Origin of the sequence: Methylobacterium brachiatum (assembly GCF_020523825.1) — a bacterium.
Lineage (GTDB): Bacteria > Pseudomonadota > Alphaproteobacteria > Rhizobiales > Beijerinckiaceae > Methylobacterium > Methylobacterium brachiatum.
On record NZ_JAJALK010000008.1, the window covers coordinates 57,672 to 112,848 of the forward strand.

Consider the following 55,177-nt stretch of genomic DNA (forward strand, 5'->3'; position numbering starts at 1 on the left):
CCTCGGCGGCATCGACCGTCACCTTGTCGTTGGTGGCGTCGCGGTGCTCCACGCCGAGGTCGTAATATTCGAGGTCGACGTCGAGATAGGGGTGGATGAGCTTGTTCTTGATCTCGGCCCAGATGATCCGGGTCATCTCGTCGCCGTCGAGTTCAACGACGGGGTTCGCTACCTTGATCTTCGCCATGGACCGATGCCTTCTCGCGTTGTCCCCGCGCACGGTTTGCAAGTGCCGTGCGGCCGCCTGCCCGAATATCCATCGGGTACGTATCGCTCGGGCGACATAGCGCGGCCCTTTCGGCAGCGGAAGCCGCGGGCTGTCATCCGGGCGGCTTCGTCACCCGACCCTCGACGGGCGGTCGCCCCCTGTGCCAGAGGGCCGGCATGACGACCCCAGACGCATCCGGCGAGACGCCGACGAAGATCACCGAACTGCCGCCCGGACTCGCCCCGGTGGTGATCCTGGTCGAGCCGCAACTGGCCGAGAATATCGGCATGACCGCCCGGGCCATGGCGAATTTCGGTCTCTCGGAGCTGCGTCTCGTCAACCCCAAGAACGGCTGGCCCAAGAAGGGCGTGCGCGAGGCGGCCTCGGGCGCCACCCATGTGCTCGATCGGGCGACGATCCATGGCAGCGTCGCCGAGGCGATCGGCGACCTCCAGTACGTTCTGGCGACCACCGCGCGCGAGCGCGGTCAGATGAAGCGGGTCTTCGCCCCCGAGGCCGCCATGGGCGAGCTGGTCGCCCGGGAGGGGCAGCGCACCGCGGTGATGTTCGGCCGCGAGCGGGTCGGGCTGACCAACGACGAAGTCTCGCTCGCCGACGCGATCATCACCTTCCCGGTCTCGCCGGATTTCCCGTCGTTGAATCTGGCTCAGGCGGTGCTGCTGGTGGGCTATGCCTGGCGGCAAGCCAGCGGGCGAGCGGTGCTGCCGTTCTCGGGCGAACTGCTGTCGCCGCCGGCTACCCGCGAGGCGCTGGTGGCGCTGTTCGGCAGCCTGGAGACGGCCCTCGACGAGGCCGGGTTCTACCCGCCGGAGAAGCGCGATATCATCGCCCGCAACATGCGCGACATGCTCCACCGCATGAGCCTGACCGAGCAGGATGTCCGCACCTTCCGCGGCGCGCTGCGGGCCCTGACGCGGAAGGGGGCCTGATCAGTCGGCGGCCTGCATGTCGGGCGGCTCGCCGCCGCCGAAGCAGCGGCCGACCGCCTCCCAGAACGCCGCCTGCTCCTCGGGCGTGCATTGCGCCATCCGTGCCTCGACCAGGGCTCTTCCCGCGACCGCATCCGCCGTCGCGGCGATGTCGGCCTCGCTCGGGTGTCTCGCCTCGTTCATCGGAGCCTCCGTATCGTGAGGAAAGATGGAGCGTGACGGCACGGTTCCGTTGCGCGTGGCAATCAGGCATGGAGGCGCCGCGGGTAGGCGACAGGGCGGGGTATCGGGTGCGGCTCAGCGTGGACAATCTCGCCTGCCGCCGCTCCGGGCGCCGCATCTTCTCCGGCTTGACCTTCGCCCTCGCGCCGGGGGATGCCCTGGCGGTGACCGGGCGGAACGGCGCCGGGAAATCGAGCCTGCTCGCGATCCTGTCGGGCCGGCTGCGGCCCGATGCCGGACGTATCGACGTGGCCGAGGTCGGCGAGGCGAGCCTGCCGGAATGCCTCCACGTCGTCGGCCATCGCGACGGGCTCAAAAGCGCGCTCACCGCCGGCGAGAACCTGCTGTTCGCGCAGAAGCTCCTCGGCGCGGCGCGCCTGTCGCCCCGGGACGCGCTGGAGCGACTCGGCCTCGGACACGCCCACGACCTCCCGGTCGGCTACCTGTCGGCCGGCCAGAGGCGGCGGGTGGCTTTGGCGCGGCTGCTGGTCTGCCACCGCCCCCTCTGGCTCCTCGACGAGCCGACCGCCGCCCTCGACACCGCCTCGCAGGCTTTGCTGGCCGACCTGATGGCCGCGCATCGGGCCGACGGCGGTCTCGTGATCGCGGCGACCCACCAGGCGCTCGGCCTCGACGGTGCGGCGGAGCTGCGCATCGAGGCCTCCGTCGCCCTGGAGCCCGAGCCCATGGAGGATTGGGCGTGACCCGTGCGATCCTCGCCCTCATCGCCCGCGACCTGCGCCTGGCTGGACGGGTCGGCGGCTCCGGCGCCCTGTCACTGGTGTTCTTCCTGATGATCGTCGCCCTGGTGCCGTTCGCGCTGGGGCCCGACCTCAACCTGCTGTCGCGGATCGGCCCGGCAATCCTCTGGCTCGCCGCGGTGCTCTCGACCCTGATCGGCCTCGACCGCCTGTTCCAGGCCGACGAGGAGGACGGCTCCCTCGACCTGATGAGTGCCGCCCCGGTGCCGCTCGAGGGCGTCGTTCTGGCCAAGGTCACGGCGCACTGGCTGACCACCGGGTTGCCCCTGGCGCTCGCCTCACCGCTCTTCGGCCTGCTCGTCGCCCTCGACGGCACCGCCATGGGCGCCACGGCGCTGACCCTGCTCGCCGGAACCCCGGCGCTCAGCTTCATCGGCGCGGTCGGGGCGGCGCTCACCGCCTCGATTCGCCGGGGCGGGCTGATTCTCGCTGTCCTGGTCCTGCCGCTGATGATTCCGAGCCTGATCTTCGGCGTCTCGGCCGCCCAGGCGGCGACGGGCGGAACGGTGCCGTTCCTCGTGCCGCTGGCGGTGTTAGCGGCGCTGACCCTGATTGCCGCCGTGGTCGGGACGTTGGCTGCGGCGGCGGCTTTGCGCTGGCCGGAGTGATCGTTTGCTGTCGTGCACTGTATGCTGCGATCTTCAACCCGTCAGACGATACCTCACGCGCCGAGTTCAAGTGGGAATGGTGTCGAAAGCCAATAAGACTCAAGCTTCGTGCCGATGACGTTGGAAGCCTCCCAGCCGTGCAGCAACCGCGCCAATGCCGCACGATCGTCAGCCATTAGCGGTTCGGTTAATAAGCACCACTGATCGTACTGGCGTTGGCTCCGAGCGTCCTGGAGGACCGTCCCGGTCACGTATTGATGCATCACGGGCCGCCACGTCACCTGTGCGGCCGAAATCTCGCCGAGGGCGACATGCATGAGCGTCTTCCAGGGTGGATAATCTGCGAAGGGGTTCTGCGGGTGTGGTCGCAGGAACGCGATCGTCTTCTCCAAAGTGTCGAGGCTATCGAACAGAGGTATGATCTCGGCCTCAACCTGATCGACGAAATCGCCAGGCATGGTCGGGTCATCCCACTCGAAGAGACCGGTTTGCCCCTTGGGCCGGTAGCGCAGCGACCGGCCAAGCAGGCCGAACGTTCTGCCCAAGGCGATGTAGGCAGAGTCCGAAGGCTCGAACAGGGTGTCGACATGCCATTCGACGGTGAAGTAACCTCGCTTTGGTCGATTATTGATGTAAATATACCGAGTGCAGTGTGTAACTGGGCAGAAACATACGATGTTTCCGGCGACCATCACCAGATTGTTATGCCGGGCGAACAAATGGCCGGCTAATCTTTTGATCTGCGGAGCCGAGCTCATAATTCCGGTCTCACTTGAATCATGATGATTCGTCGAAGGCCAGGATATGATTTTGCCGCGGCTGCAACGAGCTGCGCAGCGCGGGCCATCGAAATCTCCCCGTTGCCGGTTTTGTAGTCGTAGATGCACACGGTCTGCGAGGCTCTGACATTTTCCAGCAGGTCGAGCCTGACGTTTCCAGGGCGTCGTGCATTCGGCTTATGTCCAGAAGGGTCAAGTAGGATTTAGGCTTTGAAATCCTGATCCGCTTGTAAATTCACCCGTCTCGCGATTTCGATATGGACTTTGTTGCCGAAATCCGTCGCGTTCCGATAGTTTCCCGACGCCCTGACCGTTTTCGCGACTTCATTGGTCATGGCTCGAACTTCGCCGTTGCGTGGGCAAGCACCGTCGAGAGCTTGCTGACCGATTGGTCCGACCCAGATCGCCATGTTCGCCTGAGAACTCGCGTCGAGCGCATATTCGTGCGCAGTTAGCCCCAGCACTGCTCCGAAGCCGTTCTTGCGCGCTGACAGAACCGTCAGCAGCGATAGGGCGAGTTCGAGCGTTCGCGCTGACTGAATCGCCGCAAGAGCGCCTTCGATCGCCAACGGCACAGCTGGCAGGAAAGCCGGCTGCACGAGGGGTTCCGAGACGAAGTCCGTCGCCGTGAAGGTACTCCGCGACAGCACATCGCCGGTTTGACCGTCTAGGATTGTTTGCGTAGCGCCGGATGTCTCGAAGATCCGGCTCTCGCCGTCCGGCGCTGTAACGGTGTGTTGTTCATCGAAGGATTTTCGCCCAGCATGCACTCGGATCGAGAGGACGCGCGTCCCATCCTCGAGCGTCGTGCTGTCCGTAAGTGCGGGCGGATCCTGTGGGGACGGTCCGCCGGGTCGATCCTCGTGGAGCGAGGCCCACTGGCCACCGCCGGGACCCTGCACCCACTCGCCGCCGTTTGGCTGTCCTGCTGGGGCGCGTGGCTGCGTCTCCCAACCTTTGGCTTGGAACTGCCGCTGCAGGCGGATCAGCTTGGTCTCCAGTACGAGACCGGCGAGAACGTTGCGCAGGACGATAGACTCGCTGTGCGCTTGAGACTTTTCACGCATCGTGGCCAAGCCCTGCCAGACCGCCCATTCCGTGGCCGCCTGAACAAAACAAGAACGTAGGAAAAATGTCAAGATCGAAGAATTTGGGCTCGTGCGGATAGCTGCGGGCTGTTCCGCGTTGACGCGCCGCATCGCGCTAACTATAGAAGCCGCTTCGCCGAGGGGCCGCGCTTTCGCGCGCGCTGCGTCTCGGCCATCGCCTGACAACCTGATGCGACGACCGATTTCCGGCTGAGCCGGCCCGTCGGCATCGCCCGACGAAGAGAACGAGGACTCCATGGCCAACACCGCTTCGGCCAAGAAAATGACCCGCAAGATCGCCAAGCGTACGGCGATCAACCGCTCGCGCCGCTCCCGCATGCGCACCTTCGTCCGCAAGGTCGAGGAGGCGATCGCCACCGGCAACCAGCAGGACGCGCTGGCCGCCCTGCGCGCCGCGGAGCCCGAGATGATGCGCGCTGCCCAGCACGGCATCGTCCATAAGAACAACGCCTCGCGGAAGGTCTCGCGCCTGGCCGCCCGGGTGAAGGCGCTGGCCGCCTAAGCCGCCACCGCATCACTGGACGACAGGAAGCCCGGCCTTCGCGCCGGGCTTTTTCGTGCGCGCTTTCCAGAGGCCCGTTTCCGACCCGGACGCGCCGGCCTCGCGAAGCGTTAACCCTAGACCAGAATTTCGCGCGTTGCAGAGTCTAGGGGCGGCGTGTAGCTTAACAGAAACTAACTGGGTTCAAGCAAAAACTGCCGATATCGGGACGAGAGCGAATCAATCCGATTCGCCAAGACTCTAGCAAGCGGCTTGGTTGGGTCAGGAAACACTTGCGGTTGGGAATCTGGGCCGTCCCCACAAGTCCCACTGTTAAAGGAACTGTAGGTAATTGTTGATAGGCTCTTCCAATCGGCAAAAGTTCCTTGGTGGGGAGTTGACTCCGCCAACGGAGTCTGTCCCGCCCGGTCATGCGGGACGCTGAGGGCGTAAATCGTGCGTACGCGCTGCCTGCGGGTTTCCGCCGGCGGCGTCGGGAGAGCCAGTGATGCGTGTCGACGGAACGGTGGCGAGCGACGACGAGGGCGGCCGCAGCGGCGGCAACACGGATTTCGGATCCGCCTGGGCGCGGGTGAAGCGGCGGCTGCGCGCCGAGCTCGGTGAGGACGTGTTCGCCAGCTGGTTCGCCCGTCTGGAACTCGAGGGCGTGGCGGGCGGCACGGCACGGCTGACCGTGCCGACGCGCTTCCTCAAGAGCTGGATCGAATCCCATTACCTCGACCGGGTTCTGGGTACCTTCAAGGCCGAGGCGGAGGAGATCGCCCGGATCGAGGTCGGGGTGCGCGGCACGGCCGCCCCGGCTCGTCCGGCGGCGATCGGTGCCCCGAAGGCCGGCCCGGCCAGCGGTCCGCTCGCCCGGCTCCACGCGACCGGGACGCCGGCCCCCGTGGCGGCGGTCGCGACGCCGTCGGAACATCGCTCCGCCGATGCCGGGGGTGACCTCAGCGGCACGCCGCTCGATGCGCGTCTGACCTTCGCGAGCTTCGTCATCGGCCGCTCGAACGCGCTGGCTCATGCCGCCGCCGAGCGGGTCGCCCGGCATCAGGGCGAGGGCGCCCTCTACAACCCGCTTTACCTCCATGCCGGCGTCGGCCTGGGCAAGACCCACCTGCTGCACGGGATCGGCCACGCCGCCCGCGAGGCCGGCCGCCGGGTGATCTACCTGACCGCCGACCGGTTCATGTACGGTTTCGTCAACGCCCTGAAGACCCAATCGGCGCTCGCCTACAAGGAGCGGCTGCGCGGCATCGACCTGCTGATCCTGGACGATGTCCAGTTCATCCAGGGCAAGTCGATCCAGGCCGAGTTCGGCCACACCATCAACGCGCTGATCGATGCCGGCCGCCAGGTCGTCGTCGCCTCGGACCGGCCGCCGACCGAGCTGGAGGCGCTGGACGAGCGCGTCCGCTCGCGCCTGGGCGGCGGCCTCGTCGTCGAGATCACCGCCCTCGACGAAGCCCTGCGGGTCTCGATCCTGTCGGCCCGTCTCGCCGCGGTGCGGGCGGCCCATCCGGGCTTCGACGTGTCGCCGCAGGTCGCGACCTACGTGGCCCGGGCGATCACCGCCAATGGCCGCGACCTCGAAGGGGCGGTCAACCGCCTCCTAGCCCATGCCACGCTCACCGGCACGGCCGTCACCATGGAGACCGCCGAGAGCGCGATCCGTGACCTCGTGAAGAACCGCGAGCCGAAGCGCATCAAGATCGAGGATATCCAGAAGCTGGTCGCCTCGCGCTACAACGTCTCGCGCTCGGACATCCTGTCGGAGCGGCGCACCGCTGCGGTGGTCAAGCCGCGCCAGATCGCGATGTACCTGTCGAAGGTGCTGACCCTGCGCTCGCTGCCCGAGATCGGCCGCCGGTTCGGCGGGCGCGACCACACCACCGTGCTGCACGCGGTGCGCAAGATCGAGAAGCAGATCGGCGAGGACGCCGTTCTCGGCGACGAGGTCGAGCTCCTGAAGCGCATGCTGCAGGACTAGGATCCCAAACGGGCCCCAGGCGGCCCGTCAACCGTTCTCCCGAGCGCGCCCGATCGAACCCCGATCGGGCGCGCTTCCGTTTCACGGGGCTGCAGGCTGACCGTTTCGCGGCGGCCCGGGATGGTCTGACGCGTCCCTGCCGTGGCAGACTGGCGCTCAGCGAATCGACCCGTTAAGGCCGCGTCGCCAAGAGGCAAGAACACGCTGGGGAACGCCGATGCCCGAAGCCTTCATCTACGATCACGTCCGCACGCCGCGCGGCCGTGGAAAGGCGGACGGCGCGCTGCATGAGGTGACGGCTTTGCGCCTGGCCGAAACGGCCCTGCGGGCGCTGAAGGACCGCAACGGCCTCGATACGGCGCTGGTCGACGACGTGATCCTCGGCTGCGTCGATCCGGTGGGCGAGGCCGGCGGCGACATCGCCCGCGCCGCCGCCCTGGTCGCCGATTACGGTGACCATGTCCCGGGCGTCCAGATCAATCGCTTCTGCGCCTCGGGCCTCGATGCGGTGAACTTCGCCGCCGCGCAGGTGATGAGCGGCCAGCACGAGATGGCGGTGGGCGGCGGCGTCGAATCCATGAGCCGGATCGGCATCGGCGCCTCGGGCGGCGCGTGGCCGGTCGATCCGGCGATCGCCATCAAGTCGTATTTCATGCCGCAGGGCGTCTCGGCCGACCTGATCGCCACAAAGTACGGCTTCTCGCGGGACGATTGCGACGCCTACGCGGTCCGCTCGCAGGCGCGCTCGGCCAAGTCCTGGGCGGACGGGCTGTTCGGCGGCTCGGTGGTCCCGGTGCGCGACGTGAACGGCATCACGCTGCTCGACCGCGACGAGCATATGCGGCCGGGCACCGACATGCAGTCGCTCGCCGCGCTGAAGGCCTCCTTCGTCCAGATGGGGCAGATGGGCGGGTTCGATGCCGTGGCGACGGATGCGCATCCGGATGTCGAGACGGTCAACCACGTCCACCATGCCGGCAACTCGTCGGGCATCGTCGACGGCGCCGCCGCGGTGCTGGTCGGCTCGAAGGCCGCCGGCGACGCGGCAGGGCTGCGGCCGCGGGCGCGGATCCGGGCCTTTGCCAATATCGGCTCGGACCCCGCCCTGATGCTGACCGGCCCGGTGGACGTGACCCGCAAGGTCCTGGCCCGGTCCGGGCTGAGCCTGTCCGACATCGACCTGTTCGAGGTGAACGAGGCCTTCGCGGCGGTGGTCCTGCGCTTCTGCCAGGCCTTCGATCTCGATCCGGAGGTCGTCAACGTCACCGGCGGCGCGATCGCCTTGGGCCATCCCCTCGGCGCCACCGGCGCGATGATCCTCGGGACGGTGCTCGACGAGCTGGAGCGCACCGGCAAGGAGCGGGCGCTGGTCACGCTCTGCATCGGTGCCGGGATGGGCACCGCCACAATCATCGAGCGCGTCTGAGCGGGGGTGCGGCGCGGGGGCGGAACACGGCCGCTCCCCAAAGCCCGGGAACGCTGCTAGAGGCGCGGGCGACGGTCGGCCCAAATCGGGTCCGGACGATAAAACATTGGGAGTCGAGCCCTTGAACCGCCTGATCGCGACGCTCTGCTTGGGCGTCTCCCTGAGCCTGCCGCTCGCCGCACGTGCCGACGAGGCGTCCGACCGCGTCGCCGAGGCGACCTCGCTCGTGAACAAGACCCTGATCAAGAACCTGCAGACCGGCTTCAACGTCGCCCTGGAGAAGACCGTGGCGCCGATGCCGGAATCGCGCGCCGAGGCCGTCCGCAAGGAGCTCTCCGACGAGTTCGAGAAGCAGCGCGGCCTCATGATCGAAGGCCTGTCGAAGGAATACGCCCAGAAGTTCACGCTCGCCGAGCTGAAGCATCTGGACGAGATCTATTCCGATCCGACCTACCTCAAGTTCCAGACGATGAACGCCGACCCCAACTCGGCGGTGACCGCGATCTCGCAGAACTCGGTCACGAAGCTGCTCAACATGCTGGCGGTGGCCGCAGCCACCGACAACGCGCCCAAGACCGGTGCGCCGCCGGTCCCGCCGCCGGCGGCTCCGCCCGCTCCGGCCACGAAGTAGCCGGTGCCGTCCCCCGCGCGCGATGGGCTGGCTTCAGGCCGCGCGCGCGGCCGCCCGGGGTGTGAACCCCTCCACCTCGGGCAGCGCCTCGAGCTGAGGCTTGGCGAAGTGATAGCCCTGCATGAGCGTGATCCCGAGGCCGCGCAGGGCATCGCACTCCGACGCGGTCTCGATGCCCTCGGCCAGAACGGTGACCCCGAGGGCGCGGGCGATCGCGATGATGCCCGCGACGATCGCGTGCCGTCCCGAATCGGTATCGATGCCGCGCACGAGCTCCATGTCGATCTTGATGAGATCGGGCCGGAAATTCGCCAGCAGGTTGAGCCCTGCAAAGCCGGCGCCGAAATCGTCGAGGGCCGTCAGGAAGCCCTGCTGGCGATAGGCGGCCACGATCCGCTTCACATGCTCGATGTCTTGGAACCGCTCCTGTTCGGTGAACTCGAACATGATGCGCCGGTAGGAGAAGTCCACGCGCCGTGCGGCCTCCAGCGAGGCGCGGATGCAGGCATTCGGCTCGTAGACCGCGTTCGGCATGAAATTGATCGACAGGCGCGTATCGCTGTCGCGCGGCAGGAGGCGCCCGGCCAGCTCGATCGCCTTCACGCGCGCCGCCTGGTCGAACTGGTAGCGCGTCGCGTCTGTGACCCGGTCGAGGATCGTGCCGGCCGGCTCGCCGTTGGGCCCGCGCACCAGCGCCTCGTAGGCCCAGACATGTCCGGATCCGACATCGACGATGGGCTGGAACGCCATCGTGAAGTCGAAATCGAGGGCGGCACCGTCGCGACACGCGCGACAGCCTTTGTCCTTCGTCATGGAGCGATTCCGTCGGTTCCCCCCGACCAGCGGATCATGCGCCCCAGCACTCAATGCAACCTTAACGTAAAACCCTCGGCATTTTGACGGCGAGACTTTGGGAGGACGGCACCATGACGTTGACGGATTTCCGCTTCGAGACCGACGCCGACGGTATTGCGGTGGCGACCTGGGATATGCCCGGCCGGTCGATGAACGTCATCACCGAAGGGGTGATGGACCAGCTCGAGCAGATCATCGAGCAGGTCGCCTCGGACGCCGCGATCAAGGGCTGCGTCATCGCCACCGGCAAGGACAATTTTTCCGGCGGCGCCGACCTCACGATGCTTCAGGGGCTCGGCCGGGCCTACGAGCAGTTGAAGGCCGAGCAGGGCGAGGAGGTGGCCATGCGCCATTTCTTCGAGGCGTCGCGGCGGCTCTCGCTGCTGTTCCGCCGGCTCGAGACCTGCGGCAAGCCGTTCGCTGCGGCGATCCAGGGCCTGTGCCTGGGCGGCGCCTTCGAGCTGGCCCTGTCCTGCCACCACCGGGTCGCCTCCGATGATGCGAAGACGCGGGTCGGGCTGCCGGAGATCAAAGTCGGCTTGTTCCCGGGCGGCGGCGGCACCCAGCGGGTCGCCCGGCTGATGCAGACCGGCGACGCGCTCCAGATGCTGTTCAAGGGCGAGCAGATCCGCGCGCCGATGGCCAAGGGCATGGGCCTGATCCACGCGGTGGCGCCGCAGGCCGAGATCGTCGAGCGCGCCAAGGCCTGGATCCGCGAGGGCGGCTCCGCGGTCGCCCCCTGGGACGTGCCGAAGTTCAAGGCGCCCTCCGGCAAGGTCTACTCGCCCGCCGGCATGATGATCTGGCCGCCGGCCAACGCGATCTACCGCCGCGAGACCCACGACAATTATCCGGCCGCGAAGGCGATCCTGGCCTCGGTCTACGAGGGCCTGCAGCTGCCCATGGACCTCGCCCTGCGGGTCGAGAGCCGGTACTTCGCCCATATCCTGCGCTCGAAGGAGGCGGCGGCGATGATCCGCACGCTGTTCATCTCCATGGGCGAGCTGAATAAGGGCGCCCGCCGGCCGAAGGACGTGCCCCCCACCACCTTGCGGCGGGTCGGGGTGATCGGCGCCGGCTTCATGGGCGCCGGCGTCGCCTACGTCACCGCCCAGGCCGGTCTCGACGTCGTGCTGGTGGACCAGTCGGTGGAGGCCGCCGAGAAGGGCAAGGCCTACGCCCACACGCTGATCACCGGCCAGATCAACAAGGGGCGCGCCAAGACCGCCGATCGGGACGCGCTGCTGGGACGGATCACCCCCACGGCGGATTATGCCGCTTTGGCGGGCTGCGACCTCGTGATCGAGGCGGTGTTCGAGGACCCCACGGTCAAGGCCGAGGTGATCCAGAAGGTCGAGGCGGTGATCGGCCCCGACACGATCTTCGCCTCCAACACCTCGACGCTGCCGATCACGGGCCTGGCGAAGAACTCGCAGCGGCCGGATCGGTTCGTGGGCATCCACTTCTTCTCGCCCGTCGAGAAGATGATGCTGGTCGAGATCATCAAGGGTGAGGCCACCGGCGACGCGGCGCTCGCCACCGCCCTCGATTACGTGCGGCTGATCAAGAAGACCCCGATCGTCGTGAACGACGCCCGCGGCTTCTTCGCCAACCGCTGCGTCGGCGCCTACATCCTCGAAGGCCACAAGATGCTGGCCGAGGGTGTGCCGCCCGCCATGATCGAGAGCGCCGGCCGCCAGGCCGGCATGCCGGTGGGCCCGCTCTCGCTCAACGACGAGGTCGCCCTCGATCTCGTGCTCAAGATCGCCAAGGCCACCGAGGCGCAGGTCGGGGCGGGGGCGGTCGATCCGGCCCAGAAGACGATCCTCACCGCCATGGTCGAGGGCCAGGGCCGGCTCGGGCGCAAGAACCGGAAGGGGTTCTACGATTACCCGGAAGGCGCGCCCAAGCGCCTCTGGCCGGGCCTGGCGGAGCTGCAGCCCAACCGCCTCGACCCGGAGGCGGTGGACTTCACCGAGCTGAAGCAGCGGCTGCTGGTGGTCCAGGCGCTCGAGGCTGCGCGGACCGTCGGCGAGGGCGTTGTCACCGATCCCCGAGAGGCCGATGTCGGCTCGATTCTCGGCTTCGGCTTCGCGCCGTTCACGGGCGGCACCCTGTCCTACATCGACTTCATGGGCGCGGATGCCTTCGTGGCACTCGCCCGCGGGCTGGAAGCCAAGCACGGATCCCGATTCCGGGTGCCCGACACCTTGGCGGCCATGGCCGAGCGGGGCGGGACTTTTTATGGGGAGCAGAAGCGCGCCGCCTGATTTTGGCGGAAGCCTGTCAGACTTGGGCCAGAGAGCCGTTCCCGATCGCCTCGGGAACGGCTCAGCTCGCGGCGTCTATGGCTGGTCAAGCACCAGCATAGTAATGCGAACGATGTCGCGCGCGGTTGCTGCGTTCCGGACCTACCTGGACGCTTCTGTTCAGACGGCGAGCGCGCTCTCGATCGCCGACTCGGCGTGAAGCGCGGTCGTATCGAACAGCGGGACGGGACTGTCCGCCGCCTGAACGAGAAGCATGATCTCCGTGCAGCCCAAGATGATGACCTCGGCACCGTCCGCGACCAGGCGGGCCATGATGGTGCGATAAGCCTCGCGCGACGCGGGTAACACCGTTCTTGATACCAGCTCCGCGTAGATGATCCGATGGATCACCGCCCGATCGTTCGCATGGCATCCCCCTCCCGCCGAACTCAGACGGGACATTGCGCCGAAAGCGCGGCTGTCGGCGAAGGATGGTACGCGGGCGAAGCGCCGATCCGCTCAGGCGATGCCCAGGACCCGCGCCTGCGCGCCGAGCATGCGGGCCAGCAGCTCCACGTCGCCGGCATTATCGGACAGCAGGTCGGTGATGTCCCCGACCTCCAACGCCTTCACGTGGCGGCACCGCATGCCGTAGCGGCCGGCCGTGCAGGTGCAGCGCAGCTGCGGGCCGCCGGCCCGCTCCTCAAGCACGACATCGTACCGGTTGCCGGTCGATCCCCGCATGGCAAAGCTCAACGCCGAGGGCGCCGCCGGGAAGGCGGCCATGGCGCGGTTGCTGATCGCCCCCGGAGCCCGGCGGGGGAGCGGCGGACCGCTCGCCACACGGGTGACCGGCACGCCGATCGCCGAAGCGAGGCCGTGGACATCCGGCGTCTCGGTCTGGCGCATGGCCGCCAGCGCGATCGCCGCGCAGGCATAGGCATCCTCGCCGGCATCGTGGTGCTCGAACCGGATGCCGAGGCGCCGGGCAACCTTGCCAAGGCCGCACCCCTCCGGCGCCGGAAACACCCGGCGGGCGATCTGGACGGTGCAGAGATAGGACAGGGCCGGCACCGGCAGCCCGGCGCGGGCGAGGCCGGCGCGCAGCACGCCGATGTCGAAGCTGGCATTGTGGGCTAGGATCAGCCCGCACGTCAGGTCGCCGAGATAGGGCGCCATCACGCCGGCGAAATCCGGCTGGTCGGCGACATTGGCCGGCAGGATACCGTGGACCCGGATGTTGCCCGGCGAGAACCGCATCTCCGGCGGGCGGATCAGGTGACTTTCCCGGCGGACGATGCGCCCGTCCGCGATCCAGGCGAGACCCACCGCGCAGGCGCTGTCGCGCCGTTCGTTGGCCGTCTCGAAGTCGAGGGCCAGGACCGTCATCGCGGGTGGACCATGCCGGGGAACGTTCTCGGGGTGTTCCCGACCGGTCTAAGCCGGCGCGACTCGCGCATCAACCCTCGGCCAGCATCCCCAGCCAGTCGTCTTCCGACACGACCCGGACGCCGTGCTTCTCCGCGTCCTTGAGCTTCGAGCCGGCCCCGGGGCCCGCCACCACGAGGTCGGTCTTAGCCGAGACCGATCCCGAGACCTTCGCGCCGAGCCGCTCGGCCACCGCCTTGGCCTCGTTGCGGGTCATCTTCTCCAGGGTGCCGGTAAAGACCACGGTCTTGCCGGCAAAGGCCGAAGCGGCGGCCGGCCGCTCCATGGGCTCGACCGTCACCTCCTCCAGCAGGGCCGCGACGGCGTCGGAATTGTGCGGCTCGGAGAAGAACAGGATCAGCGCATCGGTCGCGACCGGCCCGATCTCGCCGTCGTCGGCGAACAGCCGGTAAGCATCGCCGGGCTTCTGCTCGGCGGCACGGGCCAGCGCGGCCCGAACGGCGTCGGCGTCGCCGTAATGTTTCAGAAGGTTCTCGCGCTGGGGCGCGCTGAGGCGCGCGCGCGGCCCGTCGGCGGGCGCGTCGTCGGGGAAGCCGAGATCGAGCAACCGGTCCCGGGTCGTGCCGCCGACCCGCGGCACGGCAGTCAGCTCGACCCAGTCCGGCCCCGGCTGGACGGCCGCCGCCTCCTTGATGGCGGCGATCAGCGTCGGCATGTCGGGAAAGCGCTTGGCCAGCGCCTTCGCGGTGGCCTCGCCGATCTGCGGGATGCCGAGCGCGAAGAGCAGGCGGTTCATAGGAACCCGGCGGCGGGCCTCGACCCCGGCCAGCAGGTTCTTGATCGCCTTGTCTTCCTCCTCGCCCTTCTTCTTGGCGGCCTTCTTCGGCGGCTCGGTGGCCCCGGCCTCGGCGCGCCGCTCGGCCGAGAGCGCCTCGCGCCGTGCCACGACCGCCGCTTTCAGCGTCTCGAAATCCAGCCGGAACAGGTCGGCGGGCTGGCGCACCAGCCCGGCCTCGAACAGGACCTCGATATAGGTCTCGCCGAAACCCTCGATGTCGAAGCCGTTGCGCGACACGAAGTGCTTGAGCCGCTCGACACCCTGCGCCGGGCAGATCAGGCCGCCGGTGCAGCGCCGGATCGCGTCGGGGCGGCCGGTGCGCGGATTGACCGCGCGCACGGCGCGGCTGCCGCAGGCCGGACAGGTCTCGGGAAAGACGTAGGGCGCCGAATCCGGCGGGCGCTTGGTGAGGTCGACATCCATCACCTTCGGGATCACATCGCCGGCGCGGACCACCGTGACCGTATCGCCGACGCGGATATCGCGGCCGTCGCGGATCGGCTCGCCGTCGGCGCCCACACCCTTCACGTAGCCTTCATTGTGCAGGGTCGCGTTGGACACGACGACGCCGCCCACCGTCACGGGCCGCAGCTTCGCCAGGGGATTGAGCGAACCGGTGCGGCCGACATTGATGACGATGTCCTCCACGATCGTCGTGGCTTCCTGGGCGGCGAATTTGTGGGCCAGGGCCCAGCGCGGCGAGCGCGAGACGAAGCCGAGCCGCTTCTGCAGCGCGAGGTCGTCGACCTTGTAGACGACGCCGTCGATGTCGTAGCCGAGCCCGGCGCGGTCCGCCTCGATCTGCCGGTAATGGCCGAGCATCGCCTCGATATCGGTGAAGGTCCGAGTGAGGGGGTTCACCGGCAGGCCCCAGGTGGCGAAGCGCTGGAGGACGCCGAGTTGCGTGTCGGCGATCGGTCCCGACAGCTCGCCCCAGGCATAGGCGAAGAATTTCAGCGGGCGGGAGGCGGTGATGCTCGGATCGAGCTGGCGCAGGCTCCCGGCGGCGGCGTTGCGCGGATTGGCGAAGAGCGGTTTGCCGGCGGCTTCCTGGCGGGCGTTGATGGCGGCGAAATCCGCATGCGACAGGTAGACCTCGCCGCGCACCTCGCAGATCTCCGGCCAGCCGGAGCCTCCGAGAACCGCCGGAATGTCCTGGACCGTGCGGGCATTGGCCGTGACGTTCTCGCCGACCTCGCCGTCCCCGCGGGTTGCCGCGGTCTCCAGCCTGCCGTTCACGTAGCGCAGCGACAGCGACAGGCCGTCGATCTTCGGCTCGGCCGTGAAGGCGAGGGGCGTCTCGTCGGGCCAGCCGAGGAAGCGCCGGACGCGGGCCACGAACTCGGCGACTTCCTCCGCGTCGAAGGCGTTGCCCAGCGACAGCATCGGCACGGCATGCCGAACCTTGGCGAACTTTTCCGAGGGCTTCGCGCCCACCGACGTGCTCGCGGCACCCGTCCCGGCGAGATCGGGGAAACGGGTCTCGATCTCCTCCAGGCGGCGGCGCAGGCGGTCGTATTCCGCATCCGAGATCTCGGGCGCGTCTTCCTGGTAGTAGAGGCGGTCGGCCTCAAGGATCGCGTCCGAGACCCGTGCGTGCTCGCTCCGCGCCTCCTCGGCGGTGAGATCGAGCTCGGGCGTATCGGGCTTTGCGGTTGGCATGGGGGCGTTCTAGCGCATCGCGGGCCCTACGGGAGCCTGCGGCTGGGCGGCATCCCCGCTTCTCTCAACCGCGTGGTGCGAGCAGATCGCCGCGCCCGACCAGCAGGAAGGCGCCGAGGAACATCGCGGCGACCACGCCGCTCAGGGCCGCCAGCGGCAGCACCGGGACGAGCCAGCCCGACAGCGCCGTGCCGGCGACCGAGCCGAGGTTCATCGCGGCCATATAGACCTCGAACTGCGTCGCGGCGCCGGCCCTGCCGCGGCTGGCCTGGAGCAGGGCCGGCATCAGCGCGACGATCAGCAATCCCGGCAGCGCATGGGTGAGCGCCAGGATCAGGGGGGCGGCCGACCCCAGCAGGCCGGCCGCGATCAGGATGCCGGCCAGCACGAAGGTCATGAGGCTCGCGAGCAGCAGGGCCCGCAGGGGCCCCACCGGCCCGGCACGATCCGACCACAGGCCGATCGCGAAGGCGCCCGCGGTGCCGCTCACCAGTGCCAAACCCGCCTGGAGGCGGGACAGGGTCGCCGGGTCCCAGCCCCGGCCCTGGAGCAGGTCGATCGAGAAGGGCAGCTCGAACAGCCCGAGGGCGGCGTCGAGGCCGAAGCAGAGGGCGAGCAGCTGCAAAGCCCGCTTCCGCCGCAGGGCGAGGCCGAGACGGCGCAGGAAACGCGAGAACGGCACGCGCCGCGGCGGCGGCCCGCACCTGCCGACATGCAGCAGCGCATCGCCGGGTGCTTCGCGCACGAGAAGCATCGGCAGGCTCGCCAGGATGCCGGCGGCAAGCAGCGCGGACAGGCTCACGCTCAGCCCGTAGCCCGCCAGCATCCATCCGAGACCGGCGGCGCTGAGGCTGGTCCCGGCGACGAACCCGGCCCGCGTGCAGGCGCTGACCCGGCCGAGCTCGGCCGCGGGGACGTGGTCCATGATCAGCCGGTCGCAGGCGGTGTCGAGCAGGGACGCGAACAGGCTATGGACCAGGAAGGCGAGACCGAGCAGGCCGACCTGATCGACCCCGAGCAGCAGCATCAGGGCGATCGTCGCGTGACACCCGAGGATCGCCGCCACCGCGAAGGGCCGGCGCCGGCCCATGCGACGATCCCCGGAGCGATCGACAAGCGGACCCCACAGGATCGGCTGCAGCGTCCAGGGCAGGCCGGCCAGGGCGAAATGAAACCCGACTTCGGTTGCGGCGACGCCGTGCGCGGCCAAGTGATTGGCCAGAGCGGTCAGCGAGAATCCGGCGATCAGCCCTTGGTAGAGATAGGTCGTGAAGAACACACCGTAGCGAGCGCGCCGCCCGGCCAGATTCGGAGCCTGCAGCCATGTCCGATCGGACCGGCCGCTCAAGTCGTGATGCACTTGCCGACCCGCTGCCGCACGACGATGCTCCCCCACCCGCCGTCACCGGACCCGAACCCGTGCCGCTTCGTCACAAGCACCTTACGGCCTGCAGAGCCCTGTCGGGACGCGTCGCGTGAGCGCGGCCGAAGTCTGGATCGTCGATCTCGCGCTTTCAGCCGCGGAGCTCGAACTCTGCGGCACCGTTCTCGACGCGAAGGAGCGTGACCGTGCCGGCCGCTTCCTCCGTCCGGCCGATCGCGCCCGCTACCAGGCGAGCCATGCAGCGCTTCGGCTGATCCTCGGCGACGCGCTCGGCCTCCCGCCGGGCGACATCCGCCTGAAAACCGGCGCTGCCGGCAAGCCCGAACTCGTCGACGGCTCCGTGGGCTTCAACCTGTCGCATTCCGGGGGACGCGCCCTCGTCGGACTCGCGCGGACTGCAGCCATCGGTGTCGATGTCGAGGAGATCAGGCCCATCCCGGACGTCCTGCGCATTGCACGCGGGCAGTTCGCGTCCGACGAGGCCGCAGCCCTGGCGGCACAGCCCTCGCAGGCGATCAACGCGGCTTTCTTCGGGCTATGGACCCGGAAGGAGGCGGTGGTGAAAGCCTTGGGCACCGGCCTGTCATTGCCCCTCGACCGCTTCAGCGTCAGCGTGCCGCCCGCGCCCGCGCGCCTTCTGCGCACGTCCGACGGCGGCGCGATGACTCTTGCCGACATCGATGCCGGACCGGATTACGCAGCCACGGCGGCGGTGCAATCCGGCGCGGCTACCGTCGCGGTCCGGCATCTGGCCCAGGACTGGCCGAGCCGTCTGCGCAGATAGCCCAACACCGGCCTTGCGGTCCGGGAAAGGCGCGGCTATAAGCCCGCTGCCGGCAGTTGCGGACACGCAATTCGGCCTTCGGAGTGTAGCGCAGTCTGGTAGCGCACCACGTTCGGGACGTGGGGGTCGCAGGTTCAAATCCTGCCACTCCGACCAAGCTCCTTCATGGAGTGGAGGTCTTCCCGCCTTATCGCAGTGTTGGTTCGATCGCGTTCTCTGGAACGTGCTCGCCGGCGCTTGGCGATCCTTTCGGACAGATCTGTCGACCTCACCGTCTTGAGCGGACCGGTGCAGCCTGCTCGGCGGGAGCGGTCCGACCGAGGGCGACGGCCTCCGTCGAACCTTGTATGCGGCCTGCCTATGGCCTCTGAAACACAAGCCGGTTTCCGCTACGTCGAGACGTCGCCTGCCGCCTGGGCCGGCTTTGCACGGCTGTTTCTGATCGGCGCGGCTGTCGTGGGGGTCGCCGCATTGCTCGGCATCGCGCTCCTCGACCCCTACGGCTTGCGTGCGGCCCCCGGCCATCCGCCGGGCCCGATCATGGATACGAACCAGCGGCTCTCCTACCCGCAGATCGCCCGGGGCGGTGCGTTCGACGCCGCCGTGTTCGGGACCTCGACGGCGCGGCTGCTCGACCCGGCCGCCCTCGATGCCGCCTTCGACGCGCGCTTCGCCAATCTGGCCATGAACGCCGCGACCCCGGACGAGCAGATCCGCCTGGCTGAACTCTTCCTCGCGCACCGGCCGGTGAAGGCGGTCCTGTTCGGCCTCGACACGACCTGGTGCGCCGCCGATCCGCCGGCCCGCACCGCCAACGCCTTTCCGGACTGGCTCTACGAGACCGGCACACCCTGGGGCGTCCTGCACCAATTCAGCCTGCGCGCGCTCACGACCGCGACGCAGGCGGGGCTCGCGCGCCTCGGCCTGACCCGCCCGCGAATCCGCCCCGACGGCTACGCCGTCTTCACGCCGCCCGAGGCTCTGTACGATGCCGCGCGTGCCCGCGCGCATATCCGGGCCGGCGCCCTCGATTCGGCGGCATCCTTCGACCGGCCGGATGCCCCGATGCCGGCGCTCGCGCGGCTCGATGCGCTCCTCGGACGCGTCCCGCAGAACGCCTTGAAGCTCCTCGCCTTCATGCCGGTCCACGCGGCCGCGCAGGGCGCGCCCGGCACCCCGGCGGGCCGGCGGGAGCAGGCCTGCAAGGCCCGTGTCTCGGCGATCGGTGCCGGACACGGAGCCGTCGTGGTCGATTTCCGCTTCGCCTCGCCCGTGACCACGCAGGACGCGAATTACTGGGACGCGCTGCATTACCGCCTGCCGGTGGCGGCGCGGATCGTGGCGGGCCTGAGAGAGGCCGTCAGCGCAGGCGCCGACGACCCGGCCGGGTTCTACCGGGTCCTGGCCCACCCGTAACGCGCGCCTATCCGGCGGCGGCGCGCTCGGCCCGCACCCAGCCCTCCCGGGTGCTGGCGCAGTAATCCGCGAAACGCCCCTCGCGGATCGCCGCCCGGGCGCCCGCCATCAGGTCCTGGTAGTAGGCGAGGTTGTTCCAGGTCAGCAGCATCATGCCCAGGATCTCGTTCGACCGGACGAGATGGTGCAGATAGGCCCGGGAATAGTCCCGCGCGGCCGGGCAGGACGAGGTCTCGTCCAGCGGCGCCGTATCCTCGGCATGGCGGGCATTGCGCAGGTTGACCCGGCCGTTCCGGGTATAGGCGAGGCCGTGGCGGCCGGCCCGGGTCGGCATCACGCAGTCGAACATGTCGATGCCGCGGGCGACCGCCCCCAGGATGTCGTCGGGCGTGCCCACGCCCATCAGGTAACGCGGCTTGGCCTGCGGCAGGTGCGGCTCCACGGTCTCGATCATGGCGAACATCACCGCCTGCGGCTCCCCGACCGCGAGGCCGCCGACCGCGTAGCCCTTCAGGTCGAGGTCGGTCAGGGCGCGGGCGCTCTCGATGCGGAGCGCCGGGACGTCGCCGCCCTGGACGATGCCAAATAGTGCCTTGCCCGGCTGCTCGCCGAACGCCACCCGGCAGCGCTCTGCCCAGCGCAGGGACAGATGCATGGCCTTCTCGATCGCCTTGTGCTCGGCCGGCAGGCGCACGCACTCGTCGAGCTGCATCTGGATGTCGGAGCCGAGCAGGCCCTGGATCTCGATCGAGCGCTCCGGGCTCATGTGATGGGCCGTGCCGTCGATATGCGAGCGGAAGGTCACCCCCTGCTCGTCGATCTTCCGCAGGGCCGAGAGCGACATCACCTGGAAGCCGCCGGAATCGGTCAGGATCGGCCGCTCCCAATTCATGAAGGTGTGCAGGCCGCCGAGCCGCGCCATCCGCTCGGGGCCGGGGCGCAGCATTAGGTGGTAGGTGTTGCCCAGCACGACGTCGGCGCCGAGCTCCCGGACCTGACCGGGATACATCGCCTTGACGGTCGCGGCGGTGCCCACGGGCATGAAGGCCGGCGTGCGGATGTTCCCGCGCGGCGTCGCGATCTCGCCGGTCCGGGCGGTGCCGTCCTGCCCGTGCAGGGTGAAGCCGAAGGGCACGGTCTCGGTCATGGCATGTCCGCGCGCGGGCCCGGAAACAGGAGGCTGGCGTCGCCGTAGGAGTAGAAGCGGTAGCCGCTCCGGATCGCGTGCGCGTAGGCCGCCCGCATCGTGTCGAGGCCCGAGAAGGCCGAGACCAGCATGAACAGCGTCGAGCGCGGCAGGTGGAAATTGGTCACGAGCGCATCGACCGCGCGGAACCGGTAGCCGGGCGTGATGAAGATGTCGGTCGGCCCCGAGAACGCCGAGAGCGTGCCCGCGGGGCTCGCGGCGCTCTCCAGCAGGCGCAGGGCCGTCGTGCCCACGGCGACGATCCGGCCGCCGGCGGCCCGGACCGCGTTGAGGGCGGCGGCGGTCTCGGCATCGAGGATGCCGATCTCCGCATGCATCCGGTGGCCCTCGGTATCGTCCGCCTTGACCGGCAGGAACGTCCCGGCGCCGACATGCAGGGTGACGTGGTGGCGCTGCAGGCCGGCTGCGTCGATCGCCGCCAGCAGGTCATCGGAGAAGTGCAGCCCCGCGGTCGGCGCGGCGACGGCTCCGGGATGGCGGGCATAGACGGTCTGATAGTCGGTCGTGTCGCGGGCGTCGGTGGGGCGCTTGCCGGCGATGTAGGGAGGCAGGGGCAGGGCGCCTTCCAGCGCGATCTGGGCGTCGAGGTCTGGGCCGGCGCGGTCGAAATCGAAGACGATCTCGCCGGCCTCGCCCTTCTCGACGACGGTGGCGCGGAGGTCCCCGAACTGAAGCGCGTCGCCGGCCGTCAGGCGCTTGGCCGGCCGGGCGAAGGCGCGCCAGCGCGCCGGCGCTTCGCGCAGGTGCAGCATCACCTCGGTGCGCTGCCCCGGAGCGCCGGGGCGGGTGCGCACGCCGATGAGGCGCGCCGGGATCACCCGCGTATCGTTGAAGACCAAGGCGTCGCCGGCCCGGAGCGCACCGGGCAGGTCGCGCACGCTGCAATCCGCCAGGGCATCGCCCGGACGCACCACGAGGAGCCGCCCGGCATCCCGCGGCTCGGCCGGGCGCAGGGCGATACAGCTCTCCGGCAGATCGAAATCGAACAGGTCCACGCGCATCGCCGGGTGCCTGCACCGAACCGGACGCGGTTTCAACCTCGGAACCGGTTCGCACCCCTGCCGGTTCTCGCCTCACCGAAGCGGGAGAGGCCCGACATATGCCCTGGTACGCCGTGCGACCCCGCGATGCCGCCGATCCCCGCTGGCCGCTGCCCGGCACCGAGCAGATCGTCCTCAAAGCCGAGGATCCGGACAACGCCCGCGCCAAGTTCGAGGAAGCCTATCCGAGCGAGCCCTTCCGCAGCCCGGCCGTGCCGGTGCCGAATACCGGGGCGGGAAGCTTCCGGGGCGACGCGGAGGCGCTGATCGTCTCGGAAACCGCCGAGCCGGCTTCACCGCGGGACTGAGCACGATGCTGAAGACGAGCCGAATCGGTCGCGTGACCCTGGATGGCCAGCTCATCGGCTATTGGGACCGCGAAGCGGCACGCCTGGAGGCGATCGCGGCGTCGGCGCGCTTCGGCTGGCAGCGGCGCCGGATCCTGCGGAAGGTGGCGGATGCGCGGGCCAAGGCCGAACGCAGCCGCCAGCGCGAAGCCGCCCGGAGCCCGGCCGCACAGCCCACCCAGGCATAGCCGAAGCTAAGACTCTTTCGCCAGCGTCGAAGCTTTGCCGTGGCCTGAGGCAAGCTGCATCCCGTATGGGCACGTCGACCCGTGATCGGCGCATCCCATGGACCGGACCCAGAAAGCAGCCCTCCTCAGCGCCGGTATCGGCCTCGTCGTGACCGTGCTGAAGTTTTACGCGGCCTGGCTCACCAGCAGCCTGGCGCTCTACTCGGACGCGCTCGAGAGCATCATCAACGTGGTCGCGGCGGTCGGCGCCTTCGTGGCCCTGCGGGTGGCCGCGCGCCCGGCCGACGCCGAGCATCCCTACGGGCACCACAAGGCGGAATTCTTCTCCGCGGTGATCGAAGGCGCGCTCATCATCGTGGCCGCGATCCTGATCCTGCGGGAGGCCTATTTCGGCCTGCTGGCGCCGAAGCCCCTCGACGCGCCGGCCCTGGGCCTCGCCATCAATCTCGGGGCCGGCGGGATCAACGCCGCCTGGGCCTGGGCGCTGATGCGCTGGGGCCGGGCCTGGCGCTCACCGGCGCTGATCGCGGATGCGCGCCACATCGTGGCCGACGTCGTGACCTCGTGCGGCGTCCTCGTCGGCGTCGCCGCGGTGTGGCTGACCGGCTATCCGATCCTCGACCCGGCGGTGGCCGGCTTGGTGGCGCTCAACATCCTCTGGTCCGGCTTCCGCATGGTCCGCGAATCGGTCGACGGGCTGATGGATCGGGCGGCGCCGGCCGACATGGTCTGCGAGATCCGCTCGCTGATCTCCCGCCACGGGGAGGGCGCCCTGGAAGCCCACGATGTCCGGACTCGCTCCGCCGGACAGGCGACCTTCATCGATTTCCATCTCGTGGTCCCCGGGACCATGACCGTCGAGGCCTCGCACGCCATCTGCGACCGGCTCGAGAATGCCCTGGAAACCACGATTCCCGGGGCGGTCGTCACCATCCATGTCGAGCCCGGCGAGGAGGCCAAGGCCCGGGGCCTGCCGGTCCTCTGACTCGCACGGGTTCCGCATCCCGTACACCAAGCGTGTCGGCGTCCCGGAGCCTGCCGCCGGGACGCCGACACGGATTTTCAGTTCACGGGTCAGCTCCAGGCGTGGAACGGCGGCGCGATGCCGTTCAGCGCGTGGTTGCCAATGATGGCGACCTTCCAGCGGACCGGATCGTGCAAGGTATGGGTCCGAGCGTTGCGCCAGTGCCGGTCGAGATTCTCGGCGGCCAGCGTCGAGCGGGTGCCGGAGAGTTCGAACAGCTTGTTGGAGGCGGCCAGGGCGATATCCGTGGTCAGCACCTTCGCCTCCGCGACCGCGAGCTGCGCGGCGGCGACGCTCTCCGCATCCGGCCGGGCCACCGCCGCGTCGAGGGCGAGCCCGGCCTTGTCGAGCAGGGCTTCGGCCGCATGCTGGCGGATGGTGAGGTTGCCCACCGCCTGGATCGTGTAGGGGTCGTCGGAGGCGCGTTCCTGCCCGCTGTCGATCCAGGGCCGCGCCTTCTCGCGCACGAAGCGGATCGTGTCGTTCAGGGCCTCGCGGCCGATGCCGGCATCCACCGCCGCCTGGATGATCTGGAAGATCGCCCCGTCCGCGCTCGGCGCCTCGTAGCCCCTCCAGGCTGGGACCAGGTGGGTCTTCTCCACCCGGACATCCTCGATCAGCACAGTACCGCTCGCCGTGCCGCGCTGGCCGAAGCTCGACCAATCGTCGATCACGCTGAGCCCGGGCGCGTCCCGCTCGGCGATGGCGTACCAGGCCCGCCCCTCGGCATCGAGGGCGACGATCGGCACGAGATGGGCCAGCAGCGCCCCGGTGGCGTAGAATTTCTGGCCGCGCACGATCACGTGGTCGCCGTGATCGGTGAACCGGGTCTCGAAATCGGCCGCCCGCTTGGTCCCGCGCTCGGAGAAGGCGTTGCCGAACCGGGTGCCGCGCAGGACCTCCCCGAACAGCAGCTGCTTCTGCGGCTCGTCCGAGACCGTCCGGATCGCCGCCACGATTCCCAGATGGTTCTGCGCGATCTGCCCGATGGCCGGATCGGCCGCCGAGATGATCGCGATGACCTGCGCCAGCGTCTTGTAGGAGACCTCCGGGCCGCCATAAGCCTTCGGCACGTTGATCGACCACAGGCCGCTCTGGGAGAAGGCGTCGAGTTCGGCCAGGGGCCGCGCGTGGTTCCGGTCGCGTTCGGACGCGCCGAGGCGGAACTCGGCGGCCAGGCGGTGGGCCACCGCCAGGGCCTCGGCATCGTCACGGATCACGTGTGCGGGGGAGGGCGGGCGCGCCGGGCCTGGGACGCCCTGGCGTGTCTGGGTTTCGAGCGTGCGCGCATCGACCGCGATGTTCATGGCTCACTCCGAATGGGACGGTTTCGTCTGATGAGATCAGGCGCGGCGATCAGGCCGCCTCGGCGCGGCTCTCGCGCGCGGCCTCGAGCGCCCTGACCCGCGGGATCACGTGGGCGCCGAAATACGCGACCTCCTCCTGGAAATGCAGGAAGGCCAGCAGGGCGAGGTCGGCCCCGGCATCCTTGAGCGCCAGAATCCGCTCGGCGATCTGGTCCGGCGTGCCGATCAGGTTGGTCTTGAAGCCGTCGTTGTACTGAACGAGGTCGTTGAAGCTCGATTTCGCCCAATTGCCCTCGCCCTCGGGGGAGGCCTTGCCGGCGTTCTTCACCTCGTGGCCGAACGCCTTCACGGCATCCGGGTCGGCGTTCTCGATGATCTCCTGGAGGACGGCACGGGCCTCCTCCTCGGTGTCCCGGGCGATCACGAAGGCGTTCACGCCGATGCGCGGGCGGTTGCCGGTTTCGGCGGCCTTGGCGCGGATGTCGTCGACCTGGGCGCGAATATTCTCCGGCGTGTTGCCGTTGGTGAAGTACCAATCCGAGACGCGGGCCGCCATGTCGCGCGCCGCCCGGGACGAGCCGCCCTGGAAGATCTCGGGCAGCGGATCGGCGGGCTTTGGCTTCAGGGTATAGTCCGTGTAGCGGTAGAAATCGCCCCGGAAGGTGAAGTTGTCCTGCGTCCAGATCCCCCGCAGGCTGCGGATGAACTCCTCGGAGCGGCGGTAGCGCTCGTCGTGATCGAGCCAGGGCTCGCCGATCGCCCGGAACTCGCCCGAGAACCAGCCCGACACGATGTTGACCGCGATCCGGCCGTTAGTGAGCTGGGAGATCGTGGCGATCTGCTTGGCCGCCAGCGTCGGATGCCAGGGGCCCGGCAGGAGCGCCGCGATCACCTTGAGCCGGGACGTCGCGGCCAGCAGCGCGTGGCTGAACGCCACCGATTCGTGCTGGTACTCGGCCCCGTAGCCCGCGGTGAAGCGGATCTGGGTCAGGGCGTAATCGAAGCCCGATTCCTCGGCGATCTGCGCCAGGCGGCGGTTGTAATCGGCGTCCCAGCTCGTCCGCTGCGGGATCTTGCTGATCACCAACCCCCCGGAGACGTTGGGCACCCAATAGGCGAAACGGATCGGATCAGGCGGCGTGTCTTGGACGAAACCGACGGTCATGGCGCGCTACCTCGTTCGCGCGGAGGCGTTGCTCCGCAGCGTCTGCGATGGGTCGCGGCAAACTGAATACAGGATGCAGATTGCGCGACCGCTCAGGAACACGCAAAGTATTCTGGCTTAGAGGCCACAGGTCAAAGGAAGGCGATGCCGTTTTCGTGGCGATCCGGATGGCATTCTTCTGCCAGAGCCTGCGCCCGATGCGCCTTTATTCTTTGACTGTGCCGGCAGCGTCCGAATCGTGCAGGCGGCGATAGGCGAACACCCCGAAGACGCCGATCAGGCAGGCAGCCAGCGCGAACCACGTGAACGCGTATTGCAGGTGGTTGTTGGGCAGATCGACCTTCAGCTGGCCGCCGCGGGGCCACGTCGTCTGGCCCGGCACCGCGTCCGCCTCGATGAGGTAAGGCGCCGCGTCCGTGATGCCGCGCGCGGCGGCGATGCCGGCGACGTCGCGGTTGAACCACTCGCCCCGGGCGGGATCCGCCTCCGGCACGAACATCGCCCGCGGTTCGCTGGCCCGGAGGATCCCGGTCACCGTGGTCGGGCCCTCGATCAGGCCGTCCCTGCGATCGGCCTGGGCCTTCAGCTCGGTCGGGACGAAGCCGCGGTTGATCAGGACCGTGCCGCCGTCCGCCCGCAGGAGCGGCGTGATCACGTAGTAGCCTTGCAGCGCCCGGCCGGGCGTCTCGCCGGCCGCCAGACCGTGGACCAGGGCTTCGCGATCGTTGGCGAAGCGGCCGGACACGCGCACGTGGCGGAACTCGTCCCGCGCCGGATCCCAGGCGTCGGGCGCCGGCGGCGCCACCGGCTCGGCCCTGGTCTGGCGGACGATCCGCGCGATCAGCTCCTCCTTCCAGGTCTTCCGCTCGATCTGCCAGATCCCGAGGCCGAGCAGGATCGCCAGGGCGATCAGGGAGGCGATGCCGGGCGCGACGAGATCGCGCCAGGCGGCTGCGCGCGGCATAGCTCGGCTCACTGCTCGAAGCGCCCCTGCTCGGCCTTGTTGCTGTACTGGAGCGCGATCAGCATGCCCTTGAGCGGCCGGACCAGGATCAGGCTCAGGCCGATCGACAGGGTGCCGGCGACCAGCGCGTGGACCCAGATCGGCGGCTCGTAGGTGATTTCCATCCAGAGGGCCAGGCCGACCACGAGGAGGCCGACGATGGACATGACGAAGAAGGCCGGTCCGTCGGCCGAATCGAAGCCGGCATAGTCGAGGCCGCAGGCCTCGCAAGACGGGCGCAGGGTCAGGTAACCCTGGAACAGATGGCCCTCGCCGCAGCGCGGACACCGACCGCGCAGACCCGTGGCGACGGGCGGCGGCTGCGGGTAGGTTCTTTGGTCCACGTCAACACTCCAGACCGGCCCGGGAAGCCGCGTTCGCGCCGCCCGGCCGCCCCCACCGATATGGGGATCGCGCTGCGTTGAACACGAAAAAGGGCGGCCTGAGCCGCCCTTTCACAGGCCCGCCATGCGGTGGCGGGATGGATGCTTCAGTGCGCAGCGCCGTGGAAGACGCCCGAGCCCCAGACGTAGATCGCGGCGAACAGGAACAGCCACACCACATCGACGAAGTGCCAGTACCAGGCCGCGAATTCGAAGCCGAGGTGCTGGCGCGGCGTGAACTGGCCCGCATAGGCGCGGAACAGGCAAACGGCCAGGAAGATCGTGCCGATGATGACGTGGGCGCCGTGGAAGCCGGTCGCCATGAAGAAGGTCGACGAGTAGATGCTGCCGGAGAAGCCGAACTCCGCGTGGCTGTACTCGTAGGCCTGGCAGGCGGTGAACAGCACGCCGAGGATGATCGTCAGCCACAGGCCGTATTTCAGGCCCTTGCGGTCGCCGTGCAGCAGGGCGTGGTGCGCCCAGGTGACGGTAGTGCCGGAGGTCAGCAGGATCAGCGTGTTGAGCAGCGGCAGATGCCAGGGATCGAACGCCTCGATGCCCTTCGGCGGCCAGACGCCGCCGGTGAACTCGACTCGGGAGACCTGGATCGGGTCGGCCGTGTAGAGGGCCGCCTCGAAGTAGGCCCAGAACCACGCGACGAAGAACATCACCTCGGAGGCGATGAACATCATCATGCCGTAGCGGTGGTGGAGCTGGACGACGCGCGTGTGATCGCCGGAATTGGCCTCGTGCGCCACGTCCTTCCACCACGCGAACATGGTGTAGAGCACGCCGATCGTGCCGAGGCCGAAAATGTAGGGGCCCGGGGTCAGCGTGCCGATCTGGAGGCTCTTCATCCAGAACACGGCGCCGAACGCCATCAGGAAGCCCGAGAAGGCGCCCATCAACGGCCACGGACTCGGGTTCAGAATATGGAAATCGTGATTCTTGGCGTGCGCCTCGGCCATCGTCCCGTCGCTCCTCACCCTGACGCCCCGCGCCGTTCCCGGCATCCGGCCTATCGCTCTTGGCCGGGCGCCGCATACAGGGCGCCCAAGCTTGTCCGCACACTTAGTCGGTGCTGACCTCTGTTGTCACGCATGCGCGATCAGAAATCGCGCTTCGTGCCCGAAGCCCCTGTGGTCGCGACCGCCGCCGTCACCGGCTGGCCGTTCTTCGAGGCGAAATAGGTATAGGACAGCGTCATCTCGGAGAGATGCGCGGTGTTCGAGTCCTCCCGGACGGCCGGATCGACGTAGAACACCACCGGCACGTCCAACGTCTCCCCCGGCTGGAGGGTCTGCTCGTTGAAGCAGAAGCAGGCGATCTTCACGAAATAGCTGCCCATCAGGCCAGGCTGGACGTTGAAGGTCGCCACGCCGGTCGAGGGCTTGCTGCTGGTGTTCTGGACCCGGAAGAAGACCGTCTTGGTCTCCCCCAGCTTCGCCTCGACGTTGTTCGCCTCGGGTATGAACTTCCACGGCAGACCGGGGGCGACGTTGGTGTCGAAATGGACGACCATGCTGTCGTCCGCGCGGGCCGCGGAACTCGCCAGGGCCGGACCCTGGCGCGGCGTGCCGTCATAGCCGGTCGCCTTGCAGAACGCGTCGTAGAGCGGCACCGACGCGAAGGCGAGACCGATCATGCCGAGGGCCAGGCCGGCGCAGGCAATCGCCGTGCGTCGGGCACCGCGGCTGGATGGGGGGCGGGATGCGGTCATCGTGCGCCTCAGAGCGGTCGGCTGAGGATCTGCGGGCCGAGCTTGACGATCGTCAGCACGAAGAACAACAGGACCCAGGCGCCCAGCGCCAGAGCGATCGCCACCGAACGCTTGCGGCGCCGCGCCTCTTCCGCGGGGGTGAGCTGACGCTGCGGGACCTCGGGATCCGGCATCGCGGTCAGACCAGCGGCCGGAACAGGCCGAAGCTCTGCTCGGCCAGCAGCGCCGAGAACAGCGCGAACAGGTAGAGGATCGAGAAGCCGAACATGCCCATGGCGGCCCGCTTCTCGGCCTCGCCCTCGCGGTTCTTCAGGACGCGGATGCTGAAGGCCAGCATGCCGAGGCCGCCGAGGACGCCGATCACCGCGTAGAGCAGGCCACCGAAGCCCAGGGCCACCGGCACGAGGCCGAGCGGGGCGAGGAACACAGTGTACCAGACGATCTGGCGGCGGGTGGAGGCCGGGCCGGCGACGTTGGGCATCATCGGGATGCCGGCACGGGCATATTCCTCGGCCTTGATCAGCGCGAGCGCCCAGAAGTGGGGCGGCGTCCAGATGAAGATGATCGCGAACAGGACCAGGGATTCGATCCCGACCGAGCCCGAGACCACGGCCTGACCGATCACCGGCGGGAGCGCGCCGGCAGCACCGCCGATCACGATGTTCTGCGCGGTCGCCCGCTTCAGCCACATCGAGTAGATCACGGCATAGAAGACGATCGTGAAGGCGAGCAGACCCGCAGCGAGCCAGTTCGCGGCGAGGCCCAGCACCAGCACGGAAGCCACCGACAGGAACAGGCCGAAGCCGAGCGCCTCCTCGGAGGAGATCCGGCCGGCCGGGATCGGGCGCTGCGCGGTCCGGGTCATCACGGCGTCGATATCGGCGTCCCACCACATGTTGAGGCAGCCGGAGGCCCCGGCGCCGACCGCGATGGCCAGCAGCGAGATCACGCCGATCGCCGGCTGCACATGGCCTTGCGAGACGACCATGCCGACCAGGGCGGTGAAGATGACGAGGACCATCACCCGCGGCTTGAGCAGGGCGAAATAGTCCGGCACGTCGCCGCCGACGGCCGTGAAGGCCGGGGCCGGTGCGTCCGGTCCGATCGTGTTGGTCAGGCTCGTCATCGCGTCTGCCGCTGCTGTATCGGCGCCCGGCCACGCGCGTCACGGCCGGGTCGCGTTTCGAAATCGACTAGTTCCAAGGGTCGGCGCGCGTGGAACACGCGGCCCGTGCGGATCGCCCGTCTCGGTCGCCCTTGCCGGGAGGTCGCCGTCGCGGCCTCCGGGGAAGGGCGAGGGCCGCGGATGCGGCCCTCGCGAGGATGGATCAGTGCGCGCCCGGCTCGTCGACGATGCGCGGCAGCGTCTCGAACTGGTGGAAGGGCGGCGGGGAGGGGAGCGTCCACTCGAGGGTGGTCGCGCCTTCGCCCCACGGATTGTCCGCAGCCCGCTCCTTCGACCGGAAGGCCAGCACGACGCCGATGATGAAGACGAACATGCTGAGGCCGAAGATGTGGCCGCCGTAGGTGGAGACCTTGTGCCAGGCCGCGAAGGCATCCGGATAGTCGGCGTAGCGACGCGGCATGCCGGCCAGGCCGAGGAAGTGCATCGGGAAGAACAGGACGTTCGCGCCGATGAAGGCCAGCCAGAAGTGCAGCTTGCCGGCCCATTCCGGGATGATGTGGCCGGTCATCTTCGGGAACCAGTAGTAGACACCGGCGAAGATGATGAACACCGCGCCCAGCGACAGCACGTAGTGGAAGTGCGCCACGACGTAGTAGGTGTCGTGCAGGTACTTATCGACCGCCGAGTTGGCCAGCACGACGCCGGTCACGCCGCCGACGGTGAACAGGAAGATGAAGCCCACCGCCCAGTGCATCGCCGCGGTGAAGCGGATCGAGCCGCCCCACATCGTGGCGATCCACGAGAAGATCTTCACGCCCGTGGGCACCGCGATCACCATGGTGGCGAACACGAAGTAGGACTGTGTCTGCAGCGACAGGCCGACCGTGTACATGTGGTGGGCCCAGACCACGAAGCCGACGACGCCGATCGCGACCATCGCGTAGGCCATCGCGAGGTAGCCGAAAACCGGCTTGCGCGAGAAAGTGGCGATGATGTGCGAGACGATGCCGAAGGCCGGCAGGATCATGATGTAGACTTCGGGGTGACCGAAGAACCAGAACAGGTGCTGGTACAGGATCGGGTCACCGCCGCCGGCCGGGTCGAAGAAGGTCGTACCGAAGTTGCGGTCGGTGAGCAGCATCGTGATGGCGCCCGCGAGCACCGGCAGCGACAGCAGCAGCAGGAAGGCGGTGACCAGCTCGGCCCAGGCGAAGAGCGGCATCTTGTGCAGCGTCATGCCCGGGGCGCGCATGTTCAGGATCGTGGTGATGAAGTTGATCGCCCCGAGGATCGAGCCCGCGCCGGACAGGTGCAGGGCGAAGATCGCGAAATCGACGGCCGGGCCGGGATGGCCGGCGGTGGAGAGGGGCGGATAGACCGTCCAGCCGGTGCCGGCGCCGGATGCGCCCGGGGCGCCCTCGACGAACAGCGAGCACAGCAGGGAGCAGAAGCCCGCCACCGTGAGCCAGAACGAGATGTTGTTCATGCGCGGGAACGCCATGTCCGGCGCGCCGATCATGAGGGGCACGAACCAGTTGCCGAAGCCACCGATCAGTGCCGGCATCACCATGAAGAACACCATGATGAGGCCGTGGCCCGTGACGAACACGTTGTAGGTCGCGGGATTCGAGAAGTACTGCAGCCCCGGCTCCTCCATCTCCATCCGGATACCGAAGGAGAGGAACGCGCCGATCATGCCGGCGCAGAAGGCGAAGAGCAGATAGAGGGTGCCGATGTCCTTGTGGTTCGTCGACAGGAACCAGCGGGCGAAGAACGACGGCTTATGGTCGTGGACCTCGTGGGCCTCGGCATGGGCTGCGGCTGTAGCCATGGATTCGGGTGCCTTGTGGATCTGACGGGTTCTGTTCGGTCAACCGGAGCTTAGCGAGCCTCGGCGAAGCTCGTGCCGTTGTCGATGCGGGCGTACTTGGTCTTCGCCTCCTTCAGCCAGTCGGCATAGGCCTGCTCGCTGACCACACGCACGACGATCGGCATGTAGGCATGACGCTGGCCGCAGAGCTCGGAGCACTGCCCGTGGAACGTGCCTTCCTTGTCGGCCCGGAACCACATCTGGTTCAGGCGGCCCGGAACGGCGTCGATCTTGAAGCCGAAGGCCGGCATCGCCCAGGAATGCAGCACGTCCGCGGCGGTGACCTGGATCTTCACGATCTTGCCCAGCGGCACGACCATCTCGTTGTCGGTCTGGAGCAGGCGGGGCTGCTTGTCCTCGTCGATGTTGGCATCGAACGTGAAGCCGCCGCCGGCCTCGGTCTGCGGGTACTCGTAGGACCAGTACCAGGCGTGACCGATCACCTTCACGATCATGTCGGCCTTCGGATCGGCCAGCTGCGTGCGCAGCAGCCGGAAGGACGGGATCGCCACGGCGACCAGGATCAGCACCGGCACGATCGTCCAGGCGATCTCGATCGCGGTGTTGTGGGTGGTGCGCGACGGGGTCGGGTTGGTCTTCTCGTTGAAGCGGAAGACGCACCACAGGATCAGGGCCAGCACGAAGACCGAGATGGCCAGCGAGAGCCAGTGCAGGCCGATCTCGAAGCTGAGGATGTCGCGCGCGTTCTCGGTGACCGGGATCTGCCGGCTCATCTCCCACGGCACCGGCTGTCCGAAGCCGGCCGCGAGCGCACCGGATGTCGAGGTGAGCAAAGCGCCGAGGGCGGCGAGGCTCCAGGGTGATCGGGTGATCGTCCGCACCGTCCGCATCTGCCTCTCGTTGCTCCCCGTACGATTTGGTTTACCGGCGGCCTTTCCCGTCTTGATTGAGCGCGGGATGGTGCCGACGTGACGGACTGCCGGTTGTGTTACCCGGCGTGTATCCGATCGCGGCTTCAGATCACAAGGGCGGTCGGGGTGCAACCGCACAAGCGTCGCAGCGCGCCGATTCCAGCGCTTTCCCGAGCCGCCGGAGCGATGTTGGCCGGGCATTTCGCTGCCTTCGATTCTGTTCGGACGCCTCGGAAACGCGGTGTCAGCAATGCTATGGGACCGCGTCGGAGCATTGGATGTTGATGAAACCTGAGGCGCGCACGCTGGGGCTTCCGCCTTGCACGGTCCGGGCACCGATGCAGGTCGTCGCCTACACGGCCGGTAATCCCGAGCCGGGGATGCGGTCTTTGGCCGTAGAGGCGCCGGTCAACCTCATCTACGGCAGCGTGCCGCATGCCGTGATGATGGCGACGCCGGCCGACCTGGAGGATTTCGCCTACGGCTTCAGCCTGACGGAGGGGATCGTCGAATCCGGAGATGAGATCCGCGAAACGCGGGTCGAAGCCGCGCCGGATGGGCTGCGCCTGCATGTCGAGCTCGCCCCCGGCCGCTTGCGGGAGCATCTGGCGCGCAAGCGCGCGATCAGCGGCCGGACCGGCTGCGGTGTCTGCGGGATCGAGGATCTGGCCGAGCTGCCCAGGGCCGAGATGCGGGATGCGCCGGATGTTCGCGTCACGCTCCCGGCAATCGCCCGGGCGCTCGCCGGGCTCGATGCCGCGCAAGTCCTGGGTGCCGAGACCCGGGCGGTTCACGCCGCGGCCTGGGCCCGGCTCGACGGCACGCTGGTCGCGGTGCGGGAGGATGTCGGCCGGCACAATGCCCTGGACAAGCTGATCGGCGCGCTGATGCGGGAAGGCACCGACACCGCCGACGGCTTCCTGGTGATCACCAGCCGGTGCTCGTTCGAGATGGTCGAGAAGGCCGCGCGGCTCGGCGCCGCCGTGATCGTCGCAATCTCGGCCCCGACCTCTCTCGCCCTGGAGCGCGCGACGATGCACGGGATCACCCTCTGCGCGATCGCCCGCTCCGACACGCTGACCGTCTTCACCGGGGCCGAACGGCTGGTCCCGGGCGCGTAGCGCTACTGAGCCGCGGAGGTCTCTTTCTCGGACGGGCCGGGGACGATGGTGGCGCCGCCGATGATTCGCACCGGCTTCTTGTCCGGCGGCGGATCCTTCCAATCCTGCGCCGCAGGCTTGGGCGCCTCGGCCACGGCGCCCGAGGCCGGCTTGGCCGGCGCGGCATTCGCGGGGGCCGGATTCGCCTCCGGTGCCTTCTCGATCGCGGCGGATTTGGTGTCCGGCTTCGCCGCGTCCACCGGATCGGCCTTGGCCGCCTCGGCGGGTGCGATCTTGGGTGCCGGCGCCTCGGGCGTCGTGCGCAGCGCGGGCTTCGCCTCCGGCTGGCGACCGGGCTGGGCCGCCCGGGCGACCTTGCGCGGCGCATCCGGGCGCGCACGGCCGTCGGGATTGAGCCCATCGGGATTGGCATCCGGGCGCAGGGCCTCGGGATTGGCACGGCGCAGCGGCCGGGCGGCCGGGGGCGGGACGTCGTCGGGCGTCGCCGGCCGCAGGATACGGCGCGGCGCAGCGTCCTCCTCGGTCCAGCCGAAGCCGGGGGCGGGCCGCTCGAGCCGGGCATAGCTCTCCGGTGCGCCGAGCCGCTGCCGCCCGACAATCGCGCCCGCGGCGGGATCGACGAACAGCCGCATCGGAACGCCCGTGGGGCTGACGGCGTCGACGACGTAGACGCGCCCATCGAAGCGCGGGCGGCTCACACCGCTGAACCCGCGATCGGCCAAGCGCCACGCGATCACACGCGGCGGGAGGATCTCGTCTTCGAAAGCGAATTGCGCGCTGGCGCCGTGGCAGAGAGCCAGGAGCGCGCTGCCGGACACCAAGGCCGCACAGAGGGCACGCGTCGTTGCGCGCCGGGCGCGGCTGGCCAGTCTGTTCTCGCTCATCACTCTGGTGCGTTCCCGTCTTGGAGACCCGGCAGAGTAACCGGTTCCGGCATGGTCCGGGCCGGTTTGCCCAGACCTCGACCATGCCGGCGAGGTCGTTGCCCCGCATGCCGCTTGTGCTCGGCATGGGTCGTAGACCGCGTGATTCGGGCGAGATTGCGGAAGACACTGGTGAACAGGCGTTTAAGCCAAGTCGCCGATGCCGCGCCTACGCGCTTGCGCAGTCCCTTGCTGAAACGGTTTCAATCTGCCAATTTTGCGACTTAGGACAGTACGACTGTCCCATTGGCCGCGCATGCGAGCCGTCTCCGTCTCGCGCGCCAGCGAGAAATCCGGCAGATGGTGTCGAGCGCGTCAGCGCGCCGCTCCTGGAGCGGTCCGGGTTCTCGATGAACGGAGGTCGACGGACACGTCCCTGTGGGGACCGACCGGATCGCCTGCGGCATCGGGTCGGGGCGCCGGCCGGTTGTGGCTCGCGGGCATGGAACATGCTCGCGGACGCGCCGACGGTGGGGGATCGAGGGAAGGACGAGACGAAGCATGGCCCAGCGCGGACCCGCCGAAGAGTTTGCCGCTTCCGAGTTCCAGGCTGTCGCCCCGCGCGGCGGCGCGATGCCGCTCACGGTGCGCGATCCCGCTCTGCCCAAAGCCCAGGGCGCCTACGATCCGGCCAATGAGCGCGATGCCTGCGGCGTCGGCTTCATCGCCGACATGCACGACCGCCGGACCCATGCCATCGTCCAGCAGGGCCTGAAGATCCTGGAGAATCTCGACCATCGCGGCGCGGTGGGCGCGGATCCGAAGATGGGCGACGGCTGCGGTATCCTCACCCAGATTCCGCACGGCTTCTTCGCCGACGAGTGCTCGCGGCTCGGCTTCGAGCTGCCGCCGGCGGGGCAATACGCCATCGGCCAACTGTTCATGCCCAAGGCCGAGGAGCCTCGGGCGATCATCCAGGGCATCATCGAGGCGGCCCTGGCGGATGAGGGCCTGCCGCTGCTCGGCTGGCGCGACGTGCCGGTCGACCCGGAGGATCTCGGCGTCGCCGTGAAGGCCACCGAGCCGCATCACCGGCAGGTGTTCATCGGTCGTCCGGCCTCGGTCACCGACCAGGATACGTTCGAGCGGCGCGTCTTCGTTGCCCGCAAGGTGATCTCGAACAAGGTCTACGCCCTCGACGATCCGCGGGTGAAGGAATTCTACCCGGTCTCGGTCTCGACCCGGACCATCGTCTACAAGGGCATGGTGCTGGTCACGCAGATCGGTGACTACTTCCTCGACCTGAAGGACGAGCGGTTCGTCTCGGCGATCGCCCTGGTCCACCAGCGCTTCGCCACCAACACGTTCCCGACCTGGCGGCTGTCGCATCCCTACCGGATGGTCGCCCATAACGGCGAGATCAACACGCTGCGCGGCAACGTCAACTGGATGGCGGCGCGCCAGGCGAGCGTCGATTCGGACCTGTTCGGCAATGACATCTCGAAGCTCTGGCCGATCTCCTACGAGGGCCAGTCCGACACCGCCTGCTTCGACAACGCCCTCGAGTTCCTGGTGCAGGGCGGCTACCCGCTCGCCCACGCCATGATGATGCTGATCCCGGAGGCCTGGGCCGGCAATCCGCTGATGAGCGAGGAGCGGCGCGCCTTCTACGAGTACCACGCTGCCCTGATGGAGCCGTGGGACGGCCCGGCGGCCGTGGCCTTCACGGATGGCCGCCAGATCGGCGCCACCCTCGACCGCAACGGCCTGCGCCCGGCCCGCTACATCGTCACCGATGACGGGCTGGTCGTGCTCGCCTCCGAGATGGGCACGCTGCCGATCCCGGACGAGAAGATCGTCCAATCCTGGCGCCTCCAGCCGGGCCGGATGCTGCTGATCGACCTGCAGAAGGGCCGGATCGTCTCCGACGAGGAGATCAAGGGCGAGCTCGCCGCCGCGCACCCCTATGCCGACTGGGTCAAGAACACCCAGATCGTGCTGGAAGACCTGAAGCCCGTCGTGGCGCGGGAGACGCGCTCGGATGTGAGCCTGCTCGATCGCCAGCAGGCCTTCGGCTACACCCAGGAAGACCTGAAGCTGCTGATGCAGCCCATGGCCGTCACCGGCCAGGAGGCGGTCGGCTCGATGGGCACGGATACGCCGCTCTCGGCGCTCTCCGAGAAGTCGAAGCTGCTCTACACCTACTTCAAGCAGAACTTCGCGCAGGTCACCAACCCGCCGATCGACCCGATCCGGGAAGAGGCGGTGATGAGCCTCGTCTCGTTCATCGGGCCGCGGCCGAACCTGCTCGACATGGAGGGCGCGTCCCGGCGCAAGCGCCTGGAAGTCCGCCAGCCGATCCTGACCAACGGCGACCTCGAGAAGATCCGCTCGATCGGCCATTTCGAGGACCGGTTCGACACCAAGACCCTGGACATGACCTACCCGGCCGAGATGGGCGCGCAGGCCATGGACGGCGCGCTTGACCGGCTCTGCGACCGGGCCGAGGCGGCGGTGCGCGGCGGCTACAACATCATCGTGCTCACCGACCGGGCCGTCGGGCCGGACCGGATCCCGATCCCGGCGCTGCTCGCCACCGCGTCCGTGCACAACTACCTGATCCGCAAGGGGCTTCGCACCTCGGTCGGCCTCGTGGTCGAATCGGGCGAGCCGCGCGAGGTGCACCATTTCGCCTGCCTGGCCGGCTACGGTGCCGAGGCGGTGAACCCCTACCTCGCCTTCGAGACGCTCCTGGCGATGAAGAACGAGTTCCCGCCGGACCTCACGGACGACGAGATCATCTACCGCTACATCAAGGCGATCGATAAGGGCCTGCTCAAGGTCATGTCCAAGATGGGCATCTCGACCTACCAGTCCTATTGCGGTGCGCAGATCTTCGACGCGGTCGGCCTGAACTCGACCTTTGTCAGCCGGGACTTCTTCGGCACGGCTACGACCATCGAGGGCGTCGGCATGGCCGAGGTCGCGGAGGAGACGGTGCGCCGTCACCGCGACGCGTTCGGCGACGCGCCGATCTACCGGAACGCCCTCGATGTCGGCGGCGAGTACGCCTACCGGCTGCGCGGCGAGGCCCATACCTGGACGCCCGACACGATCGCGACGCTCCAGCACGCGGTGCGCCTCAACGTGCCCGAGCGCTACCGCGAATATGCCGCGCTGGTGAACCGGCAGGAGAACCAGCTCAAGACCCTGCGCGGGCTGTTCCGGCTCAAGTCGGCGGCCGAGCTCGGCCGCGCGCCGGTGCCGCTGGATTCGGTCGAGCCGGCCGCCGAGATCGTCAAGCGCTTCGCCACGGGGGCGATGTCCTACGGGTCGATCTCGAAGGAAGCGCACGAGACGCTGGCGATCGCGCTGAATTCCTTCGGCGGACGGTCGAATTCCGGCGAAGGCGGCGAGGAGGTCGAGCGGTTCAAGCCGCTGCCGGACGGGCGCTCGCGCCGGTCCGCGATCAAGCAGATCGCCTCGGGCCGCTTCGGCGTCACGACGGAATACCTCGTGAATTCCGACATGATGCAGATCAAGGTCGCGCAGGGCGCCAAGCCCGGCGAGGGCGGTCAGCTGCCCGGCCACAAGGTCGACGCCAAGATCGCCAAGGTCCGCTACGCCACGCCGGGCGTCGGCCTGATCTCGCCGCCGCCGCACCACGACATCTACTCGATCGAGGATCTGGCCCAGCTGATCTTCGACCTGAAGAACGTGAACCCGTCGGCCGACGTGTCGGTCAAGCTCGTCTCCGAGGTCGGCGTCGGCACCGTCGCGGCGGGCGTCGCCAAGGCGCGCGCCGACCACATCACGATCTCGGGCTATGACGGCGGCACCGGCGCCGCGCCGCTGACCTCGCTGAAGCATGCGGGCGGCCCCTGGGAGACCGGCCTCGCCGAGACCCAGCAGACGCTGGTCCTCAACGGCCTGCGCGGCCGCGTCGCCCTCCAGGCTGATGGCGGCATCCGCACCGGCCGCGACGTCGTCATCGCCGCCCTGCTCGGCGCCGACCAGATGGGCTTCTCGACCGCGCCGCTGATCGCGGCCGGCTGCATCATGATGCGTAAGTGCCACCTCAACACCTGCCCGGTGGGCGTGGCCACGCAGGACCCGGTCCTGCGCAAGCGCTTCAAGGGCACGCCCGAGCATGTGGTGAACTACTTCTTCTTCGTGGCGGAGGAGGTGCGCGAGATCCTGGCCTCGCTCGGCTTCACCAAGCTCGAGGAAGCGGTCGGCCGGTCGGACGTGCTCGACAAGGTCGAGGCCATCGCCCACTGGAAGGCGCGCGGGCTCGACTTCACCAAGCTGTTCCACCGTCCGAAGGTGGCCGAAGGCATCGCCATCCGGCACGTGGAGCGGCAGCACCACCCGATCGACACGGTCCTCGACCAGCGCTTGATCGAGAAGGCCAAGCACGCCATCGAGACCGGCGAGCCGGTGGTCGTCACCGACACGATCCGCAACTCGGACCGGGCCGCGGGCGCGATGCTGTCCGGCATGGTCGCCAAGGCCCACGGCCACGAGGGGCTGCCTGACGACACCATCGTGGTGAAGCTGTCGGGCACGGCCGGCCAGAGCTTCGGCGCCTGGGTCGCGGCCGGCGTCACCATCGAGCTGACCGGCCACGGCAACGACTATGTCGGCAAGGGCCTGTCGGGCGGCAAGCTGATCATCCGGCCGAGCGACGCGCTGAAATCGCCCGCGGACCGGACCATCATGGTCGGCAACACCGTGCTGTACGGGGCGATCGCCGGCGAGTGCTACATCCGGGGCGCCGCAGGCGAGCGCTTCGCGGTGCGCAATTCCGGCGCGATCACCGTGGTCGAGGGCATGGGCGACCATGGCTGCGAGTACATGACCGGCGGCGTCGTGGTGTCGATCGGCGAGACCGGGCGCAACTTCGCGGCCGGCATGTCGGGCGGCATCGCCTACGTGCTCGACGAGGACGGCTCGTTCTCGGCCCGCTGCAACCTCTCGATGGTCGATCTCGAGCCGGTCGAGGAGGAGGACGACCTGATGCGCCGCTTCCACCAGGACGGCGATCTGGAGACCAAGGGGCGCGTCGACATCCTGGCCGACATGTCCGGCCATGACGAGGAGCGCCTGAGCCAGCTGATCACCAACCATCTCAAATATACGGGCAGCCCTCGGGCCAAGCAGATCCTCGACGACTGGGCGAGCTTCCGCACCAAGTTCGTCAAGGTGATGCCGGTGGAATACCGCCGCGCGCTGCGCGAGATGGAGATGGCGCGGATGCCGGTGGCGGCGGAGTAGAGGCGAGAGCACGATGGGCGAACCGGTGGCACGCATCCGCCTGGTCCGGACCCCGGACGGGCAGCGGCTCGACATTCCGCCCGGCTTCATGCTGGGCGGCGACGACGTGCTGCTGCGCCGGGACGGGGCGAGGCTGGTGGTCGAGCCGGTCGGACGTCCCTCGCTGCTGCGCGTCCTCGACAGCTTGGACGACCTCGACGAGGCTTGGCCGGAGATCGCGGACGCGCCGCCCGACGACGTTCACCTGTGAATGCGCTACCTGCTCGACACCAACATCCTCTCGGCGATGGTCCGGTCGCCGCGTGGCCCGGTGGCGGAGCAGGTCCGAAGGGTCGGGGAGACGGAAATCTACACAAGCGTCGTCGTCGCAGCGGAACTGCGATATGGCGCTCTGCGAAAAGGGTCGGATCGGCTGACACGACAGGTCGAAGCGGTGCTTGGCGCCGTCTCGCTCGAACCCTGGCGAGTCCCGTACGACGCGATCTACGCGAACCTACGTCTCGGGCTTGAGCGGGCCGGGACACCGATCGGGGCCAACGACCTGCTCATCGCAACTCAGGCTCTCGCCGATGGGAGCGTACTGGTGACGGACAACACGCGGGAATTCGCGCGGATCAGCGGTTTGGCGATCGAGAACTGGGTTCGCCCGTAATCGATCCCCCCTCCACTGCGGAGCGAGGCGACCCGATGGAAGACATAGCGGCGCGATTGGACTGACCGATGGGCAAGATCACGGGTTTCCTCGAGTTCGACCGGCAGGAGCAGAAGTACCAGCTCGCGGCCGACCGCGTTCGGCACTTCCGCGAGTTCACGCTGCCGCTGGACGAGCACGACCTAACCAAACAGGCGGCGCGCTGCATGGATTGCGGCATCCCGTTCTGCCACGGCCCGACCGGCTGCCCGGTCCACAACCAGATCCCGGACTGGAACGACCTCGTGTTCCAGTCGGATTGGGAGGAGGCGTCGCGCAACCTCCACTCCACCAACAACTTCCCCGAATTCACCGGCCGCGTCTGCCCCGCGCCCTGTGAGGAGGCGTGCACGCTCAACCTCGAGAACCAGCCGGTCGCCATCAAGACGATCGAGCAGGCGATCGCCGACCGCGCCTGGAACATGGGCTGGATCAAGCCCGAGCGGGCCGCAGTCCGCACCGGCAAGCGTGTTGCCATCGTCGGTTCCGGGCCCGCCGGCCTGGCCGCGGCCCAGCAGCTCGCCCGGGTCGGCCACGACGTCCACGTGTTCGAGCGCGAGCCGAAGGCCGGCGGCCTGCTCCGCTACGGCATCCCCGACTTCAAGATGGAGAAGCGCCACATCGACCGCCGCGTGCGGCAGATGGAGGCCGAGGGCGTCGTCTTCCACTACAACCAGAATATCGGCGTGACCAAGCCGGTGGACGAGCTGAAGGCCGAGTTCGACGCGGTGATGTTCTGCGGCGGCGCGGAGGATCCGCGTAACCCGCAGCTTCCCGGTCAGGAGCTGGAGGGCGTCCACTACGCGATGCCGTATCTCGTCCAGTCGAACCGGCGCGTGGCGGCCGAGCCGATGCGCGGCAACGGCGAGGCGCCGATCCTGGCCTCAGGCAAGAACGTCGTGGTGATCGGCGGCGGCGACACGGCGTCGGACTGCGTCGGCACCGCCTTCCGCCAGGGCGCCCTGTCGGTGACCCAGCTCGACATCCGCCCCCGCCCGCCCGAGCGCGAGGACAAGCTGACGGTGTGGCCGTACTGGCCGACCAAGATGCGGACCTCGTCCAGCCAGGCCGAGGGTGCCGAGCGCGAGTTCCAGGCGGCGACCCTGCGGCTCGACGGCAACAAGAAGGGCCGGCTGACCGGCGTGGTCTGCGCGCGCGTCGATGCCAAGCGTCAGCCGATCCCCGGCACCGAGTTCATCCTGCCGGCCGACCTCGTGTTCATGGCCATCGGCTTCGCCGGCTCGGTGCAGAAGGGGCTCCTCGAGCAATCCGGCATCAGCGTGAGCAAGCGCGGCAATGTCGAGGCGAACGAGGAGGATTACCGCACCTCGGACGCGAAGATCTGGAGCGCCGGCGATATGCGCCGGGGCCAGTCGCTGGTGGTCTGGGCGATCCGCGAGGGTCGTCAGGCGGCCCGCGCCATCGACGAGACCCTGATGGGTGCGAGCGTCCTGCCGCGTTAGGCGGCGCCGCGGTTCGCCGGCGCGGGTCGCGAGACCCGCGCCAATTCTGTTTCGTCAGCCGGGCGGCCAGCGGAAATCGTCGGCGCGGCCGGGCTGGGGCGGGGGCGCAGCACCCCGCACGAGCGTCCGCTCGACGGTGCCGAGATTGTCGCCGTCGCGCGGCCGGCCGGTGAGCAACGCTCCGCCGGGGGAGACTTCGGTCCGGCCGAGCGGCACGACCGGGCCGGCCACGGGCTTGACCGGCAGGGCCGGGACCCCGGGCGGCTCCGGCAGGCTCGGCAGCATCGCGGTGATCTGGCGATCGATGGTCGCCGTGTCGGTGGGCTGACCGGAGCCGTCTAGGCTCGGACCCGAGGTCGAGCCCGGAATCCCGGGGGTGATGGTCGCGGTGGGCGGCGGCTCGGTCAACGCCGGGGCGGCGGTGCCCATCAGCCGCTTCAGCTCGACATCGGCGAAATGGGCGAGCTTCCGATCGCCCGCCTTGGTGAAATGCACGCCGTCGGCGGTCCGAAGCTTGGCGATCTGGCCCTCCGGATCAGGGCCGGACGCGGCGTAGCGGTCCCGGTCGTCGACGAAGCCCGGCCAGATGTCGACATAGGTCGCGCCGGCCTTCGTCACGCTGTCCCGGACGATGTCGTTGATGCTGGCGAGGTCCCGGCTCAGCGACTCGCTCTGCACCGGCGGGAGGCCGACCCAGACGAGCGGGATCTTGTGATCGGCGAACACCTTCACGAGGGCGTCCACCCGCGCGCGGTACAGGGCCTTCCAGCGATCGGTCAGCGGTTCGGCCGTCTCCTCACCCTCGCGGATCGGCTGCCGGTCGTTGGCGCCCAGCATCACGAGCCCGTAGCGGACCTTCGGGTTGCCGCGGAGGTAATCCTCGGCACTCTTCGCCCAATCGACCACGTCCTTGCGGACGAGCCCGCTATCGCCCTTCGCGCGATCGACGATGGCGATGTCGGCATTGTCCTCGAAGACGTCGTCGAGGCCGCGGGCGAGATGGTCCGCCAGCGAATCGCCGAACACCGCGATCTGCACGTTCGGCGCGGTCTTGGCGACGGCCGGCTTCGGCGGCGTCGGGGCCCGGGCGGGCCGCTCCCGGCGCTTGACCACGGGCGGAGGCCGTTGGGTGTCGGCGGTGCCGTAATTGCTGCGCGGACGCGGGGCCCGGTAGGTGCGCTCCGGCGCGGGGGCGACCTGTTGCGGCCGATCCTCCCAGGGCCAGTAGAACTGGCGCGGCGCCTCCTGGGGCGGAGCGTAGCGGGGCTGGCGCGCGTAGGATCCGTCGTCGCGGTAATACGCGTCGCGCGGGCGACGCCGCGGGGGCGCCTCGTAATAGGTCCCGTTTCCCGGCTGCTGGTAGCTGTCGCCCCACTGCGCCCGGGCAGGCGTGCCGCCCACCAGCGCAAGACCCGCTTCGCACAGCAGGATGCCCAGCCCCAGGAGGGCCGGACGGGTCGTGCGACGCCAGACAGCGACTTTCATGCGCATCCCGCATTCCAAACGCGACCGGATGCCGATCGGTCCACGGCACTATACGGGAGACCGTCGCGCACGTCTAAACCGGGCGCTATCGACCGGGGCCGTGTCGGTCCCGGACATGGTCGAGAAGGGCCGGCGTGGCATAGCCATCCGCCTGAAGGCCCGCGCCGATCTGGTAACGGCGCACCGCCTCGCGCAGTTTCGGCCCGGCACGGCCATCGTTCGGGCCGTCGTAGACACCGGCCGCTGCCAAGCCGGACTGAAGCGCACGCAGCCCCGCACCGTCGAGCCGCGGGCCCGTCGGCCAGGGCGCCGCCAGGCCCGGGCCGCCGTCGAGGCGGTCGGCGAGGTGCCCGACCGCCAGCGCGTAGGAATCCGAGGTGTTGTAGCCGCGGATCACCTCGAAATTGCCGGTGATCAGGAAGGCCGGCGCGCCGAGACCACCGGGCAGGAACAGGCTGGCCTTGCCCTGCTCCGGCAGGGGCTTGCCGTCCGCGCGCCGGACCCCGCGAGCCGTGAATTTGCCGAGGTCCCCGGTGTAGTCGGCGAGGTCGAACCCTTCGGGCAGGCGCACTTCGTAGCCCCAGGATACGGCCGGATCCCAACCGAGATCCTTGAGGTAGGCCGCGATGGATGCGAGCGAATCCGCGTCGCTCGTCCAGATATCCCGGCGGCCGTCGCCATCGAAATCGACAGCGTGCGCGAGATAGGTCGAGGGCAGGAACTGGACCTGCCCCATGGCGCCGGCCCAACTTCCGCGCATCCGGTCGGCCGTGATGTCGCCCCGCTGGAGAATGGTGAGGGCGGCGAGGAGCTCGTCGCGAAACAGCGTGCCGCGATGCTTCGCCTCCGCCAGGGTCGCGAGCGCCCGGACGGTCGAGACGCTCCCGGCGCTCGCGCCGAAATCCGATTCGATGCCCCAGAAGGCCAGCACCACCGAGCCCGGAACCCCGTAGCGTCGCTCGATGGCCGTGATCGTCTGTGCGAGAGCGGCTGCGCGGGCACGCCCGCGGGTGATCCGGCCGGCCGAGACGGCGCCCACCAGATAGTCCCAGACCGGGCGGACGAACTCGCCCTGCTGCTTCGTCCGGGCCAGGATTCCAGGATCGGGCGCCGAGATGCCCCGGAACGCCGCCGCGAAGGTCTCGGGGGACACGCCGCGGGCTTCCGCATCGGGACGCAGGGACGCGATGAACGCCTGGAATGCGCCGTCGGACGCCGCCGGCTTCGCGGCCGAGGCGAGGCCCGGGGCGAGGCACAGGGCGGCTGCGAGCAGCGCGCGACGGGAGGGCATCGGCTCAGACCCGATTGCGCGTACTGAGTTTGTCCTCCCAGGCGAGCGCCTGGGCGACGATGGCGTCGAGGTCGTCGTGGCGGGGCTGCCAGCCGAGCCGCGACCGGATCCGCCCGGCCTCCGCCACGATCCGCGCCGGATCGCCGGCCCGGCGCGGGCACAGGCGTACCTCGAAATCCCGCCCCGAGATCCGCTTGACCACCTCGATCACCTCCAGAACCGAGTAGCCCCGGCCGTAGCCGCAGTTCAGCGTCAGGCTCTCGCCGCCCCCGCGCAGGTGGTCCAGCGCCACCCGGTGCGCCTCCGCCAGGTCCGAGACCTGGATGTAGTCGCGCAGGCACGAGCCGTCCGGCGTCGGGTAGTCCGTGCCGTAGACGTCGAGCCGCGCCCGCCGCCCGAGCGCGGCCTGGGTCGCCACCTTGATCAGGTGCGTGGCGTCCGGGGTCGACTGACCCGAGCGCCCGGCCGGATCGGCACCGGCGACGTTGAAGTAGCGCAGCACCACGTACGAGAAGCCGTGGGCGGCCGCCGCGTCGGCGATCATCCACTCGCTCATCAGCTTGGAGCGGCCGTAGGGGTTGATCGGGTTGAGCGGCAGGTCCTCGGGCACCGGCACCACCTCGGGCTCGCCGTAGACGGCGGCCGTCGAGGAGAAGATCACGTGGCGCACGCCCGCGCGGGTGGCGGCCTCGATCAGGGCGCGGGTCTTGACCGTGTTGGCGAGGTAGTAGCCGAGCGGGTCGGCGACCGAGTCCGGCACGACGATCCGGGCGGCGAAATGGGCGAGGGCGTCGATCCGGTGCTGCAGGATGGTCTGGGTGACCAGCGCCTGGTCGGCGACGTCGCCGACCACGAGCTTGACGCCCTCGGGCACGGCCCAGTCGAACCCGGTGGACAGGTCGTCGAGGACCACGATCTCCTCGTGGCCCGCGTCCAGCAGCGCCAGAACCATGTGGCTGCCGATATACCCCGCCCCGCCCGTCACCAGAACCGCCATGTCGTCCGCTCCGATGCCGTCTCACGTCTGCCGCCGACGAGCCTTGCCCGATCGGGCCGCGACGGGGAAGACGTAACGGCGCGTCGTCATCGCACGTTCAAGGGCCGCGTGGGATTCCTCTTCGATAACGGCCCCATTAGGTGGTCGCAGACGGTATATTTACGGTGCTTTGGCTCATACTATCGACGTAGAGGCCTTGCGAAGCATCGCGCCAGGCTATCTCACTGCCCGAACCATTGCCCATGCCGTTCCGTTCAGTTTCCGGAGTTGCCGCTTGATGAAACCGATCCGCAAGGCTGTCCTGCCCGTGGCGGGCCTGGGCACCCGCTTCCTGCCCGCCACCAAGGCGGTCCCGAAGGAAATGCTCACGGTCGTGGACCGGCCGGTCGTCCAGCATGTCGTCGACGAGGCGCGCGAGGCGGGCATCGAGCACTTCATCTTCGTCACGGGTCGCGGCAAGGCGGTGATCGAGGATCATTTCGATATTGCGTTCGAGCTGGAGCACACCCTTCAGGAGCGCGGAAAGACCGCCGCCTACGAGGAGCTGAAGCGCGATCTCCCGAAGGCGGGCCAGACCAGCTTCACCCGCCAGCAGGCCCCCCTCGGCCTCGGCCACGCAGTCTGGTGCGCCCGGGAGATCGTCGGCGACGAGCCGTTCGCGGTGCTGCTGCCGGATATGCTGAGCCGCGGTTGCATGCAGCAGATGCTCTCCACCTACCAGCGCCACGGCGGCAACATCATCGCGGTCGAGGAGGTGGCCCCGGAGGAGACGCACCAATACGGCATCGTCAGTGTCGGCGAGACCTACGGCCAGTCCTTCGAGATTACCGGCATGGTCGAGAAGCCCAAGCAGGGCACCGCGCCGTCGAACTTCATCATCTCCGGCCGCTACATCCTCCAGCCCGAGATCTTCGGGATCCTGGAGCACGGGAAGAAGGGCGCCGGCGGCGAGATCCAGCTCACCGACGCGATGATCGACCTGATGGAAACGCAGGATTTCTTCGGCATGCACTACGAGGGCCGGACCTACGATACCGGCTCCAAGATCGGCTTCCTGACCGCCAACCTGGCCTACGCGCTGGAACGGCCGGACTTGGCGGGACCGCTGAAGGCCGAGATCGCCAAGCTGTTGGAGCAGGGCTGAGCGCTTTGCGCGAAGCGCGGCGGAGGCATGCAGCCTGTGCGAAGGCCGGAGCGATTTAATCCTTGCTTCTTGTGCGCCGCACTGTAATTTGTGCACTGCGAGATCGCGATGGCGTCGCGGTCCCGTAGCCCTTCTTGGGCGTTTCCTCCCTAGACTTCGGGCCGCTCCTTCGGGAGTGGCCTTTTTTCTTTTCCGGCCTCGGCGTTGGCCGCTGTGAGCCTTATACCGGTGAGCCGGCGGCCCTACTCGGCCGCCATCCTGCTGGGTGTCAGATCGCCGAGATCGGCCGCCACGGTGGCGACGACGATCCGCAACGCCTTCGCCAAGCTCGGGAAATCCGGCGTCATCGCGAGGCTCGCCTCGTCCATGTAGAGCGCCCGGTTGACCTCGATCTGCAGGGCATGCCGTCCCAGATTCGGCTCGCCGTAATGCTCGGTGATGAAGCCGCCCGCATAGGGCTTGTTGCGCACCACCCGGAATCCCTGGCTCCGGAACGCGGCCTCGAAGGCCTCGATCAGGCCGGGGGCGCAGGCCGTCCCGTACCGGTCGCCCAGGACCATGTCCGCCTTGACCTCGGCATCGCGCCCGAGACTCGAGGACGGCATCGAATGACAGTCGATCAGGACGCAGTGACCGTGGGTGCGCGCCGTACGCTGGATCAGGCTGCGCAGCACCCGATGGTAGGGCTTGTACAGGGCCTCGATCCGCGCGGTAGCCTCGCCGACCGGGAGGCGACGCGCGTAGATCTCCTGACCATCCGCGACCACCCGCGGAACGGTGCCGAGCCCGCCCGCCACCCGCATCGAGCGCGTGTTAGCGAAGGGCGGCAGCCGACCGTCGAACATGCGCGGGTCGAGCTCGAACGGCTCGCGATTCACGTCCAGGAACGCCCGCGGAAAATTCGCCCGCAACAGGGGCGCCCCGAGCTCGACCACCGAGGCGAACAGGCGATCGACATACGCATCCTCGGACCGGCGCAGGCTCAGCGCGTCCAGACGCGAAGCCGCGATGAAATCCGAGGGGTAGACGGCGCCGGAATGGCCGGTATTGAAGACGAAGGGCAGGGTGTGCGCCGCCGGCTCGTCGACCTCGAAGGCCGGGGCAAAACCGAAGGCGTCGGGCTGTACCGTTTCGGGCGCGATCATTGGATGTGTGCAGGCCCCGGCGGTTGAGAAAACGCGGCGGACGCGCACTGTGGTATGCGAACGGTCGGCTGTCCACTCTGGTGCAGTAGGCCCACACCGCCATCCGTGAGACGCGCGGCGCCGGCTGCGAACTCAGATCCTAACACCTTGTTTACCATCGCCTCCCTTTATGGGATCAACATTTCGACTCGAGGGCTCGGAAACGGCCGATGAAAATCCTGCTGGCGGAAGACGACAACGACATGCGCCGGTTCCTGGCCAAGGCGCTGCAGAACGCGGGCTACGACGTCCTGTCCTTCGACAACGGCCTCTCGGCCTATAACCGGCTGCGCGAGGAGCCGTTCGAGCTGTTGCTCACCGATATCGTGATGCCCGAGATGGACGGGATCGAGCTGGCGCGGCGCGCCACCGAACTCGACCCGGACATCAAGGTGATGTTCATCACCGGCTTCGCTGCCGTCGCGCTCAATCCGGATTCGAAGGCTCCGAAGGACGCGAAGGTCCTCTCCAAGCCGTTCCACCTGCGCGATCTCGTCAATGAGGTCGAGAAGCTGATGGCCGCCTGACCGGCGGGCGCGTTCCGACCGGTCCGGCTGTGACCACAGGGGCATAGGTAATTCGACGGGCGCGCTCCTATATGGTGGGAGGTTCCGCGCGAGACGACGAACGCCATGCAGCCGGTCACGATCTACACCACGGCCTGGTGCCCCTATTGCTCGGCGGCCAAGAGCCTGCTGAAGGAGAAGGGCGTCGCCTTCCAGGAAATCGACGTGGAGCGCGCCCAGGGTGCGCGGGCCACGATGGTCGAGCGTGCCGGCGGGCGCACCAGCGTCCCGCAGATCTTCGTCGGCACGACCCATGTCGGAGGCTGCGACGACCTCTACGCCCTCGACCGCGCCGGCAAGCTCGATCCGCTCCTGACGGACAAGGCCGATGCCTGAGAGGCGCTTCCTTGCCGCCTGCGTGCAGATGCGCTCGGGCCGCGATCCGGGCGCCAACCGCGACGCGGCCGTGGCCGGCGTGCGTGAGGCGGCCAGCCGCGGCGCGGCCTATATCCAGACACCGGAGATGACCTCCCTGGTCGAGCGCAGCCGCGAACGCCTGTTCGAGCGCGTCACCACCGAAGATCAGGACGCGACCCTCGCCGGCCTGCGGCAGGCTGCCCGCGAGACCGGCGCGGTGGTGCATATCGGCTCGATCGCCGTGCGGTCCGGCGACAAGATCGCCAACCGCGCCTACCTGATCGGCGCCGACGGGGAAATCCTGGCCTCCTACGACAAGCTCCACCTGTTCGATGTCGACCTGCCGAGCGGCGAGCGCTGGCGCGAATCGGCCACCTATACGGGCGGCGCCTGCGCCGTCGTGGCGGCCACGCCCTGGGCGATGCTCGGCGTGACGATCTGCTACGATATCCGCTTCCCGGCTCTCTACCGGGCGCTGGCTGAGGCGGGGGCCGAGATCCTCACCGCGCCGGCCTGCTTCACCCGCCAGACCGGCGAGGCGCACTGGCACATCCTCCAGCGGGCGCGGGCGATCGAGACCGGCGCCTTCGTGATCTCGGCCGCACAGGGCGGCGTGCACGAGGATGGCCGCGAGACCTTCGGCCATTCGCTGATCGTCGATCCCTGGGGTCGCGTGCTAGCCGATGCCGGCGGGGCGGAGCCGAGGGTGATCCTGGCCGAGATCGATCTCGCTCAGGTCGCGGATGCGCGGGCGCGAATCCCGGCGCTGCAACACGGACGCGCGTTCACGGTCGAGCGCATCGGGCCCGAGGTTCGGGCCGCACAGTCAGCAAGAGAATGATCCGGTACAGTCTCGTCTGCGACGCCGACCACGACTTCGACAGCTGGTTCCCGTCCTCCGAATCCTACGATGTGCAGGCTGAGCGCGGGCTGGTGACCTGCCCGATCTGCGACAGCGCGAAGGTGACGAAGGCGCTCATGGCCCCGAGCGTGGCCCGCACCGATCGCGGGCAGGTTCCGGCACCGGTCGAGGCCCAGCCCGAGGCGGCGATGCCGATGATCGCGGAGCCCGAGCGCCAGGTCCGCGCGATGCTGCGCGCGTTGCGTGAGCAGATCGTGACCAATTCCGAGCATGTCGGAACGCGCTTCCCGGAGGAGGCGCGCAAGATCCATTACGGCGAGGCGGAAGGCCGCCCGATCTACGGCGAGGCGAGCCCGGCCGAGGCGCGGGCCCTCATCGCGGAAGGGATCGACGTGGCGCCGATCCCGATCATGCCCGACGACCGCAACTGAGCGGGCTGCGCTCAGGGACGCGCGGCGGCGGTGCCGGCCAGCGAGGCCAGCGCGAAAGCGGCGACGGCGTTCCATCCGGCGAGCGAGAGTCCCAGAACCCGCATCGCCGCCACCGAGCAATCGACGACCTTCGTGCTCTGAAGCTGGTTCAGGAAATCGCCGACCTGACCGGGATTGGCCCCCGTGCCGCCGCCGCAATCGCTGGGCCCCGGCCAGAAGCCCCATTCCGCGCCGGCATGGTAGACCCCGATCCCGGCCCCGTAGACGAGTCCGAGCGCGGCAAGCCCCAGCGCCAGGCGGGCCAGCCGCTCCGGCGCGAACAAAGCCGCAAGCCCGAGTGGGATCGCGGCATAATAGGGCAGGCGCTCGGTCAGGCAGAGCTTACAGGGCGCGTAGCCGTACCCGTACTGGAGCACCAGGACGGCGCCCAGGATCAGCGCGGAGGCGAGGGCGAGCCAGAGGCCCGCTCTCTTGAGGCGAAGGGCTGACGCGACGTTCATGGCTACAGGATCACCTTGAACAACAAGAAGCCGAGGACGACCACGGCCACCGAGATCGCCGCGACCGCGTTGAGATGCCGGTCGAGCACGCCGCGGATCTGGACACCGTAGCGGCCGAGCAGGCCGGCGAGGATGAAGAACCTGGCCCCGCGGGTGATGACGGACAGCACCGTGAACCAGAACAGGCTGTAATGGGCGAAGCCCGACGTGATCGTGACGAGCTTGTAGGGGATCGGCGTGAGCCCTTTCAACAGGATCACCCAATGGCCGTAGCGCGCGTAGGAATCCTGGAAGGTCGCGGCCGAGTTCTGCAGACCGTAGAGGCGGATCAGCCACTCGCCGACCGAGTCGAACAGGAGCGCCCCGATCGCGTAGCCGACGAGGCCCCCGAGCACCGAGGCCACCGTGGCGATCGTCGCGTAGAGCCAGACCCGGTCGGGACGGCTCACCGCCATCGGCACCAGCATCGCGTCCGGCGGAACCGGGAAGAACGAACTCTCGGCGAAGGCCACGGCCCCGAGCACGTAGGGCGCGGAGGGCCTGCCGCTGAGCGCGAGGATCCACGCGTAGAGCCGGCGGAGCATACAACTTCCAGATTGCCAGGGAACGGCTGCCCTTTGAGCATAGGCGCCGCGGAATGACCAGATTGCTCGGCCCCGGCAAAAAACCGCGCGCGCACCCTTGGCGCGGGCGCCACACCTATGCGAAGAGCGCGACGCGCGGGTATGGCGGAATTGGTAGACGCGGGCGACTCAAAATCGCCAGCCGCAAGGCGTGGGGGTTCGATTCCCTCTACCCGCACCATCGTTGCAGCTATCAGAGCTCATTCCAGAAACTGAGCGCGATCACGCCCCAACAGCACCGCATCCTTCGTCGTGCTGCAGTTCTGGTGGATCCCCGTCGTCTCAGGAGATTTTGCGTCGCGGTCTGCGCACTCTGCTGCGCTGCCCATCGTCCCCTATTTCGGCTGAAGGCGCGACCACGGGGTCGGCTATCGACATGAGGCGATCTCGTGAATCAGCGCCGATGCGTCGCGATCCTGGGAGCCGGTATGGCCGGCGCAGCCGCGGCGTCGCGCATCGCCGAAGCTGGCCTGGATGTGCGCGTCTTCGACAAAGGGCGTGGCGTCGGTGGCCGGATGGCGACCCGGCGCGCGGATGGGTTGCAGTTCGACCATGGTGCGCAATTCATGCGGGCGCACGGCGACGTCTTCGCGGCGCGCCTCGCGGATTGGGAGAGGCGGGGTATCGTCGGTCCCTGGGCAGAACGGCGGGTCGGCATACCCGACATGACCGCGCCGGTCCGAGACCTCCTGTCCGACCTCTCCGTCGCCTCCGGTACGGCGATCACGCGGATCATCCCCGATGGGGCGTGCTGGCGGCTGACCGACGGTGCAGGCGGCGAACACGGTCCGTTCGCGGCGGTCGCGATCACCTTCCCGGCGCCTCAGATCGCTGCGCTGCTCGCGGCATCGGGGTTTGCCCTGGCCGGGGTCGAGCGGGCGACCTACGCACCGTGCTGGTCTTTAATGGTGGCGGTCGAGCGGGCGCCTGCGGACGTGCTGATCGAGCCGAATGACGGTCCGATCGGGCTCATCGCCTCGGATTCCTCGAAGCCCGGCCGGTCGGAGGGCGGCCGCCTGACCGTGCATGCCAAGCCGGATTGGTCACGCACCCATCTCGAGGCGCGCAGGGAGGCGATCGTATCGGTCTTGTCGAAGGCCGCGGAAGCGTGTCTCGGATCGCCGCTCCGTGTCGGCTACGCCCAGGCGCACCGTTGGCGCTTCGCCCAGGTTGAGACCGCCCTCGAGAAGCCCTGCCTGTACGAACCCGACTTGCGGCTCGGCGCGGCCGGCGATTGGTGTCTCGGGCCGCGGATCGAGGCGGCGCATGACAGTGGTTTGGCGCTCGCCAACGCGATTCTGTCCGATCTCGGCAGGCCCGCGTGATCCCGCCCATCGCTTTCCATCCGGCCTACGAATCCAGCCTGCCGGCCGGGCATCGCTTTCCGATGCGGAAATACGGCCTGCTGGCCGAAACGCTGGTGGCCAAGGGGCTGGCGCCGCTGGGCTTCGTCACGCCGGAACTGGCCACCGCGGATATCTTGGTCAACGCGCACGATCCAGCCTACGTCGCCGCGGTCCTCGGCGTCGCAGTGCCCCGGGAGATCGAGCGGGCGATCGGCCTGCCGGTGGATGCGTCCCTGGTCCGACGGTCGCGCGCCTCGGTGGGCGGGACGCTCCTGGCGGCCCGGTTGGCGCTGGCCGAGGGGCTGGCGGGCAGCGCGGCCGGCGGCAGCCATCACGCACGGCGTCTGCAGGGCGCCGGCTTCTGTGTGCTCAACGACGTCGCGGTCGCCGCGCGAACCCTTCAGGCCGAGGGCGCGGTGCGGCGGATTCTGGTGGTCGATTGCGATGTCCATCAGGGTGACGGCACGGCGGATTGCCTGGCGCTGTGGCCGGACCTGTTCACGCTCTCGATCCATTGCGAGAACAACTACCCGGCCCAGAAGATCGCCGGAGATCTCGATATCGGCCTGCCGGATCGGCTCGACGATGCCGGTTACCTCGAGGTGCTGCGCGCCCGCCTGCCGCCGCTCCTCGACGCCCTAGTCCCCGATCTGATCTTCTACAATGCCGGGGTCGATCCGCATCGCGACGACCGCCTCGGGCGGCTGTGCCTGAGCGACGCCGGTCTGCTTGCCCGCGACCGGTTCGTGGTGGCGCAGGCGCGTGCCCGGCTCATCCCGCTCGTGGCCGTGATCGGCGGCGGATACACCCACGATGTCGAGGCGCTCGCCCTTCGGCATGCCCTGGTCTTCGAGGCGCTGGCGGCGGAGGCCGCAGCGGCGTCCTCGCCCGGGTGAGGCGCGGATGCATCAGGTGTCCGGACATCGTTTCGGACGCGGCACCGCGAAAGGTTTTGGGAAGGGTCGGCGGCGAGGATCCGGAAGTCACGGATCGATCAAATCGCGCGCGCCGAGCGGCCTCAACAGCTTCGCCCCAGGCAGATGTGCTGACGATCCTGTGAAGCCGTTGGGATTCAGTCATGCTTGCGCGAATCTGGGAGGTGTTGAAGGCGACGATTGCGGTGGTGGCACTGATCACGGCCGCTCTCGTCTCGGCGGACAAGCTCGATCGGCGCAAGCCGCCGACCCATGCCGCTTCTGTCAGCGAGCCTGCGGCGACCGGAGCCATCACGCCCGGCGCGAGGCCTTGATCGCGCTGGCTGCCTCCCCGTCGCCAGTCCCATCGGAGCGCGCGCGCACATCGGCCGGGCACCTTTCATGCGACAGAATGGTCCGCCGGCCGGGGGATATTTCCGCGGGGTCCGGCGTTCACGCCCCACTTTGAGGCTTGGCCGTTCGGGCCGTCCACGCTCTGGATAGAGGATCTGTTTCGATGAAGTCCGCTTCGTTCGCTCTGCTCGCCCTGATCGCCGGCGCGGCGCCGGCGCTGGCCGAATCCCGGGCGGACCGTGCCGCCTGCACGCCGGACGTCATGCGCCTCTGCGCATCGCAGATCCCGAATGCCACGGCGATCGCGGCCTGCCTGCGCAAGCAGCGTCCCAATCTCAGCCCCGGCTGCGGCCTGGTGATGGACCAGTCCGACCGCTCGGTCCGAACCGTCTCGAACCGGCGCTGACGCGGCCCCTCACCAGCCGTTGATGCGCGGCCAGACGGCGCCGGTCAGCGTTTGACCGGTGATGACATGGTAGCGATCGTGCTGGGCGCCGGTGGCGCAGGCATGGTTGGGTAGGATCCGGAGGCGCGCACCGACCGGAAGATCCGGCAGCGTCGCGGTCGAGCCGGGCCGCAGGGCCAGGATCCCGTGCTCCTGGTTGGCGTCCCGCACGATCAGGTCCGGATAGGGCTGGCCCGACCCGTCGCAGGCGACGCCGTAGCCCTGGTCGACCGCTTGGCGCGCCGTGCCGCGGTCGC

At 68.8% G+C, this 55,177-nt stretch carries 56 protein-coding genes, 2 tRNA genes and 1 pseudogene (2 of these 59 only partly in view); 30 read left to right on the plus strand and 29 right to left on the minus strand.

Annotated features, from left to right (window positions below):
* Window positions 1–187: the 5' portion of an NADP-dependent isocitrate dehydrogenase gene (locus LGR69_RS18235; protein WP_007561658.1), read on the minus strand. Its footprint begins 1,028 nt before the window's first position; 187 of the gene's 1,215 nt are visible here — the first part of the coding sequence; it begins with the start codon at window positions 185–187; the stop codon falls past the left edge of the window.
* A 197-nt stretch (window positions 188–384) separates the two neighbouring features.
* On the opposite strand from LGR69_RS18235, the gene LGR69_RS18240 reads away from it, so the two are divergent.
* The gene (locus LGR69_RS18240) at window positions 385–1,158 is read left to right on the plus strand and encodes an RNA methyltransferase (protein ID WP_230366887.1); all 774 of its coding nucleotides are present in this window, start codon (window positions 385–387) and stop codon (window positions 1,156–1,158) included.
* Here LGR69_RS18240 and LGR69_RS18245 read toward each other — a convergent pair whose 3' ends face one another.
* Window positions 1,159–1,341 carry a hypothetical protein gene (locus LGR69_RS18245; RefSeq protein WP_230366888.1) on the minus strand — a complete coding sequence of 61 codons (183 nt, stop codon included), beginning with the start codon at window positions 1,339–1,341 and terminating at the stop codon, window positions 1,159–1,161.
* A gap of 107 nt (window positions 1,342–1,448) precedes the next feature.
* Here LGR69_RS18245 and ccmA point away from each other — a divergent pair, with 107 nt between their 5' ends.
* Window positions 1,449–2,084 (plus strand): heme ABC exporter ATP-binding protein CcmA, encoded by a 636-nt coding sequence (ccmA, locus tag LGR69_RS18250; protein ID WP_122162630.1) that lies wholly within the window; start codon window positions 1,449–1,451, stop codon window positions 2,082–2,084.
* Window positions 2,081–2,749 (plus strand): heme exporter protein CcmB, encoded by a 669-nt coding sequence (gene ccmB, locus LGR69_RS18255; protein ID WP_091860102.1) that lies wholly within the window; start codon window positions 2,081–2,083, stop codon window positions 2,747–2,749. The genes ccmA and ccmB overlap by 4 nt, the downstream gene beginning before the upstream one ends.
* 53 nt (window positions 2,750–2,802) lie before the next feature.
* Here the strand turns inward: ccmB and LGR69_RS18260 are convergent, their stop codons facing one another.
* Window positions 2,803–3,507 carry a hypothetical protein gene (locus tag LGR69_RS18260; protein ID WP_230366889.1) on the minus strand — a complete coding sequence of 235 codons (705 nt, stop codon included), beginning with the start codon at window positions 3,505–3,507 and terminating at the stop codon, window positions 2,803–2,805.
* 224 nt (window positions 3,508–3,731) lie between these two features.
* Window positions 3,732–4,874: a hypothetical protein gene (locus tag LGR69_RS18265; protein WP_230366890.1), complete on the minus strand. Its 1,143-nt coding sequence runs from the start codon at window positions 4,872–4,874 to the stop codon at window positions 3,732–3,734.
* Between LGR69_RS18265 and rpsT the strand changes: the two genes are divergently transcribed.
* The 4 genes from rpsT to LGR69_RS18285 all read left to right on the plus strand — a co-directional run bounded on the left by rpsT (window position 4,873) and on the right by LGR69_RS18285 (window position 9,177).
* Window positions 4,873–5,139, plus strand: a complete 267-nt coding sequence (gene rpsT, locus LGR69_RS18270; RefSeq protein WP_007561677.1) for a 30S ribosomal protein S20 — start codon at window positions 4,873–4,875, stop codon at window positions 5,137–5,139. The genes LGR69_RS18265 and rpsT overlap by 2 nt on opposite strands.
* Before the next feature lie 487 nt (window positions 5,140–5,626).
* Complete coding sequence (dnaA, locus tag LGR69_RS18275) at window positions 5,627–7,120, plus strand: chromosomal replication initiator protein DnaA (RefSeq protein ID WP_091860095.1); 1,494 nt, start codon at window positions 5,627–5,629, stop codon at window positions 7,118–7,120.
* 217 nt (window positions 7,121–7,337) lie between these two features.
* Window positions 7,338–8,546 (plus strand): acetyl-CoA C-acetyltransferase, encoded by a 1,209-nt coding sequence (locus tag LGR69_RS18280; protein ID WP_007561696.1) that lies wholly within the window; start codon window positions 7,338–7,340, stop codon window positions 8,544–8,546.
* A 121-nt stretch (window positions 8,547–8,667) separates the two neighbouring features.
* Window positions 8,668–9,177 (plus strand): DUF2059 domain-containing protein, encoded by a 510-nt coding sequence (locus LGR69_RS18285; RefSeq protein ID WP_230366891.1) that lies wholly within the window; start codon window positions 8,668–8,670, stop codon window positions 9,175–9,177.
* A 33-nt stretch (window positions 9,178–9,210) separates the two neighbouring features.
* On the opposite strand, the gene LGR69_RS18290 is transcribed toward LGR69_RS18285, so the two are convergent.
* A complete protein-coding gene (locus LGR69_RS18290) occupies window positions 9,211–9,990 on the minus strand; it encodes an EAL domain-containing protein (protein ID WP_230366892.1) in 780 nt (259 codons plus the stop codon).
* A gap of 113 nt (window positions 9,991–10,103) precedes the next feature.
* Between LGR69_RS18290 and LGR69_RS18295 the strand changes: the two genes are divergently transcribed.
* Window positions 10,104–12,302, plus strand: coding sequence for a 3-hydroxyacyl-CoA dehydrogenase NAD-binding domain-containing protein (locus LGR69_RS18295; protein ID WP_230366893.1), 2,199 nt, complete (start codon window positions 10,104–10,106; stop codon window positions 12,300–12,302).
* A gap of 159 nt (window positions 12,303–12,461) precedes the next feature.
* Here LGR69_RS18295 and LGR69_RS18300 read toward each other — a convergent pair whose 3' ends face one another.
* From LGR69_RS18300 to LGR69_RS18315, 4 genes are all read right to left on the minus strand, one after another.
* Entirely contained in the window at window positions 12,462–12,692 is a 231-nt protein-coding gene (locus LGR69_RS18300; RefSeq protein ID WP_307354626.1) for an aspartate/glutamate racemase family protein, read from the minus strand.
* 108 nt (window positions 12,693–12,800) lie between these two features.
* Window positions 12,801–13,670, minus strand: a complete 870-nt coding sequence (locus LGR69_RS18305) for a 3'-5' exonuclease (protein WP_230366894.1) — start codon at window positions 13,668–13,670, stop codon at window positions 12,801–12,803.
* Between the two features lie 70 nt (window positions 13,671–13,740).
* The gene (ligA, locus tag LGR69_RS18310; protein ID WP_230366895.1) at window positions 13,741–16,170 is read right to left on the minus strand and encodes an NAD-dependent DNA ligase LigA; all 2,430 of its coding nucleotides are present in this window, start codon (window positions 16,168–16,170) and stop codon (window positions 13,741–13,743) included.
* 64 nt (window positions 16,171–16,234) lie between these two features.
* The gene (locus tag LGR69_RS18315) at window positions 16,235–17,518 is read right to left on the minus strand and encodes an MFS transporter (protein ID WP_230366896.1); all 1,284 of its coding nucleotides are present in this window, start codon (window positions 17,516–17,518) and stop codon (window positions 16,235–16,237) included.
* A gap of 127 nt (window positions 17,519–17,645) precedes the next feature.
* Here LGR69_RS18315 and LGR69_RS18320 point away from each other — a divergent pair, with 127 nt between their 5' ends.
* The 3 genes from LGR69_RS18320 to LGR69_RS18330 all read left to right on the plus strand — a co-directional run bounded on the left by LGR69_RS18320 (window position 17,646) and on the right by LGR69_RS18330 (window position 19,754).
* A complete protein-coding gene (locus tag LGR69_RS18320) occupies window positions 17,646–18,338 on the plus strand; it encodes a 4'-phosphopantetheinyl transferase family protein (RefSeq protein WP_230366897.1) in 693 nt (230 codons plus the stop codon).
* 79 nt (window positions 18,339–18,417) lie between these two features.
* Window positions 18,418–18,494: transfer RNA gene (locus LGR69_RS18325), tRNA-Pro, on the plus strand.
* A 204-nt stretch (window positions 18,495–18,698) separates the two neighbouring features.
* A complete protein-coding gene (locus LGR69_RS18330; protein ID WP_230366898.1) occupies window positions 18,699–19,754 on the plus strand; it encodes a hypothetical protein in 1,056 nt (351 codons plus the stop codon).
* A gap of 7 nt (window positions 19,755–19,761) precedes the next feature.
* On the opposite strand, the gene tgt is transcribed toward LGR69_RS18330, so the two are convergent.
* Together tgt and queA are read right to left on the minus strand one after the other, a co-directional pair.
* Window positions 19,762–20,901, minus strand: coding sequence for a tRNA guanosine(34) transglycosylase Tgt (tgt, locus tag LGR69_RS18335; RefSeq protein ID WP_230366899.1), 1,140 nt, complete (start codon window positions 20,899–20,901; stop codon window positions 19,762–19,764).
* A complete protein-coding gene (queA, locus tag LGR69_RS18340; protein WP_230366900.1) occupies window positions 20,898–21,962 on the minus strand; it encodes a tRNA preQ1(34) S-adenosylmethionine ribosyltransferase-isomerase QueA in 1,065 nt (354 codons plus the stop codon). The genes tgt and queA overlap by 4 nt, the downstream gene beginning before the upstream one ends.
* 98 nt (window positions 21,963–22,060) lie before the next feature.
* On the opposite strand from queA, the gene LGR69_RS18345 reads away from it, so the two are divergent.
* The 3 genes from LGR69_RS18345 (at window position 22,061) to LGR69_RS18355 (ending at window position 23,521) form a co-directional block, all read left to right on the plus strand.
* Entirely contained in the window at window positions 22,061–22,309 is a 249-nt protein-coding gene (locus LGR69_RS18345) for a hypothetical protein (RefSeq protein WP_230366901.1), read from the plus strand.
* 5 nt (window positions 22,310–22,314) lie between these two features.
* On the plus strand, window positions 22,315–22,536 hold the full coding sequence (locus LGR69_RS18350) for a hypothetical protein (protein ID WP_230366902.1): 222 nt from the start codon (window positions 22,315–22,317) through the stop codon (window positions 22,534–22,536).
* A gap of 97 nt (window positions 22,537–22,633) precedes the next feature.
* A complete protein-coding gene (locus LGR69_RS18355) occupies window positions 22,634–23,521 on the plus strand; it encodes a cation diffusion facilitator family transporter (RefSeq protein WP_007561721.1) in 888 nt (295 codons plus the stop codon).
* Window positions 23,522–23,610: 89 nt separating this feature from the next.
* Here LGR69_RS18355 and LGR69_RS18360 read toward each other — a convergent pair whose 3' ends face one another.
* The 10 genes from LGR69_RS18360 to coxB all read right to left on the minus strand — a co-directional run bounded on the left by LGR69_RS18360 (window position 23,611) and on the right by coxB (window position 32,985).
* A complete protein-coding gene (locus LGR69_RS18360; protein ID WP_230366903.1) occupies window positions 23,611–24,867 on the minus strand; it encodes an SfnB family sulfur acquisition oxidoreductase in 1,257 nt (418 codons plus the stop codon).
* 49 nt (window positions 24,868–24,916) lie between these two features.
* Complete coding sequence (gene sfnG / locus LGR69_RS18365) at window positions 24,917–26,032, minus strand: dimethylsulfone monooxygenase SfnG (protein ID WP_230366904.1); 1,116 nt, start codon at window positions 26,030–26,032, stop codon at window positions 24,917–24,919.
* Between the two features lie 205 nt (window positions 26,033–26,237).
* A complete protein-coding gene (locus tag LGR69_RS18370) occupies window positions 26,238–26,996 on the minus strand; it encodes an SURF1 family protein (protein ID WP_230366905.1) in 759 nt (252 codons plus the stop codon).
* 8 nt (window positions 26,997–27,004) lie between these two features.
* A complete protein-coding gene (locus LGR69_RS18375) occupies window positions 27,005–27,379 on the minus strand; it encodes a DUF983 domain-containing protein (protein WP_230366906.1) in 375 nt (124 codons plus the stop codon).
* Window positions 27,380–27,525: 146 nt separating this feature from the next.
* Window positions 27,526–28,386, minus strand: a complete 861-nt coding sequence (locus LGR69_RS18380) for a cytochrome c oxidase subunit 3 (protein ID WP_007561728.1) — start codon at window positions 28,384–28,386, stop codon at window positions 27,526–27,528.
* A gap of 140 nt (window positions 28,387–28,526) precedes the next feature.
* Window positions 28,527–29,138 (minus strand): cytochrome c oxidase assembly protein, encoded by a 612-nt coding sequence (locus tag LGR69_RS18385; protein ID WP_007561730.1) that lies wholly within the window; start codon window positions 29,136–29,138, stop codon window positions 28,527–28,529.
* An 8-nt stretch (window positions 29,139–29,146) separates the two neighbouring features.
* Window positions 29,147–29,311 (minus strand): hypothetical protein, encoded by a 165-nt coding sequence (locus tag LGR69_RS18390; RefSeq protein ID WP_007561732.1) that lies wholly within the window; start codon window positions 29,309–29,311, stop codon window positions 29,147–29,149.
* 5 nt (window positions 29,312–29,316) lie between these two features.
* Entirely contained in the window at window positions 29,317–30,264 is a 948-nt protein-coding gene (locus tag LGR69_RS18395; protein WP_091860048.1) for a heme o synthase, read from the minus strand.
* A 202-nt stretch (window positions 30,265–30,466) separates the two neighbouring features.
* On the minus strand, window positions 30,467–32,095 hold the full coding sequence (gene ctaD, locus LGR69_RS18400; protein WP_007561735.1) for a cytochrome c oxidase subunit I: 1,629 nt from the start codon (window positions 32,093–32,095) through the stop codon (window positions 30,467–30,469).
* Window positions 32,096–32,145: 50 nt separating this feature from the next.
* A complete protein-coding gene (gene coxB, locus LGR69_RS18405; protein WP_050736199.1) occupies window positions 32,146–32,985 on the minus strand; it encodes a cytochrome c oxidase subunit II in 840 nt (279 codons plus the stop codon).
* Between the two features lie 299 nt (window positions 32,986–33,284).
* Between coxB and fdhD the strand changes: the two genes are divergently transcribed.
* Entirely contained in the window at window positions 33,285–34,127 is an 843-nt protein-coding gene (gene fdhD, locus LGR69_RS18410) for a formate dehydrogenase accessory sulfurtransferase FdhD (RefSeq protein WP_230366907.1), read from the plus strand.
* Window positions 34,128–34,129: 2 nt separating this feature from the next.
* Here fdhD and LGR69_RS18415 read toward each other — a convergent pair whose 3' ends face one another.
* A complete protein-coding gene (locus tag LGR69_RS18415) occupies window positions 34,130–35,011 on the minus strand; it encodes a hypothetical protein (protein WP_230366908.1) in 882 nt (293 codons plus the stop codon).
* A gap of 540 nt (window positions 35,012–35,551) precedes the next feature.
* Between LGR69_RS18415 and gltB the strand changes: the two genes are divergently transcribed.
* From gltB to LGR69_RS18435, 4 genes are all read left to right on the plus strand, one after another.
* Window positions 35,552–40,267: a glutamate synthase large subunit gene (gene gltB / locus LGR69_RS18420; RefSeq protein WP_370881355.1), complete on the plus strand. Its 4,716-nt coding sequence runs from the start codon at window positions 35,552–35,554 to the stop codon at window positions 40,265–40,267.
* A gap of 13 nt (window positions 40,268–40,280) precedes the next feature.
* The gene (locus LGR69_RS18425) at window positions 40,281–40,517 is read left to right on the plus strand and encodes an AbrB/MazE/SpoVT family DNA-binding domain-containing protein (protein ID WP_230366909.1); all 237 of its coding nucleotides are present in this window, start codon (window positions 40,281–40,283) and stop codon (window positions 40,515–40,517) included.
* The gene (locus tag LGR69_RS18430; protein ID WP_230366910.1) at window positions 40,518–40,919 is read left to right on the plus strand and encodes a type II toxin-antitoxin system VapC family toxin; all 402 of its coding nucleotides are present in this window, start codon (window positions 40,518–40,520) and stop codon (window positions 40,917–40,919) included.
* Window positions 40,920–40,987: 68 nt separating this feature from the next.
* Window positions 40,988–42,421 carry a glutamate synthase subunit beta gene (locus tag LGR69_RS18435; RefSeq protein ID WP_007561741.1) on the plus strand — a complete coding sequence of 478 codons (1,434 nt, stop codon included), beginning with the start codon at window positions 40,988–40,990 and terminating at the stop codon, window positions 42,419–42,421.
* Window positions 42,422–42,475: 54 nt separating this feature from the next.
* Here LGR69_RS18435 and LGR69_RS18440 read toward each other — a convergent pair whose 3' ends face one another.
* From LGR69_RS18440 to galE, 3 genes are all read right to left on the minus strand, one after another.
* Complete coding sequence (locus tag LGR69_RS18440; protein WP_230366911.1) at window positions 42,476–43,912, minus strand: SGNH/GDSL hydrolase family protein; 1,437 nt, start codon at window positions 43,910–43,912, stop codon at window positions 42,476–42,478.
* Between the two features lie 79 nt (window positions 43,913–43,991).
* Window positions 43,992–45,197 carry a lytic murein transglycosylase gene (locus LGR69_RS18445; RefSeq protein ID WP_230366912.1) on the minus strand — a complete coding sequence of 402 codons (1,206 nt, stop codon included), beginning with the start codon at window positions 45,195–45,197 and terminating at the stop codon, window positions 43,992–43,994.
* 4 nt (window positions 45,198–45,201) lie between these two features.
* Window positions 45,202–46,194, minus strand: a complete 993-nt coding sequence (gene galE, locus LGR69_RS18450; protein WP_230366913.1) for a UDP-glucose 4-epimerase GalE — start codon at window positions 46,192–46,194, stop codon at window positions 45,202–45,204.
* 277 nt (window positions 46,195–46,471) lie between these two features.
* Between galE and galU the strand changes: the two genes are divergently transcribed.
* On the plus strand, window positions 46,472–47,338 hold the full coding sequence (galU, locus tag LGR69_RS18455; RefSeq protein WP_230367019.1) for a UTP--glucose-1-phosphate uridylyltransferase GalU: 867 nt from the start codon (window positions 46,472–46,474) through the stop codon (window positions 47,336–47,338).
* A gap of 242 nt (window positions 47,339–47,580) precedes the next feature.
* On the opposite strand, the gene LGR69_RS18460 is transcribed toward galU, so the two are convergent.
* Window positions 47,581–48,483: an N-formylglutamate amidohydrolase gene (locus LGR69_RS18460; RefSeq protein ID WP_007558886.1), complete on the minus strand. Its 903-nt coding sequence runs from the start codon at window positions 48,481–48,483 to the stop codon at window positions 47,581–47,583.
* A gap of 209 nt (window positions 48,484–48,692) precedes the next feature.
* Between LGR69_RS18460 and cpdR the strand changes: the two genes are divergently transcribed.
* The 4 genes from cpdR to LGR69_RS18480 all read left to right on the plus strand — a co-directional run bounded on the left by cpdR (window position 48,693) and on the right by LGR69_RS18480 (window position 50,738).
* The gene (gene cpdR, locus LGR69_RS18465) at window positions 48,693–49,049 is read left to right on the plus strand and encodes a cell cycle two-component system response regulator CpdR (protein WP_007558883.1); all 357 of its coding nucleotides are present in this window, start codon (window positions 48,693–48,695) and stop codon (window positions 49,047–49,049) included.
* A 105-nt stretch (window positions 49,050–49,154) separates the two neighbouring features.
* Window positions 49,155–49,424: a glutaredoxin 3 gene (grxC, locus tag LGR69_RS18470; RefSeq protein ID WP_007558881.1), complete on the plus strand. Its 270-nt coding sequence runs from the start codon at window positions 49,155–49,157 to the stop codon at window positions 49,422–49,424.
* Window positions 49,417–50,286, plus strand: coding sequence for a carbon-nitrogen hydrolase family protein (locus LGR69_RS18475; RefSeq protein ID WP_230366914.1), 870 nt, complete (start codon window positions 49,417–49,419; stop codon window positions 50,284–50,286). The genes grxC and LGR69_RS18475 overlap by 8 nt, the downstream gene beginning before the upstream one ends.
* Window positions 50,283–50,738: a DUF1178 family protein gene (locus LGR69_RS18480; protein WP_230366915.1), complete on the plus strand. Its 456-nt coding sequence runs from the start codon at window positions 50,283–50,285 to the stop codon at window positions 50,736–50,738. Before LGR69_RS18475 ends, LGR69_RS18480 begins: the two co-directional genes overlap by 4 nt.
* Window positions 50,739–50,749: 11 nt before the next feature.
* Here the strand turns inward: LGR69_RS18480 and LGR69_RS18485 are convergent, their stop codons facing one another.
* Both LGR69_RS18485 and LGR69_RS18490 read right to left on the minus strand, forming a co-directional pair.
* Complete coding sequence (locus LGR69_RS18485) at window positions 50,750–51,238, minus strand: disulfide bond formation protein B (RefSeq protein ID WP_230366916.1); 489 nt, start codon at window positions 51,236–51,238, stop codon at window positions 50,750–50,752.
* A 2-nt stretch (window positions 51,239–51,240) separates the two neighbouring features.
* On the minus strand, window positions 51,241–51,822 hold the full coding sequence (locus LGR69_RS18490) for a YqaA family protein (RefSeq protein WP_007558873.1): 582 nt from the start codon (window positions 51,820–51,822) through the stop codon (window positions 51,241–51,243).
* A 135-nt stretch (window positions 51,823–51,957) separates the two neighbouring features.
* On the opposite strand from LGR69_RS18490, the gene LGR69_RS18495 reads away from it, so the two are divergent.
* From LGR69_RS18495 to LGR69_RS18520, 6 genes and pseudogenes are all read left to right on the plus strand, one after another.
* Window positions 51,958–52,042: transfer RNA gene (locus LGR69_RS18495), tRNA-Leu, on the plus strand.
* Between the two features lie 247 nt (window positions 52,043–52,289).
* Window positions 52,290–52,424: pseudogene (locus LGR69_RS32065) on the plus strand (NAD(P)-binding protein); the annotation flags it as partial.
* 102 nt (window positions 52,425–52,526) lie between these two features.
* Window positions 52,527–53,186 carry an NAD(P)/FAD-dependent oxidoreductase gene (locus LGR69_RS18505; RefSeq protein WP_328505090.1) on the plus strand — a complete coding sequence of 220 codons (660 nt, stop codon included), beginning with the start codon at window positions 52,527–52,529 and terminating at the stop codon, window positions 53,184–53,186.
* Complete coding sequence (locus LGR69_RS18510) at window positions 53,183–54,103, plus strand: histone deacetylase family protein (protein ID WP_230366917.1); 921 nt, start codon at window positions 53,183–53,185, stop codon at window positions 54,101–54,103. Before LGR69_RS18505 ends, LGR69_RS18510 begins: the two co-directional genes overlap by 4 nt.
* A gap of 182 nt (window positions 54,104–54,285) precedes the next feature.
* Complete coding sequence (locus LGR69_RS18515) at window positions 54,286–54,456, plus strand: hypothetical protein (protein WP_163005920.1); 171 nt, start codon at window positions 54,286–54,288, stop codon at window positions 54,454–54,456.
* A 182-nt stretch (window positions 54,457–54,638) separates the two neighbouring features.
* The gene (locus LGR69_RS18520; protein ID WP_007558865.1) at window positions 54,639–54,881 is read left to right on the plus strand and encodes a hypothetical protein; all 243 of its coding nucleotides are present in this window, start codon (window positions 54,639–54,641) and stop codon (window positions 54,879–54,881) included.
* Window positions 54,882–54,890: 9 nt separating this feature from the next.
* Here the strand turns inward: LGR69_RS18520 and LGR69_RS18525 are convergent, their stop codons facing one another.
* On the minus strand, window positions 54,891–55,177 hold the final stretch of the coding sequence (locus LGR69_RS18525; protein ID WP_230366918.1) for an alanine racemase. It continues 874 nt past the right edge of the window; only the last 287 of its 1,161 coding nucleotides appear in the window; its start codon lies off the right edge, out of view; its stop codon occupies window positions 54,891–54,893.

Coding starts and splice junctions, on each gene's coding strand:
- LGR69_RS18240 (WP_230366887.1), top strand. CDS start 385: ATGACGACCCCAGACGCATCCGGCGAGACGCCGACGAAGATCACCGAA.
- LGR69_RS18245 (WP_230366888.1), bottom strand. CDS start 1,341: ATGAACGAGGCGAGACACCCGAGCGAGGCCGACATCGCCGCGACGGCG.
- LGR69_RS18260 (WP_230366889.1), bottom strand. CDS start 3,507: ATGAGCTCGGCTCCGCAGATCAAAAGATTAGCCGGCCATTTGTTCGCC.
- rpsT (WP_007561677.1), top strand. CDS start 4,873: ATGGCCAACACCGCTTCGGCCAAGAAAATGACCCGCAAGATCGCCAAG.
- LGR69_RS18265 (WP_230366890.1), bottom strand. CDS start 4,874: ATGGAGTCCTCGTTCTCTTCGTCGGGCGATGCCGACGGGCCGGCTCAG.
- dnaA (WP_091860095.1), top strand. CDS start 5,627: ATGCGTGTCGACGGAACGGTGGCGAGCGACGACGAGGGCGGCCGCAGC.
- LGR69_RS18280 (WP_007561696.1), top strand. CDS start 7,338: ATGCCCGAAGCCTTCATCTACGATCACGTCCGCACGCCGCGCGGCCGT.
- LGR69_RS18290 (WP_230366892.1), bottom strand. CDS start 9,990: ATGACGAAGGACAAAGGCTGTCGCGCGTGTCGCGACGGTGCCGCCCTC.
- LGR69_RS18295 (WP_230366893.1), top strand. CDS start 10,104: ATGACGTTGACGGATTTCCGCTTCGAGACCGACGCCGACGGTATTGCG.
- LGR69_RS18305 (WP_230366894.1), bottom strand. CDS start 13,670: ATGACGGTCCTGGCCCTCGACTTCGAGACGGCCAACGAACGGCGCGAC.
- ligA (WP_230366895.1), bottom strand. CDS start 16,170: ATGCCAACCGCAAAGCCCGATACGCCCGAGCTCGATCTCACCGCCGAG.
- LGR69_RS18330 (WP_230366898.1), top strand. CDS start 18,699: ATGGCCTCTGAAACACAAGCCGGTTTCCGCTACGTCGAGACGTCGCCT.
- tgt (WP_230366899.1), bottom strand. CDS start 20,901: ATGACCGAGACCGTGCCCTTCGGCTTCACCCTGCACGGGCAGGACGGC.
- queA (WP_230366900.1), bottom strand. CDS start 21,962: ATGCGCGTGGACCTGTTCGATTTCGATCTGCCGGAGAGCTGTATCGCC.
- LGR69_RS18345 (WP_230366901.1), top strand. CDS start 22,061: ATGCCCTGGTACGCCGTGCGACCCCGCGATGCCGCCGATCCCCGCTGG.
- LGR69_RS18350 (WP_230366902.1), top strand. CDS start 22,315: ATGCTGAAGACGAGCCGAATCGGTCGCGTGACCCTGGATGGCCAGCTC.
- LGR69_RS18355 (WP_007561721.1), top strand. CDS start 22,634: ATGGACCGGACCCAGAAAGCAGCCCTCCTCAGCGCCGGTATCGGCCTC.
- LGR69_RS18360 (WP_230366903.1), bottom strand. CDS start 24,867: ATGAACATCGCGGTCGATGCGCGCACGCTCGAAACCCAGACACGCCAG.
- sfnG (WP_230366904.1), bottom strand. CDS start 26,032: ATGACCGTCGGTTTCGTCCAAGACACGCCGCCTGATCCGATCCGTTTC.
- LGR69_RS18370 (WP_230366905.1), bottom strand. CDS start 26,996: ATGCCGCGCGCAGCCGCCTGGCGCGATCTCGTCGCGCCCGGCATCGCC.
- LGR69_RS18380 (WP_007561728.1), bottom strand. CDS start 28,386: ATGGCCGAGGCGCACGCCAAGAATCACGATTTCCATATTCTGAACCCG.
- LGR69_RS18385 (WP_007561730.1), bottom strand. CDS start 29,138: ATGACCGCATCCCGCCCCCCATCCAGCCGCGGTGCCCGACGCACGGCG.
- LGR69_RS18390 (WP_007561732.1), bottom strand. CDS start 29,311: ATGCCGGATCCCGAGGTCCCGCAGCGTCAGCTCACCCCCGCGGAAGAG.
- LGR69_RS18395 (WP_091860048.1), bottom strand. CDS start 30,264: ATGACGAGCCTGACCAACACGATCGGACCGGACGCACCGGCCCCGGCC.
- ctaD (WP_007561735.1), bottom strand. CDS start 32,095: ATGGCTACAGCCGCAGCCCATGCCGAGGCCCACGAGGTCCACGACCAT.
- coxB (WP_050736199.1), bottom strand. CDS start 32,985: ATGCGGACGGTGCGGACGATCACCCGATCACCCTGGAGCCTCGCCGCC.
- fdhD (WP_230366907.1), top strand. CDS start 33,285: ATGTTGATGAAACCTGAGGCGCGCACGCTGGGGCTTCCGCCTTGCACG.
- LGR69_RS18415 (WP_230366908.1), bottom strand. CDS start 35,011: ATGAGCGAGAACAGACTGGCCAGCCGCGCCCGGCGCGCAACGACGCGT.
- gltB (WP_370881355.1), top strand. CDS start 35,552: ATGGCCCAGCGCGGACCCGCCGAAGAGTTTGCCGCTTCCGAGTTCCAG.
- LGR69_RS18425 (WP_230366909.1), top strand. CDS start 40,281: ATGGGCGAACCGGTGGCACGCATCCGCCTGGTCCGGACCCCGGACGGG.
- LGR69_RS18430 (WP_230366910.1), top strand. CDS start 40,518: ATGCGCTACCTGCTCGACACCAACATCCTCTCGGCGATGGTCCGGTCG.
- LGR69_RS18435 (WP_007561741.1), top strand. CDS start 40,988: ATGGGCAAGATCACGGGTTTCCTCGAGTTCGACCGGCAGGAGCAGAAG.
- LGR69_RS18440 (WP_230366911.1), bottom strand. CDS start 43,912: ATGCGCATGAAAGTCGCTGTCTGGCGTCGCACGACCCGTCCGGCCCTC.
- LGR69_RS18445 (WP_230366912.1), bottom strand. CDS start 45,197: ATGCCCTCCCGTCGCGCGCTGCTCGCAGCCGCCCTGTGCCTCGCCCCG.
- galE (WP_230366913.1), bottom strand. CDS start 46,194: ATGGCGGTTCTGGTGACGGGCGGGGCGGGGTATATCGGCAGCCACATG.
- galU (WP_230367019.1), top strand. CDS start 46,472: ATGAAACCGATCCGCAAGGCTGTCCTGCCCGTGGCGGGCCTGGGCACC.
- LGR69_RS18460 (WP_007558886.1), bottom strand. CDS start 48,483: ATGATCGCGCCCGAAACGGTACAGCCCGACGCCTTCGGTTTTGCCCCG.
- cpdR (WP_007558883.1), top strand. CDS start 48,693: ATGAAAATCCTGCTGGCGGAAGACGACAACGACATGCGCCGGTTCCTG.
- grxC (WP_007558881.1), top strand. CDS start 49,155: ATGCAGCCGGTCACGATCTACACCACGGCCTGGTGCCCCTATTGCTCG.
- LGR69_RS18475 (WP_230366914.1), top strand. CDS start 49,417: ATGCCTGAGAGGCGCTTCCTTGCCGCCTGCGTGCAGATGCGCTCGGGC.
- LGR69_RS18480 (WP_230366915.1), top strand. CDS start 50,283: ATGATCCGGTACAGTCTCGTCTGCGACGCCGACCACGACTTCGACAGC.
- LGR69_RS18485 (WP_230366916.1), bottom strand. CDS start 51,238: ATGAACGTCGCGTCAGCCCTTCGCCTCAAGAGAGCGGGCCTCTGGCTC.
- LGR69_RS18490 (WP_007558873.1), bottom strand. CDS start 51,822: ATGCTCCGCCGGCTCTACGCGTGGATCCTCGCGCTCAGCGGCAGGCCC.
- LGR69_RS18505 (WP_328505090.1), top strand. CDS start 52,527: ATGACCGCGCCGGTCCGAGACCTCCTGTCCGACCTCTCCGTCGCCTCC.
- LGR69_RS18515 (WP_163005920.1), top strand. CDS start 54,286: ATGCTTGCGCGAATCTGGGAGGTGTTGAAGGCGACGATTGCGGTGGTG.
- LGR69_RS18520 (WP_007558865.1), top strand. CDS start 54,639: ATGAAGTCCGCTTCGTTCGCTCTGCTCGCCCTGATCGCCGGCGCGGCG.